The sequence below is a fragment of the Heyndrickxia acidiproducens DSM 23148 genome (genome assembly GCF_000374345.1).
GTDB lineage: Bacteria > Bacillota > Bacilli > Bacillales > Bacillaceae_C > Weizmannia > Weizmannia acidiproducens.
In genome coordinates, this window is record NZ_KB893985.1 from 1 (window position 1) to 57,671 (window position 57,671).

53 protein-coding genes, 1 pseudogene and 1 riboswitch (1 of these 55 running past the window's edge) are annotated in these 57,671 nt (G+C 46.4%); of the genes and pseudogenes, 18 read left to right on the plus strand and 36 right to left on the minus strand.

Annotation, left to right across the window (positions count from 1 at the left end; all coding sequences use genetic code 11):
• On the minus strand, nucleotides 1-128 hold a 128-nt coding region (locus tag C232_RS18420; protein WP_040399973.1), incomplete at its 3' end, for a transposase.
• Between the two features lie 278 nt (nucleotides 129-406).
• On the opposite strand from C232_RS18420, the gene msrA reads away from it, so the two are divergent.
• The 4 genes from msrA (at nucleotide 407) to C232_RS0105460 (ending at nucleotide 4,426) form a co-directional block, all read left to right on the plus strand.
• Nucleotides 407-937, plus strand: a complete 531-nt coding sequence (gene msrA, locus C232_RS0105445) for a peptide-methionine (S)-S-oxide reductase MsrA (protein WP_018662104.1) — start codon at nucleotides 407-409, stop codon at nucleotides 935-937.
• A gap of 195 nt (nucleotides 938-1,132) precedes the next feature.
• The gene (locus C232_RS0105450) at nucleotides 1,133-1,426 is read left to right on the plus strand and encodes a phasin family protein (protein ID WP_018662106.1); all 294 of its coding nucleotides are present in this window, start codon (nucleotides 1,133-1,135) and stop codon (nucleotides 1,424-1,426) included.
• 76 nt (nucleotides 1,427-1,502) lie between these two features.
• Nucleotides 1,503-3,176 carry an ABC1 kinase family protein gene (locus C232_RS0105455; protein WP_018662108.1) on the plus strand — a complete coding sequence of 558 codons (1,674 nt, stop codon included), beginning with the start codon at nucleotides 1,503-1,505 and terminating at the stop codon, nucleotides 3,174-3,176.
• Between the two features lie 44 nt (nucleotides 3,177-3,220).
• Complete coding sequence (locus tag C232_RS0105460) at nucleotides 3,221-4,426, plus strand: CynX/NimT family MFS transporter (protein ID WP_018662110.1); 1,206 nt, start codon at nucleotides 3,221-3,223, stop codon at nucleotides 4,424-4,426.
• A 348-nt stretch (nucleotides 4,427-4,774) separates the two neighbouring features.
• On the opposite strand, the gene C232_RS0105465 is transcribed toward C232_RS0105460, so the two are convergent.
• The 7 genes from C232_RS0105465 to C232_RS0105495 form a co-directional block, all read right to left on the minus strand.
• A complete protein-coding gene (locus tag C232_RS0105465; RefSeq protein WP_018662112.1) occupies nucleotides 4,775-5,296 on the minus strand; it encodes a (2Fe-2S)-binding protein in 522 nt (173 codons plus the stop codon).
• Nucleotides 5,266-7,551 carry a xanthine dehydrogenase subunit D gene (gene pucD, locus C232_RS0105470; protein WP_018662114.1) on the minus strand — a complete coding sequence of 762 codons (2,286 nt, stop codon included), beginning with the start codon at nucleotides 7,549-7,551 and terminating at the stop codon, nucleotides 5,266-5,268. The genes C232_RS0105465 and pucD overlap by 31 nt, the downstream gene beginning before the upstream one ends.
• On the minus strand, nucleotides 7,544-8,443 hold the full coding sequence (locus C232_RS0105475) for an FAD binding domain-containing protein (protein WP_018662115.1): 900 nt from the start codon (nucleotides 8,441-8,443) through the stop codon (nucleotides 7,544-7,546). The genes pucD and C232_RS0105475 overlap by 8 nt, the downstream gene beginning before the upstream one ends.
• Complete coding sequence (locus tag C232_RS0105480; RefSeq protein ID WP_018662117.1) at nucleotides 8,436-9,074, minus strand: nucleotidyltransferase family protein; 639 nt, start codon at nucleotides 9,072-9,074, stop codon at nucleotides 8,436-8,438. The genes C232_RS0105475 and C232_RS0105480 overlap by 8 nt, the downstream gene beginning before the upstream one ends.
• Entirely contained in the window at nucleotides 9,071-10,087 is a 1,017-nt protein-coding gene (locus C232_RS0105485; protein ID WP_018662119.1) for an XdhC family protein, read from the minus strand. Before C232_RS0105485 ends, C232_RS0105480 begins: the two co-directional genes overlap by 4 nt.
• 152 nt (nucleotides 10,088-10,239) lie before the next feature.
• Entirely contained in the window at nucleotides 10,240-10,533 is a 294-nt protein-coding gene (locus C232_RS0105490; protein ID WP_018662121.1) for a DUF2653 family protein, read from the minus strand.
• Complete coding sequence (locus C232_RS0105495; protein ID WP_018662123.1) at nucleotides 10,521-10,970, minus strand: hypothetical protein; 450 nt, start codon at nucleotides 10,968-10,970, stop codon at nucleotides 10,521-10,523. Before C232_RS0105495 ends, C232_RS0105490 begins: the two co-directional genes overlap by 13 nt.
• A gap of 371 nt (nucleotides 10,971-11,341) precedes the next feature.
• Between C232_RS0105495 and C232_RS0105500 the strand changes: the two genes are divergently transcribed.
• Nucleotides 11,342-12,109: a DUF1836 domain-containing protein gene (locus C232_RS0105500; RefSeq protein ID WP_018662125.1), complete on the plus strand. Its 768-nt coding sequence runs from the start codon at nucleotides 11,342-11,344 to the stop codon at nucleotides 12,107-12,109.
• Nucleotides 12,110-12,236: 127 nt separating this feature from the next.
• Here C232_RS0105500 and C232_RS0105505 read toward each other — a convergent pair whose 3' ends face one another.
• Nucleotides 12,237-13,115, minus strand: a complete 879-nt coding sequence (locus C232_RS0105505) for a LysR family transcriptional regulator (protein WP_018662127.1) — start codon at nucleotides 13,113-13,115, stop codon at nucleotides 12,237-12,239.
• A 113-nt stretch (nucleotides 13,116-13,228) separates the two neighbouring features.
• On the opposite strand from C232_RS0105505, the gene C232_RS0105510 reads away from it, so the two are divergent.
• On the plus strand, nucleotides 13,229-14,341 hold the full coding sequence (locus C232_RS0105510; RefSeq protein WP_018662129.1) for a citrate synthase/methylcitrate synthase: 1,113 nt from the start codon (nucleotides 13,229-13,231) through the stop codon (nucleotides 14,339-14,341).
• Between the two features lie 94 nt (nucleotides 14,342-14,435).
• Here C232_RS0105510 and C232_RS0105515 read toward each other — a convergent pair whose 3' ends face one another.
• The 3 genes from C232_RS0105515 to rarD all read right to left on the minus strand — a co-directional run bounded on the left by C232_RS0105515 (nucleotide 14,436) and on the right by rarD (nucleotide 17,539).
• Nucleotides 14,436-15,110 carry a potassium channel family protein gene (locus C232_RS0105515; RefSeq protein WP_018662131.1) on the minus strand — a complete coding sequence of 225 codons (675 nt, stop codon included), beginning with the start codon at nucleotides 15,108-15,110 and terminating at the stop codon, nucleotides 14,436-14,438.
• 10 nt (nucleotides 15,111-15,120) lie between these two features.
• Nucleotides 15,121-16,428, minus strand: a complete 1,308-nt coding sequence (locus C232_RS0105520; protein WP_018662134.1) for a TrkH family potassium uptake protein — start codon at nucleotides 16,426-16,428, stop codon at nucleotides 15,121-15,123.
• Between the two features lie 190 nt (nucleotides 16,429-16,618).
• Entirely contained in the window at nucleotides 16,619-17,539 is a 921-nt protein-coding gene (rarD, locus tag C232_RS0105525) for an EamA family transporter RarD (RefSeq protein ID WP_018662135.1), read from the minus strand.
• A 349-nt stretch (nucleotides 17,540-17,888) separates the two neighbouring features.
• Here rarD and yedE point away from each other — a divergent pair, with 349 nt between their 5' ends.
• Entirely contained in the window at nucleotides 17,889-19,127 is a 1,239-nt protein-coding gene (gene yedE / locus C232_RS0105530; protein ID WP_018662137.1) for a selenium metabolism membrane protein YedE/FdhT, read from the plus strand.
• Nucleotides 19,128-19,148: 21 nt separating this feature from the next.
• Nucleotides 19,149-19,400, plus strand: a complete 252-nt coding sequence (gene yedF / locus C232_RS0105535; protein ID WP_018662139.1) for a sulfurtransferase-like selenium metabolism protein YedF — start codon at nucleotides 19,149-19,151, stop codon at nucleotides 19,398-19,400.
• 157 nt (nucleotides 19,401-19,557) lie between these two features.
• Here yedF and hisIE read toward each other — a convergent pair whose 3' ends face one another.
• The 13 genes from hisIE to C232_RS0105605 all read right to left on the minus strand — a co-directional run bounded on the left by hisIE (nucleotide 19,558) and on the right by C232_RS0105605 (nucleotide 33,371).
• The gene (gene hisIE / locus C232_RS0105540) at nucleotides 19,558-20,223 is read right to left on the minus strand and encodes a bifunctional phosphoribosyl-AMP cyclohydrolase/phosphoribosyl-ATP diphosphatase HisIE (RefSeq protein ID WP_018662141.1); all 666 of its coding nucleotides are present in this window, start codon (nucleotides 20,221-20,223) and stop codon (nucleotides 19,558-19,560) included.
• On the minus strand, nucleotides 20,213-20,974 hold the full coding sequence (hisF, locus tag C232_RS0105545; protein WP_018662143.1) for an imidazole glycerol phosphate synthase subunit HisF: 762 nt from the start codon (nucleotides 20,972-20,974) through the stop codon (nucleotides 20,213-20,215). The genes hisIE and hisF overlap by 11 nt, the downstream gene beginning before the upstream one ends.
• Nucleotides 20,943-21,677, minus strand: a complete 735-nt coding sequence (hisA, locus tag C232_RS0105550) for a 1-(5-phosphoribosyl)-5-[(5-phosphoribosylamino)methylideneamino]imidazole-4-carboxamide isomerase (RefSeq protein WP_018662144.1) — start codon at nucleotides 21,675-21,677, stop codon at nucleotides 20,943-20,945. The genes hisF and hisA overlap by 32 nt, the downstream gene beginning before the upstream one ends.
• The gene (gene hisH, locus C232_RS0105555; RefSeq protein ID WP_018662147.1) at nucleotides 21,674-22,285 is read right to left on the minus strand and encodes an imidazole glycerol phosphate synthase subunit HisH; all 612 of its coding nucleotides are present in this window, start codon (nucleotides 22,283-22,285) and stop codon (nucleotides 21,674-21,676) included. The genes hisA and hisH overlap by 4 nt, the downstream gene beginning before the upstream one ends.
• The gene (hisB, locus tag C232_RS0105560) at nucleotides 22,282-22,869 is read right to left on the minus strand and encodes an imidazoleglycerol-phosphate dehydratase HisB (RefSeq protein WP_018662149.1); all 588 of its coding nucleotides are present in this window, start codon (nucleotides 22,867-22,869) and stop codon (nucleotides 22,282-22,284) included. The genes hisH and hisB overlap by 4 nt, the downstream gene beginning before the upstream one ends.
• 6 nt (nucleotides 22,870-22,875) lie before the next feature.
• A complete protein-coding gene (gene hisD / locus C232_RS0105565) occupies nucleotides 22,876-24,159 on the minus strand; it encodes a histidinol dehydrogenase (protein WP_018662151.1) in 1,284 nt (427 codons plus the stop codon).
• A complete protein-coding gene (hisG, locus tag C232_RS0105570; RefSeq protein ID WP_018662153.1) occupies nucleotides 24,156-24,776 on the minus strand; it encodes an ATP phosphoribosyltransferase in 621 nt (206 codons plus the stop codon). Before hisG ends, hisD begins: the two co-directional genes overlap by 4 nt.
• Nucleotides 24,773-25,897, minus strand: coding sequence for an ATP phosphoribosyltransferase regulatory subunit (locus C232_RS0105575; protein WP_018662155.1), 1,125 nt, complete (start codon nucleotides 25,895-25,897; stop codon nucleotides 24,773-24,775). The genes hisG and C232_RS0105575 overlap by 4 nt, the downstream gene beginning before the upstream one ends.
• 400 nt (nucleotides 25,898-26,297) lie before the next feature.
• Nucleotides 26,298-27,560, minus strand: coding sequence for an exo-beta-N-acetylmuramidase NamZ family protein (locus C232_RS0105580; RefSeq protein ID WP_026314491.1), 1,263 nt, complete (start codon nucleotides 27,558-27,560; stop codon nucleotides 26,298-26,300).
• Nucleotides 27,561-27,578: 18 nt separating this feature from the next.
• Nucleotides 27,579-29,210 carry a serine hydrolase domain-containing protein gene (locus C232_RS0105585; protein ID WP_169338746.1) on the minus strand — a complete coding sequence of 544 codons (1,632 nt, stop codon included), beginning with the start codon at nucleotides 29,208-29,210 and terminating at the stop codon, nucleotides 27,579-27,581.
• A 53-nt stretch (nucleotides 29,211-29,263) separates the two neighbouring features.
• Nucleotides 29,264-31,003, minus strand: coding sequence for a glycoside hydrolase family 3 protein (locus C232_RS0105590; RefSeq protein WP_235801519.1), 1,740 nt, complete (start codon nucleotides 31,001-31,003; stop codon nucleotides 29,264-29,266).
• 266 nt (nucleotides 31,004-31,269) lie between these two features.
• Entirely contained in the window at nucleotides 31,270-32,217 is a 948-nt protein-coding gene (locus tag C232_RS0105600; protein WP_018662164.1) for a magnesium transporter CorA family protein, read from the minus strand.
• Between the two features lie 68 nt (nucleotides 32,218-32,285).
• Nucleotides 32,286-33,371: a site-2 protease family protein gene (locus C232_RS0105605; protein ID WP_018662166.1), complete on the minus strand. Its 1,086-nt coding sequence runs from the start codon at nucleotides 33,369-33,371 to the stop codon at nucleotides 32,286-32,288.
• 275 nt (nucleotides 33,372-33,646) lie between these two features.
• Here C232_RS0105605 and C232_RS0105615 point away from each other — a divergent pair, with 275 nt between their 5' ends.
• Both C232_RS0105615 and C232_RS0105620 read left to right on the plus strand, forming a co-directional pair.
• Complete coding sequence (locus C232_RS0105615) at nucleotides 33,647-34,279, plus strand: LysE family transporter (protein ID WP_018662170.1); 633 nt, start codon at nucleotides 33,647-33,649, stop codon at nucleotides 34,277-34,279.
• An 84-nt stretch (nucleotides 34,280-34,363) separates the two neighbouring features.
• Nucleotides 34,364-35,713: an amino acid permease gene (locus C232_RS0105620; RefSeq protein WP_018662172.1), complete on the plus strand. Its 1,350-nt coding sequence runs from the start codon at nucleotides 34,364-34,366 to the stop codon at nucleotides 35,711-35,713.
• A 47-nt stretch (nucleotides 35,714-35,760) separates the two neighbouring features.
• Here the strand turns inward: C232_RS0105620 and C232_RS0105625 are convergent, their stop codons facing one another.
• From C232_RS0105625 to C232_RS18425, 7 genes and pseudogenes are all read right to left on the minus strand, one after another.
• Entirely contained in the window at nucleotides 35,761-37,932 is a 2,172-nt protein-coding gene (locus C232_RS0105625; protein WP_018662174.1) for a DNA topoisomerase III, read from the minus strand.
• A gap of 221 nt (nucleotides 37,933-38,153) precedes the next feature.
• Nucleotides 38,154-39,026, minus strand: a complete 873-nt coding sequence (locus tag C232_RS0105635) for a LysM peptidoglycan-binding and 3D domain-containing protein (RefSeq protein ID WP_018662176.1) — start codon at nucleotides 39,024-39,026, stop codon at nucleotides 38,154-38,156.
• Between the two features lie 221 nt (nucleotides 39,027-39,247).
• Nucleotides 39,248-40,771 carry an FAD-dependent oxidoreductase gene (locus tag C232_RS0105645; RefSeq protein WP_018662180.1) on the minus strand — a complete coding sequence of 508 codons (1,524 nt, stop codon included), beginning with the start codon at nucleotides 40,769-40,771 and terminating at the stop codon, nucleotides 39,248-39,250.
• 58 nt (nucleotides 40,772-40,829) lie between these two features.
• Complete coding sequence (locus C232_RS0105650; RefSeq protein ID WP_018662181.1) at nucleotides 40,830-41,294, minus strand: CBS domain-containing protein; 465 nt, start codon at nucleotides 41,292-41,294, stop codon at nucleotides 40,830-40,832.
• 161 nt (nucleotides 41,295-41,455) lie between these two features.
• Complete coding sequence (locus C232_RS0105655; protein ID WP_018662184.1) at nucleotides 41,456-42,322, minus strand: MBL fold metallo-hydrolase; 867 nt, start codon at nucleotides 42,320-42,322, stop codon at nucleotides 41,456-41,458.
• A gap of 107 nt (nucleotides 42,323-42,429) precedes the next feature.
• Nucleotides 42,430-43,020 (minus strand): energy-coupled thiamine transporter ThiT, encoded by a 591-nt coding sequence (gene thiT / locus C232_RS0105660; protein WP_018662186.1) that lies wholly within the window; start codon nucleotides 43,018-43,020, stop codon nucleotides 42,430-42,432.
• Nucleotides 43,021-43,073: 53 nt separating this feature from the next.
• Nucleotides 43,074-43,174: riboswitch (TPP riboswitch) on the minus strand.
• Nucleotides 43,175-43,226: 52 nt separating this feature from the next.
• Nucleotides 43,227-43,906, minus strand: a pseudogene (locus tag C232_RS18425) (SOS response-associated peptidase).
• A gap of 301 nt (nucleotides 43,907-44,207) precedes the next feature.
• Between C232_RS18425 and C232_RS0105670 the strand changes: the two are divergent.
• Nucleotides 44,208-45,794, plus strand: a complete 1,587-nt coding sequence (locus tag C232_RS0105670) for an ABC-F family ATP-binding cassette domain-containing protein (RefSeq protein WP_018662190.1) — start codon at nucleotides 44,208-44,210, stop codon at nucleotides 45,792-45,794.
• 108 nt (nucleotides 45,795-45,902) lie between these two features.
• On the opposite strand, the gene C232_RS20455 is transcribed toward C232_RS0105670, so the two are convergent.
• The 3 genes from C232_RS20455 to trhO form a co-directional block, all read right to left on the minus strand.
• Nucleotides 45,903-47,465: a glycine betaine ABC transporter substrate-binding protein gene (locus tag C232_RS20455; protein ID WP_018662192.1), complete on the minus strand. Its 1,563-nt coding sequence runs from the start codon at nucleotides 47,463-47,465 to the stop codon at nucleotides 45,903-45,905.
• On the minus strand, nucleotides 47,446-48,597 hold the full coding sequence (locus tag C232_RS0105680) for an ABC transporter ATP-binding protein (protein ID WP_018662194.1): 1,152 nt from the start codon (nucleotides 48,595-48,597) through the stop codon (nucleotides 47,446-47,448). Before C232_RS0105680 ends, C232_RS20455 begins: the two co-directional genes overlap by 20 nt.
• 210 nt (nucleotides 48,598-48,807) lie before the next feature.
• Nucleotides 48,808-49,779, minus strand: a complete 972-nt coding sequence (gene trhO, locus C232_RS0105685; protein ID WP_018662195.1) for an oxygen-dependent tRNA uridine(34) hydroxylase TrhO — start codon at nucleotides 49,777-49,779, stop codon at nucleotides 48,808-48,810.
• A 203-nt stretch (nucleotides 49,780-49,982) separates the two neighbouring features.
• Here trhO and C232_RS0105690 point away from each other — a divergent pair, with 203 nt between their 5' ends.
• The 6 genes from C232_RS0105690 (at nucleotide 49,983) to yidC (ending at nucleotide 55,766) form a co-directional block, all read left to right on the plus strand.
• Nucleotides 49,983-52,076 (plus strand): DNA topoisomerase III, encoded by a 2,094-nt coding sequence (locus C232_RS0105690; protein WP_018662197.1) that lies wholly within the window; start codon nucleotides 49,983-49,985, stop codon nucleotides 52,074-52,076.
• A gap of 323 nt (nucleotides 52,077-52,399) precedes the next feature.
• Nucleotides 52,400-53,290: a YitT family protein gene (locus tag C232_RS0105695; protein ID WP_018662199.1), complete on the plus strand. Its 891-nt coding sequence runs from the start codon at nucleotides 52,400-52,402 to the stop codon at nucleotides 53,288-53,290.
• A 107-nt stretch (nucleotides 53,291-53,397) separates the two neighbouring features.
• On the plus strand, nucleotides 53,398-53,640 hold the full coding sequence (locus tag C232_RS0105700) for a YkuS family protein (protein ID WP_018662201.1): 243 nt from the start codon (nucleotides 53,398-53,400) through the stop codon (nucleotides 53,638-53,640).
• Between the two features lie 146 nt (nucleotides 53,641-53,786).
• Nucleotides 53,787-54,491 carry a Crp/Fnr family transcriptional regulator gene (locus tag C232_RS0105705; RefSeq protein WP_018662206.1) on the plus strand — a complete coding sequence of 235 codons (705 nt, stop codon included), beginning with the start codon at nucleotides 53,787-53,789 and terminating at the stop codon, nucleotides 54,489-54,491.
• Nucleotides 54,492-54,666: 175 nt separating this feature from the next.
• Nucleotides 54,667-54,957: a hypothetical protein gene (locus C232_RS0105710; protein ID WP_018662208.1), complete on the plus strand. Its 291-nt coding sequence runs from the start codon at nucleotides 54,667-54,669 to the stop codon at nucleotides 54,955-54,957.
• 26 nt (nucleotides 54,958-54,983) lie between these two features.
• Nucleotides 54,984-55,766 (plus strand): membrane protein insertase YidC, encoded by a 783-nt coding sequence (yidC, locus tag C232_RS0105715; RefSeq protein WP_018662210.1) that lies wholly within the window; start codon nucleotides 54,984-54,986, stop codon nucleotides 55,764-55,766.
• A 42-nt stretch (nucleotides 55,767-55,808) separates the two neighbouring features.
• Here yidC and C232_RS0105720 read toward each other — a convergent pair whose 3' ends face one another.
• Nucleotides 55,809-56,375 carry a Rok-like winged helix domain-containing protein gene (locus C232_RS0105720; RefSeq protein WP_018662212.1) on the minus strand — a complete coding sequence of 189 codons (567 nt, stop codon included), beginning with the start codon at nucleotides 56,373-56,375 and terminating at the stop codon, nucleotides 55,809-55,811.
• 554 nt (nucleotides 56,376-56,929) lie between these two features.
• On the opposite strand from C232_RS0105720, the gene C232_RS0105725 reads away from it, so the two are divergent.
• On the plus strand, nucleotides 56,930-57,671 hold the 5' portion of the coding sequence (locus C232_RS0105725; RefSeq protein WP_018662214.1) for an aldehyde dehydrogenase family protein. Its footprint extends 743 nt past the window's final position; the window shows 742 of its 1,485 coding nt (coding positions 1-742); the start codon lies at nucleotides 56,930-56,932; the stop codon falls past the right edge of the window.

A 57,671-nucleotide genomic window follows, 5' to 3' on the forward strand; every position in this document is an offset into this window, starting at 1 on the left:
ATCTCAGCGAACATATCTTTTGCAAAATCAGATATTTCGCTATCGAACACTTGTCTACGGTATTTTACAACCAATACAAGGTGATAATGCAGTAAGAATACTGAATGATTATTACTATCTAATTTCATTGATATATCAACCCTTTATTCCATCTAAGACTGATTATATCAAAACCTTTGGCTAAAGCCAACCGAAATTCATCTCCCACCTACTCATTGGTGCTATTCGCACCTTCACATTCCTTGAGGATGGGAGACTTCTTTCGGAAAGCCGTTAAAAAATCCATCGGCAAGGCAGCCATGGTTACGGTGAATATCTTTATTCCGAAAATATCAAATTTCTCCATTGTATTCCAGACTTCCAGGTGATACTATTTTTCTAAAGAACATTCTATAGGAGGAGAACGATGACAGATCAATTTGAAAAAGCAACGTTTGCAGGTGGCTGTTTTTGGTGCATGGTTAAACCGTTTGACCAGTTTGACGGAATTGAAAAAGTCGTTTCCGGATATACAGGAGGCAACGTTGAAAACCCTACCTATGAGCAGGTAAAAACCGGGAAAACCGGCCATTATGAAGCCGTTCAGATTACATACGATCCGGAAGTTTTCCCTTATGAAGACTTGCTGGAAATTTTCTGGCAGCAGATCGACCCGACCGATGCAGGCGGACAATTCCAGGATCGCGGCGACAATTACCGGACAGCGATTTTTTATCATAATGAATGGCAAAAAGTACTTGCCGAACAAACAAAGCAGGCACTTGCAGACAGCGGCAAATTTAAAAAGCCGATTGTCACAGAAATTTTGCCGGCAAAGCCCTTTTACCCTGCCGAAGACTACCACCAGGACTTTTACAAAAAAAGACCTGACGCCTATCATGAAGACCGGAAAAAATCCGGGCGTGATGAGTTTATAGCGGAACATTGGAAATTGTAATTCCGGGGCCGCCCCTAAAGAGCCATCTGAATGGCTTTTTAGGGGCGGCTAATTTGTAATGGAATCCGGTGTTTATTAGAACAAGCGGAACAGTTCCATTGTTTTTGCATATCCTTGCTTTTCCGTTTGTGATTCCGTACATATTGAGCTATCATAACAGTAAGATAATCAAGCCTGCAAAAGGAGGAATCGGCCATGTTAGATCGAATGAATCAATTACTATCTCTAGGCCTGGGTGTGGCTGTTTTGAGCAAAGAGCAAGTAGAAAAAGCGGTGGATAAACTTGTCGACAGAGGAAACCTTACCAAAGCGGAATCAAAGCTGCTGATCGATGATTTGCTGGAAAAAGGCGAACAATCCAAACAAGAATTGAATGAGGTGATCAAAACCCGGGTCACCCAGCTTCTTTCGGAAATGAATGTCGCGACAAAAGACGAAGTAAAAGAACTGCAGCTGCGCATCCAGCAACTGGAAGAACGGCTGAAATAGCTTTGCTAAAGCCCCCTTCGTTTCATTTCGGGGGCTGTATGTTGCTTAAAAATTTTTAAACCCGGGGGTGATTTTTTTGTTCCGCAGAAGAATGAAGCACGGGAAGCGATATCAGGAAATTATCGGGGCATTGATCCGCAATGGCCTCGGCTACCTCATCAATGATTTTGGGCTGGCCGAACTGCTTTCGGTTTCCCCAAAAAAGACAGACACCCCCCGCGCCAATCACCGCAGTACCGGAGAAAGAATCCGGCTTTTTCTGGAAGATCTTGGCCCGACTTTTATTAAACTGGGGCAGCTCGCCAGTTTGCGCCGGGATCTTCTGCCCGAATCCATTATAGTGGAATTGGAAAAATTGCAGGACTGCGCACCCCCATTTTCTTATGATGAAGTAAAAAACACCATCGAAAGTGAATTTGGAGCCAGTATTGATGACCTATTTGCCGAATTTAACACTGAACCGCTAGCGACTGCATCAATCGGACAGGTTCATCAGGCGAAACTGCACACGGAAGAACCAGTCGCCGTCAAAATCCAGCGCCCGAATATCCGCCCGCAGATCGAAACAGACCTTGAGATTCTTGAAGATTTGTCAATCATGCTGGAATCTCGTTTTGCATGGGCAAAAGCCTATCAATTAAGGGATATCGTGGATGAATTTTCGCAGGCACTGCTCTCGGAACTCGATTACTACCTTGAAGGGCGCAATGCTGAACGGTTCGCAAAGCAATTTGAGGATGATGCCAATATCCGCATTCCTTCGATTTATTGGGACTTCTCAACCAAAAAGGTATTAACGATGGCATACATAAAGGGACGTAAAATCAGCGAATTTTTCGACGGCGATGTGATTGGTTACCGGCGCAAAGTTATTTCCGACCGCCTGATCCACTCAATGCTGAAACAGATCTTTATTGACGGCTTTTTTCACGGTGATCCGCATCCCGGCAATCTCCTTGTGCTGCCGGGCGATATTCTTGCTTATATGGATTTTGGCATGGTCGGCCGCCTGACAGAAGAAACGAAGTACCATTGTGCTTCCCTTGTCATTGCCTTAATGCGCGCTGACAGCAATGCGATTATTAAATCGGTTGATGCGATTGCCGCCATTCCGGATGATATTGATCTGCATCTATTGCGTGAAGATGTAGAGGTCATCCGTGAAAAATACTATGATATCCCGATCAGCCAACTGAGCCTCAAGGATGCGATCAATGACCTGTATCATATTGCATTTAAGTACCATATTCGCTTTCCTGCAGACTTAACGATTCTGGCCAAGTCTTTGATCACAGTAGAAGGTGTCGTCCAGTCACTCGACCCGGCCTTCAGCCTGATCGAAGCTGCACGCCCGTTCGGCGAAAAGCTGTTACGCGATCGCTATCATCCGAAAAAAGTTGTCCAGAAAAGCTGGAAGACATTCCTTGATCAGATGGAAATTGCGCTGGAGCTGCCAAAAAATCTCCGCGATATTTCAAAAACCATGCGCAAAGGAAAATTCAGGATGGAAGTCGTCGTCCCGGATCTGCACTTGTTTTTGGAAAAACTCGACCGGATCAGCAACCGCCTTTCGTTTGCCATTGTCCTTCTGGCATTCAGCATCATGATGGTCGGTTTGATGATCGGTACTTCGATCAGCGGCCAACCCACCCTGATTTGGAAAAATCCAATTATTGAAATTGGATTTGGCGTGGCGACTTTGATGCTTTTGTGGTTGTTGTTTTCAATTTTTAAATCAGGAAAATTTTAGCTTTTTGCAAGTGAAACGGTTTATCGTTTGAAAGGAAGTATTTTATGGAGCAACAGAGAGAGAAAACCCAATATTTATCAAGAGGATTGTTGATACTCGGCATTATTTTTATCGCGGCCAATCTGCGCCCCGCGATTACATCGGTCGGCCCGGTTATCGGTGCCATCCGCCACGATCTGAGCCTGTCAAATGCAGCTGCAGGCTTCATCACTACCCTTCCGCTGCTCTTTTTTGCACTGGTATCACCGCTAGCTCCAAAGCTGGGAAACCGGATCGGCCAGGAACTGACAATATTTCTCGGCCTGCTCGTTTTAATGGTTGGTATCTCAATACGTTCTACCGAAAGTCCTGTTTTGTTGTTTGCCGGCACCGCCTGCATTGGAACGGGCATTGCTATTGGAAATGTCCTGCTGCCAAGCCTTATCAAGCAGAGACTGCCTGATAAGCTCGGTTTGATGACGAGTATCTACACAACGGTAATGGGCGGCTTTGCTGCGCTTGCATCAGGGCTAAGCGTTCCCCTCGCGAACGGCCTTCATCTTGGATGGAGACTTGGCCTTTTGGTTTGGGCGGCCGTTTGCCTTTTGGCTGCCCTGCTATGGATTCCGCAGTTGCGCGTGCACGGGCACAATCCATTTTCAAATCTACCTGACACGCCGGGCAAATCTGTGTGGGCTTCGGCACTGGCCTGGCAGGTTACGTTATTTCTCGGCCTGCAGTCCTTTTTATTTTACAGTACCGTTGCCTGGCTGCCGGAAATTATAGTCAGCCACCATATCAGTTTGCCGACTGCCGGCTGGATGCTTTCCATTATGCAGTTTATCAGCCTGCCGTCTACCTTTATGATGCCGATTTGGGCGGAAAGGATGAAAAATCAGATCGCTCTCGTGATCATTACAGCTGTTTTTTATTTAGTCGGCCTTGCCGGGTTGTTTGCCGGCGGAAACCACTTTTTGATGTGGACTTACATTTTGCTTATCGGTCTTGCCCAGGGTGCCAGCATCAGCCTGGCCCTTGCATTCATCGGCCTTCGTTCCAAAACCGCCGCAGAAGCTGCCAATTTATCGGGAATGAGCCAATCGGCCGGCTACCTGGTGGCAGCAGCCGGACCGTTTTTGATTGGTGATTTGTATGACCATACGCATAACTGGAACCTGCCGATTTTTATGATGATCGCTGTAGGTGTGCTGATGTTGATCATTGGCATCGGCGCAGGCCGGAACCGATATGTGTCCGGGAAACAGCAATAGGGGCGGCATAATGGCTAAATCATAAAGCAGGGACTGTTTCCTCTGTCAAAATCGTCTCATTGTGAACATAACAGATCTGTAGAGAATCATTGTTATGAACAATATACTTAGCCTCGAAGTCCATTTCAATTTGCCGGTATAATCTCTACAAAACTATGATTCTTCACGAAGTGCTGTTGGCAGGGCTTTGCGCAAATCCTTGCAAGTAAAGGAAGATGCTTTATCACTGGGCTAGTCGAAGAAACTGGGTACTCTGAAAGATAACATGTACCTTTCAAAACCATCAATGAAAATGTATATACCTTCAAAAACAGAGCAGCCCCGGGATCTATTCAAGGGCTGCCTGTTCTACAAGACGCTGCCTTTTTTCGCTTTCTCCAATTTATACCGTTCAACGGCACGGATGATCCCGCCGTATCCTGTACAGCGGCATAGATTTCCTGATAATGCTTCAATGATTTCGCTTTGAGACGGGCTGGGGTTTTCATCCAGGAGCGCTTTTGCTGCCATAATCATGCCTGGCGTACAATAGCCGCACTGGAATCCGCCTTCTTCCAAAAAACATTGCTGGAGCAAGTCCGGCTCACCATCTATCTGAAGGCCTTCGATGGTTGTCACGTGTGAACCGTCGATTTGATAAGCCAGCACCAGGCAGGCGTTTACAACATGCCCGTCCAACAGCACAGAACATGCCCCGCAGCGCCCAATGCCGCAGGAAATTTTGGTTCCCCTCATTTGCAGTTGTTCACGAAGCAGATCTAAAAGCCTTAAAGCCGGGTCCGTTTCGATCGTCTGCAGCACGCCATTTAATTCAAAAGAAATCCGGATGTTACCTGCTTTTACGGGTTGAGCTGTTTTTTCATATTCCATCTTCCGTCCCCTTCTTTCGTGCCAAACAGCAAAATATCTTCAGGTGAAACCGGCAGGCGGGTTGCCCAGAAACCGATTGCATGATGAATGGCTTTTGCCACTGCCGGCGCAACGGCTACTGAACCAATTTCCCCGACCCCACGCGGGCCGTATAAATCTCCTGCCACTAAGTCCTCTATCGGTTCCACTTCCATATGAAATGGTACATCTGCAATCGTAGGGATAAAATACTGGTCAAGATTTTCAACCAGATATCTGCCTTCTTTCATGGCAGCGTCTTCCATTAATGTATACCCGAGAGCCATCACACTACCCCCTTCAATTTGGCCGGTATATCCAATTTCATTAACGACCGGCCCGGCTGCCACTACCTGGTCCAGCCCAACCACTTTTACCGAACCCGTCAGCAGGTCCACTTCCACTTCAGCCGCGGTGCCGGCAAAAGCATATAAAAAGTGCCCGCCGTTGATCTTATCCGGCGTTACCGGAAAATCAAATTTTACAGTAACCTCAACCGGATCATTCCGGGCCATATGCTTTGCGAGTCTGCCATAGTCCAGCACCCTGCTGTTTCCGAGAAAAATGCCGCCTTTCCCCAATTGCAACCGGGAAGCTGGAATACCAGTAACTTCTCCCGCTCTTTCCGCTAATTTTCTGCGGAACTCGCCTTTCATTCGCTGCAAGGCATGCCATACCATGCTCGTTCCCCTGGAAGCTGTGGTTGATCCGGTGGACGGGACAAGTGAAGTGTCCCCGACCACAATCGATAAATCTTTTTTTGAACAGCCAAGTGAACTGCAAGTGATTTTTTCAATGACGCTTAAAATTCCCTGGCCGGCTTCTTCAAACCCGAAGGCAATCTCAATTTTTCCTTCCTTTGTGAAGCGGAGGCGCCCGCCGGCAGGATCGAGGCGCCCGTACCCGAGCCCGCCTCCGTGCATGGTAATGGCCAGGCCTGCCCCGCGTTTTTTCCATTTGTGCTGATCGTTGTACCGGTCTGCCTCGCCTATTTTCGGCTCCAGTTTCTTTTTGATCGCTTTCAGCACATCCGATGCCCCGGTCGTTTCGGCGATCTGGTGGCCGAGCGGTCCGCGGTCATCTTTTTTACGGAGATTCCGCCTTCTGATTTCAGCCGGGTCAAGCTGCAATTTTTCCGCCAGGCGGTCCATCTGCCCCTCGAGTGCAAATGTGACCTGGTTACCGCCAAAGCCGCGGAATTCACCGGAAACGCCATTATTGGTGAACACCGACAGCCCTGTTACTTCAACATTCGGAATGATATAAGGACCGACCGCGTGCTCAACGGCAAAGTCCAGCACAGCAGGCCCGAGCGTGGAGTAGGCGCCGGTATCTGCAATGATCAGCGCCCCGAATGCAAGCAATTTACCGTTTTCATCCGCTCCGGTTTTCACTTTGATTTCCATCGGATGACGCTTTATGCTCGAAAGGACAGATTCTCTTCTTGTTTGATGGATTTTCACCGGCCGTCCGGTGGCCAATGCCAGTAATGCGGCGTACGGCTGGATATTCAGCTCATCTTTTCCTCCGAAAGATCCGCCGATCGGGCTTGAAACAACGCGGATTTTTCCTTCTTCCATGCCCAGGATTCTCGAAAGCTGGAAACGGTCCTTATAGCCATGCTGGGACCCGCAATAAACGGTGATGCCGCCGTTTTTTTCCGGAACAACGACGCCCCCTTCTGTTTCCATATACGTATGCATCTGGCGAGGAACACGGTATGTTTCTTCAACCAGCACCGCACAATGGGTAAATGCCGTCTCCACATCCCCCCGCCGGTTTTCCGCACGATGCAGGATGTTTCCGCCCGCATGCAGCACCGGCGCTGCCGGATCCAGTGCTTTTTTGGGGCTGTCAATAACCGGAAGCGGTTTATACACGACTTCGATCCTTTCCAAAGCTTTTTCGGCAATTTCCACGGAGGCTGCCGCAACTGCCGCTATCGCATCGCCGACATAACGGACCCTGTCTTTACAAAAAACCGGCTGGTCGGGCATCACAATCCCGAAGCCGTTTAAACCGGGAACATCTTTAGCCGTAATAATTGCCGCAACACCCGGCAGCTGTTCTGCACGCGACGTATCAATTGAAATGATTTTTGCATGCGGATGCTGGCTTCTCAGTATTTTGCCGTAAAGCATATCCGGAAAAGACAGGTCGGTTAAATAGGAAAGGCTGCCGGTTACTTTTGCCATTCCGTCCGGCCGGATGCTCCGTTTTTTATTTTCTTTACTCATCAGCCTCATCCTCTCTATCTAAAAATCGGGCAAACCGGGAAACAATTAAATTGGCAGCCGCTGTTTTCAAGTACGCTGCCGAAGCAAAATTGCCGGGCAGGGGATCATATTCTTCCATGATTTTTTCATATACGCCGGCAAGGATTTCTTCAGACAGGACCGCCCCTTCCAGCAATGCCTCGCTGGCTGTCAGCCTTTTCGGCTGGCCGGCTCCCCCGCCTGCAGCAATCCGGATACGGCTGATATGATTTTCATTTGATACTTTGGCGCAAACCGAGACCACCACAAGAGAAGGAGTAAATGCCGCTCTCCGCCCGACTTTTTGATAAAAACTGATCCAATTCCCGGGTGGCTGTTTTGGGAGATAAATGGATGCCAGGATTGTATTCGAATGAAGCCGCGCCTGCTGTAGAAAAACTTCCAGGGTATCCATTTTTAGCCCTCTTTCGCTAAACCAGGCGGCTTTTGCACCGAGCGCCAACAAGGCCGGAATCGTGTCCCCGGACATGTAGCAGATGTTGCCTCCGATTGTCGCCCGGTTCCGGACAGCCGGTGCCGCTACCTGCTTTACCGCCTCTTGAAGGATACGCCAATCTTTTTTAACGAAAAGGCTTTTCCGCAAAGCCGAAAGCCGTACACAAGCCCCGATTTTTAAATATGCTGCGGCTCCGTCTTCAATAAACTCCATTGCCTGCAATGCTTGAATGTTTTCCAGGCTGATGAGGCAGGGCGGAAATGCAATACCCTGCTCCCGTTTCATTTGAAGGAGCGTCCCGCCAGCAATCATTGCAGCATTTTCGTTGAATTTCCGTTTTAACTCCCACGCTTCCCGGATCGATGCCGGCCTGTACACGGCGGCAGGTACAGCAGCAATTTCTTCCTGTTCAGCCATTGGTGCACCCCCTCGCTTTTTCATAATCTTCTTTTGTATCAATGTCATAGAAAAGCCGCCAGTCGTCATATGCACGAAACACCCCGCGCCTTGATCCTTCCCGCACGAGCTTGCGGGCGCCCTGATCGCCTTCGAGCTTCAACAGCAGTGGAAAAATGGATTTGGCGAATAAAATTGGCGGGAGAATTTCCCCTTTGAAACTGGATGCAACAAATTCAATCTGATCCCCGGAAGCGCTCCGTTTCTGAAATTCGACAATTAAATGATTGACCATGCCCGCCTGGATAAACGGTTGGTCAGCGAGCATGATAAGCAGGGCTGCAGCCTCCATCCCAAGGGCTGCCTTTACTCCGCATTTAAGCGAACTGGACATCCCCTGTCCGGCATTGGGACAAGAAACGAAAGACCAGTTGTTCCGGCTGTTGCCGGAAAATTCCGTTTTGATCCACGCTGGGGGTTCTTCTGCTTGACGGACCACCACAAGCGTATGATCCAGCTTCGATCTCACTGCGGTTGTTAAAGCAAGGCTCCCAAGCGGTTTCCCCTTTAGCGGGAGGGCCAGTTTGTTCTTCCCCATCCGGCTGCTGCTGCCTGCAGCCAGATAAATTCCGATGATGTTATCCTTTTTCAAATTAGCACGCCCTCGCCTACACGCCCGTTTTTCAGCTGAATACATTCGGCAACAATGCTGATCGCAATTTCCTCCGGTCCCTCCGCTGAGATCGAAAGCCCGGCAGGAGAACGGACACCAGGCGGAAGTTTCTCCGTTCCAAGCAGGCGTTTTGTACGTTTGGCTGAACCCAGGACACCGAGATAGTGCGGATTTTTCTGCAGCACATATGCTAAAATTTCCTGATCCCTCGAAAAATTGTGCGTCATAATCATCACATAATCATCCCGGTGAATGGTGATTCTGCCTGCTGTAAACACTTCTGCAGGAAATCCGGCGGCAATTTCGTCTGCATCCGGAAAATGGTTCCTGTTACATAAACCCGGGCGCCAATCCGAAACAATCACGGAAAAACCGGCTTTTGCTGCCAGGGCACAAAGCGGCATGGCATCCTTTCCCGCACCGAACAGAATGAACCGCGGCTTCGGCCGGTAATGGCGGATATAAACCTCTTCCTGTTGGGCCGGAAATATAAAGGTACCCTTTTTCATCCGGATACACCGCACAACATCCTCATCTAATTCACCTTGAAAACTGCCAAACTGCTTTCCGTCTTCAGTAATAAACAAATACGTGCCGGAAGCTAAAAATTTTATACCGGTAACAGCCGTGCCATTTTTTAAAAGCTGTTTGAATTCAAGAAGATGTGCGGCATATCCGGCATCTACGGGCTCAATGTAAATATGGATGGCGCCGTTGCAGCCGGAACCAGTCCCCCATGCCAGATCATCATCACTGCGCATATCATAGACAACGGTTTCGGGTTTCCGCCCAAGGCCTGCCTGAATTCTTGCTGCTAAATCTTCTTCCAGGCACCCCGCACTGAGCAGCCCGGTCCAGGTGCCATCCGGTTTGATCAGCATGCTGGCCCCTGCTTTTTTGTAGGCGGAACCCTCAACCCGAATGACTGTTGCCAGCACGCTCCCGGAACTGTCCGGGCTGATTTCTTCCAGAATACTGTACATGTCTTCCATTACCTCACATCCTTAATGGGAAAAGCCGGTAATTTCAACGGTCATATTTTTATAATTGCTGAATATTCTGCTAACATCAAGCCTTCTGCCATACTTTCTGACATAAAAAATTAAAAAAAAGGCCTGGCACCCTGTATGGCGCCAAGCCTTTTTTAATCCACGTATGCGACCATGCCTTCATCATCCTCGATTTCAAGGCGAATGCTGACGGCGAACGGATCGATGCTGTATTCCTCCTCAAGCCATTTGCGGATCGCTTTGACCAGCTGGGCTTCAGTCAGGGAATCAAGATCCTTGCCGTTTAATTCAATATCAGCACCATAGCCGATCTCATCATCATAGGTAAGAACTGCCATTACATTTTCGGGATAAGCATAATGCTGATCAGCCACATATGAGCAAACGGCATTGATCAATTCCTGTTCCAAAAGTTTTAATTCTTCCATTTACTATACGCCTCGTGATCTTTCTTTCTATTACCGAAAACGGATTGGAACAATTTGATAATGAGTAAAATCAACGCCACGAAAATCAAGATATTGACCAACCCGGTTAAAGCTGTACCCATAACACCAAGATGGCTGAACATGGAACCGAACAGCATACCGCCTAATCCCCCGAGAAGCATACCTTTAACAAAGCTGCCTTTGGATGAAGAAGCCGCCGTGTTTTTAGATTTGTTTCCAAAAACGGATGATGTTGAGTTTGTTTTTGAATTGTAATGCGAATTTTGCTTCGGTGACGGTGTAGTCGTTTTTGGCACCGTCTGGTAGGATCTTTTAACAGAGCGATAACCCTTTGCATCTACAGAATGGGCAAAATTTACGCCTACAACTGAAAAAGCAAACGTAAAAGCCAGCAACAATGATAAAAATTTCTTCAATTCTATTTCCCCTTTTCTCCTCGTTAATTTTAGGTTCCCATGAACTTATTATATGAACCTATTAGACAAAATGCAAGCTTTTTTCTTAAAAAATATTTCATTTCCACAATATGCACGTTTAAAGAGCGATAATTCTTCTCTAAAAAGCAATTATCACATATAAATTGGCAGCACTTCCATAACTTTGTCGCATTCAATTGAAATTTATATTTTTTATATGCACTGACACTTCCTCTATTTCCCCGCCGGATCGGGGGAAAAACGCTCAGGCGTGCAAGCTTAAAACAATCGCCGGATTTTTGTTACGATTGACTTTTCCGGATTTCAATCATACGATTAAAGGAGCAGCCGATATTGGGAGGTGCGCTAATTTGGAAATATTTCAAATGACCCGCAGAGAAATGGCAGACCTTTTGCTGGCATTTAAAGGCCGGGGTTCACAATCCCCTGCTTCATTTTTGCAAAAACTATGGCTGGAAAAAACCGGCAGCGAATCCGGCGGCAATCCCGTCCAATCTTTCGTTACCGCTGCAATGCCCCCTATTTTTACAAAGATCATGAAAAAGAATGTGAACGATTTCGCATTTTCTTTAAACGAGATTGTGGCACTCGGCAGCTTAATCGAAAATACGAATTTCACCTTGACCGCGGTTCAAAACTGGGTTAAAAGAGATATTAAAGAAATGATCACTGCGCCGGAAAAAGGCAAAAAATACTCCATCGAACAAATGGCGCTATTATTTTTAGTGGAAGATTTAAAGACAGCACTGGACTTTGATTCAATCCGCAAGCTTTTAAAGTTGATTGTAAATGATCCGGAAGATGATAATGATGATTTAATTAATCCGGTCCAGCTGTACGCGACCTACTCCGAGTTGTTTGAAGAATTGAACAAAGTGCGGCAGCAGGACGTGAATTTTTCGTTTGGGGACCATAAGCATTTGATTTCTGCAATGGAGAATATGATTACAGAAAAAGCGGAAGCCATGATTTCCGTTTACATTCCCCCTGATGATCCAAAAAAGGAAGCGATCCGCAATACGATTGTGATTGCTACGCTATCCGTATTTACCGCCTATTTCCAGATGCTTTCGCGGCGGTATTTAACAGCAACAATCTTTTTGCAAAAGCTCCAATAAATCACCGGCTATCCTGCTCCTCCCTTTTGCAAACCGGGCGCTTGTCCTTTTCGGTGCATCATAGCCGCTTGGCCCGGTTGAAAGTCCGCAATGAAAGGTGAGCATCCTTATCATTATGCTTTACCGTTTAAAACCGGAAATGGGATAGAAACTCCAAAAACTTGGTTACTTTTTGGTGTTCGTATTTGAACACAGCATACGTTTTAGCCACAGGCATCTGCAAAAACGGGCAGGGGACGGATAAAAGCCGGCCCTCTGCAAGTTCCCGGCGCACGGTTGATTCCGGCAAAAACGATACCCCGAGCCCTTCTATTACAAACCTTCTTGTGACATGCACCTGGGATACCAGCATCGTCCGCAGCAGCGGGATTTCCGCGCGCAAGGTCCGCAGCAGCCCTTCCCAATATTCGGGGTGATTATGCGTAAATAAGTACCGGCTCCTTAAGACTTCACGGGCATCAATCGGCGGTGCAAATTCACTGTCTGCCCCGTCATGCGGCACAACAAGCAGAACCGGGTCCTCATACAGCGGTTTGCATTTCAATTCCGAGTGGTTTACCTGCATGCGCGACAGCCCCAGATCCACTTCTCCTTCCAGCACCGCATCCGTAATGTATTTTGATTCCAGCACTTGAATGGACATTTCAATTTCCGGGTGGATGATCATAAATTTTCTTAAAACAAATGGCATGATTGATTCTCCGATCAGCGGGGACATGGCCAGCGCCAGCTTTTGCGAATAGCCCTGGCGATATCTTTCCAAATCGTCGAGGCCATTTTCATATACCTTAAGCAGCTCTTTTGCGACCGGCAGAAATTCTCTACCCGCCTCGGTTAACAGGACTTTTCTCCCTTCTCTTTGGAACAAGGAACTTCCAATTTCATCTTCCAACTGCCTGATATGGACGCTTACTGTCGGCTGCGAAATATAGAGGGCTTCTGCCGTCTTCCGGAAATTTTCATATTTTGCTGCGCTAATAAAGGTATGTAGCCACTTAAAATCCATCCGCTGTTCCCCCTGATTATCTTTTTTAATGGAATTGATTATGATTATTTAATTTTTTTAATTAATTATAGCACTTATAATGATCATAACAAGAAATGAAAGGAAGATGAAAAATGATCAGTCGCGGTTTAAAAGGGGTAAAAGCAGCTGAAACAGCGATCAGCTTTATCGATGGAACTCACGGCACACTTATTTACCGGGGAAAAAATGCAAAAGAGGTTGCAGCGGAACACACGTTTGAAGAAGCAGCCTATTTTCTTTGGTACGGGAAGTTTCCTGATCCGACGGCACTAAAAGAATTCTCAGCAGGGTTAAAACAGCAGCGCCGGATCCCTGATTACACAGCAAAAATTTTACAATGTCTTCCAAATGATATGGATCTCATGAGTGTCCTGCGCACTGCTGTTTCCAGTCTCGGCACACAGAAGTATACTTTCAAACCGGCGATTGAAGATGCGGTCCGGCTCACCGCTATTCTCCCCACAATAATTGCATACCGGTACCGGCAATTGTCCGGCCTTCCCCCTGTTGCGCCTAAAAATGAATACGGCCATGTGAAAAATTACTTATATATGCTGACGGGGAAGGAACCGCTTGATGCCCATGTGCGTGCACTTGAAGCATATATGATCCTTACACTGGAACACGGCATGAACGCTGCCACTTTTTCCGCCAGAGTAACAATTTCAACAGAATCAGATCTCGTTTCGGCTGTTGTCTCAGCGATCGGAACCATGAAAGGCCCGCTCCACGGCGGTGCGCCTTCTGAAGTTACCAAAATGCTGAATGAAATCGGCAGCAAAGAAAGGGCTGAAAATTGGCTTAGAACGAAATTGGAAAAAGGCGAAAAGCTGATGGGCTTCGGGCACCGGATCTATAAAACAAAAGACCCGCGCGCCATTGCCTTAAAACATATTTTACTTGAAAACATGCACGGCGATCCATGGCTGTCGCTCGCCCTCCATGTGGAAGAAACAGCAATCCGGTTATTGGACCAATACAAACCCGGACGCAAGTTGTATACAAATGTCGAATTTTATGCAGCAGCCATTATGCGTGCGATCGGGATGGAGGATATGCTTTTTACCCCGACATTTACTGCAAGCCGGGTCGTTGGCTGGACTGCCCATGCCATTGAACAGGCGAAGCATAATACCATTTTCCGGCCTGACGCAGAGTATACCGGAGAATTTCCTGGTTCTCCCGCTATTTTTCAAAGCCATTGAATAAGCAGAAAGGCAGACTGCTAAAGAACCAGGATTTAAAGTTGGAAGAAAGGCAACCAAAGCCGGGCCGGGGTTGATCCGGCAAAAACGCTTATTAAAATTTCCTGCGCAGTTTTTCGAGGTCTTTTTCTTCACCGATTACAAAAAGGGTGTCTCCGGTGCCAAATTCGTAATCGGGCGGCGGAGAAACAAGCGGAAATTTTTCGCCGCTGATGGTGATCATAACGACGAGCGCATTGTATTTGCGGCGGAAGTCGAGTTTTGCGAGGGACTTTCCGATAAATTCTTCCGGGACTTTCATTTCCATACCGGAGCAATACGGCGACAACTGGACATATTGCAAAATTCCCGGATTGGCGATATGGTAGGCAACGCGGCGCCCCGTTTCTTCTTCCGGGAAAATGACATCGGTCGCACCTGCCCCTTTGAGCCCTCTTCCCCGCTTTTGATCGTTGGCTTTCGCATACACCGTTTCGCAGCCTAAATCTTTCAAGGCAAGCACTGCCAGGATCGCCGATTCAAAATCGTCGCCCATGCTGACAACGACGGCATTGTAATTGGTGACATTCAATTCCTCTAAAAATGTTGTGCTGGTGACATCCCCTTCGACTAAATAGGCAGCAGCATCCTGGAGTTCCTCATCCTGCAGCACTTTCTCGTTCTTATCGGCGCCGACAACATCATACCCCAGTTTCGCCAGTTCTTTCAGCACGCTTGACCCGAAACGCCCGAGCCCTAAAATTAAAAAACTTTGTTTTAAATTTCTCACAAGCACTCCCCTACCCGATTAAAATAGATTCTTTCGTAAACTTAATGGTTGATTTTTTATTTTCTACAAATGTATAGATTAAAATGATAACGCCAAGCCGTCCAATCAGCATAATGGCTGCGAGCCACAGTTTTGCAAACGTGCTTAGTGCAGCTGTTATCCCTAAAGATAGTCCGGAAGTCGTTAAGGCTGACATCAATTCAAAAGCCAGCTCAAAGGGTGGCTTTTTTTCCGTAAAAGATAATACGAAAAATGACAAAAAGAATAAAAACAGGAACGAAAAGAAAACAAGAAAAGCTTTGTTGACATCTTCCGTAAACAACGTCCGTTTAAACATATGTGTGTCGTTTGAGCCGCGGATCGTTGACCATAATTTTGCCAGGATGACGGCAAATGTTGTAGTCCGGATTCCGCCCGCACAGCTGCTCGGCGATCCTCCGATAAACATCAGCACCATCATGAATAAGAGAGATGGAAACGAGAACACGTGGAGATCAAGCGATGCCAGGCCCCCGCTTCTCGGTGCAGCGCTGAAAAACAAAGACTGTACGACTTTGTCCGTCCATGAAAAATGCGGCATCCAGATAAACTCAGCGCAAAAGAAAAAGATAAATCCGGCAGCAAGCAAACAGATATGTACTGCGATATTTACTTTAAAATACAGGCTTTTCTTTTTACTTCTTGAATGCAGCAGTTCCATCACAACTGAAAAACCGAGCACACCAAGCACAATTAAACAGGCCAGCACAAACAACACAAACGGCGCGCCCTGATAATAGTCAAGCCCATTGCCAAAGATTTCGAAACCGGCATTGGTAAAAGTCGAAACAGACAGAAAGAATGCGGCAAATACTCCGTCACCGCCTTTTACATGCTGCAATGTTTCCGGCAAAATCAATAGAAAGCCCGCGATTTCAATTACGAACGTGTACAAGACAATAAACGTCATCAATTTTGAAATCGAGCGCCCGCTATTTTGGTTTTGATCAAAGATCATTAGTGTTTGGGACGGCACCGGGGCATTGGTACGCAGAAAAATCAACAGCGACCCAATCAGCGCCATGATGCCGATGCCACCAATTTCAATCTGGATGAGCAGAATGATTTTCCCGGCCATTGTGAGTGTTTCGGCAATCGTAAAAGTGGTTAACCCCGTTGCACTAATCGCACTGCACGATAAAAAGAACGCGTCCACAAAAGGAAGCGGCTGCTGATGGGAAAAAGGCAGCATGTAAAGAACCGTAAAGATGGCAGCAAACAATAGGTAAATAGAAAATATGGTTTTAAAAGGAGCCGATCGAAACTGAAATTTAGACATGATCTATGGTTTTCCATTCCTGTTCAATTGCATGTTCATGTGTACCGCCCCTTTTTACATCCAAGTATTTACTTTTTTTATTATAGCTTAAGACTTAGGGCAAATAAAGTTTCAAAAGCGCAGTGAAAGCCCTGTAAGGCAAAACATATAAAAAGCAAACAGGCCAGCCCGTACGGTTTGGCCTGTTTGCTTACGCCATTTTTTCCAGGTGCAGCTTTTTCTTCGGCATAAGCCCCGAGAAGGAAAATACAAGGAGCGCCAGCCAGATAAAGGAAAAAGAAATCAATTGCACATGTGTAAATGGTTCTTTAAAAAGCACAATGCCCATGATCAGGGTCATCGTCGGTGTCAGATATTGAAAAAATCCGATCAGCGTCAATGAAATCCGTTTAGCTCCCTGTGCAAAGCAGATCAGCGGGGCGGCTGTCACAATCCCGATACCAATCAGAAGCCAGGTAGTAACCGGAGAAACGGTGGCAAATGAAGCTGTGCCCTTTACTTGAATCATAGACAAATAGATGAGTGCAACCGGCATGATAAAAAAAGTTTCATATGTCAGGCCAAGAAAAACATCGATGACCACTTTTTTCTTTACAAGGCCGTAGAAACCGAATGTCAGGGCGAGACCGATTGCAATCCATGGCACCCGGCCAAAGCTGAATGTCTGGATAAAGACGCCGCAAGCTGCCAGCATAAATGCCGCGAGCTGCCAGCGGTTCAGTTTCTCTTTCAGGAAAATGATCCCGAGCAGGATGCTGACAAGCGGGTTAATGTAATATCCCATACTGGATTCAATCACATGATCGTGATTGACCGCCCATATGTAAATAAACCAGTTCGCACTGACAAGAACCGAAGCCAAAAGCAATAACAAAGGCGTGCGCGGGTGGCGGATGCCTTCTTTTATGCTGTTTTTCAAATCGCCCATTTTTCTTAAAAAGAATAGCAAAATAACCATAAAAATAAACGACCAGAAAATCCGGTGCGCTAAAATTTCAAGCGCAGGTACTTGTTCAATCGGCTTCCAGTACAAAGGAAAAAGCCCCCACATAAAATAAGCGAAAAACGCATAAAACATTCCGCTTTTCTGATTGGTTCCCATTTGTTTCATCGAGGACTTGAGCGGCTATATGCCGAACTCGAGCCATCTCCCTCCTTCCGTAATGATAAGCTGATTTCATTATTTTACCACTTTAAACTATTCAGATAAAGAAACCCGCTCACGCAGGATATAGCAATGACAGGCCGGGGGATTTTTCGGTAAACTGTTCTTTTCAGTAGCTCCACCGTTAATTGTCTTCACATGGCAGGGGAGCATAATCCCATAATCTAACATGGATATAACCATCTCCTTTTATTCTGGAAAAGTTGGCTAAATCAAGCAAATTTTCTGCTGCAATCATTCCGTATACGAAATAATTTGCTATAATAAAAGATGTTTTTAAAAGGAGGCAAAGATTTTGTTTACCGCATTATTGCAAAAAGTCCATGAAAAATATTTTGGACGGTTTTGGAATCCATTTATTGTTTTAATTTTGGCAGGCTTCTTTGCCGCTTTTTATTTTGGCCTGACCGGAACACTTTGGGCTGTAACCGGGGAGTTTACGCGCTGGGGAGGAAATTTTCTGCAGCTATTTGGCGTAGATACTTCCGAATGGGCGTATTTTAAAGGGATTAAACTGGTCGGAGAACCGGTGGACCGGACAGATGGCTGGCTTGTGATGGGGATGCTGCTCGGCAGTCTGTTCAGTGCGCTGATCAGCCAAAATTTCAAATGGAAACGCCCGCGGCAAAAGCGCCGCTGGGTATGGGGATTTATTGGCGGCATGATTGCCGGGTTCGGTACCCGGCTTGCAATGGGCTGCAACTTGGCGGCTTTTTTTACTGGGCTGCCGCAGTTTTCTGTCCATTCATGGCTGTTCATTGCCGGTACCGCAATTGGAACATATGCAGGCGTAAAGCTTGCCGTTCTGCCAGTATTTAAAGGAAAACCAAAGCTTGAATTCGGCGCCCGTCCTGCAAGAAAAGCAGTTCCCGGCACCCAAAAACAAAGCGGGCAGCTTTATGCTGCAGTTTTTGTCCTGATCATGATTGCCCTCATTGCAATTTATTATATTGCTGCCGGCAAGGCCATGCTCGGATTTTCCGCGCTGTTTGGGGCTGTATTTGGTTTACTGATTCAACGTGGGCAAATTTGCTTTACATCCGGGCTTCGCGACTTATGGCTGACAGGCAGGGGCACGCTCGGAAAAGCGATTATTGCCGGGATGGCGATCCAGACGGTTGGAACGGCTATCTTCATTTTCAAAGGCACCCAGCCTGTCATCCACTGGGCAAGCCCGGGAGCGTTCATCGGCGGCATCCTGTTTGGCGTTGGAATTGTCATTGCGGGCGGCTGTGAAACCGGCTGGATGTACCGGATCACCGAAGGCCAGGTCCAGTTTTTTGCAGTTGGTGCCGGAAATGTGGCAGGCGCAACCCTTCTGGCATACGGATGGGACCATTGGGGCGTATTTAATCAGTTTGTCAAAGGCTGGCCTGAAATAAACTTGGTTTCATCTCTCGGATGGGCCGGGGCATTGCTGGGCACGGCTGGATTTCTGGCGTTGCTCTATCTGCTTGTCATCTGGAGGGAGAACTGGTATACGAAAAAAATGGCGCAAAAAAAGAGGCTGTTATCCAAAAAGACGACAGCATAACCATACAGGAGGCTAAATCAAATGGCTGAAAAAAAGAAACAATTAATGGTTGATGCAACACTCGATGTTCGTGGGGAATCCTGCCCCTATCCGGAGCTTTATACGCTTGAAGCAATAGAAAAATTGGAAGACGGGAAAATATTAGAAGTCATCGCTGATTGCCCGCAATCCTTCATCAATGTGCCGGCATCCTGCAAAAGGCACGGGCATCAAGTCCTGTCAACTGTCAAAGATGGCACAACATTATATTATTATATCCAGGTTTGTAAATAAGCTGGATACAGAAGAAATCAGGCCCGATAAAAATGCGGCCTGATTTCTTTTATTTATAGGGAGATAAAAGAACATGCCCCTTTATGAGAAACCCGCACAAATGTTCACGATTAAACTTTTTCTGTCTGCCTCTACCATTTTTTGAGATGATTCAGGTTTACCACTTTTCAATTTTCTTGCGGTCGCCTTTGCTGTTTCCCTTTTTCGCTGACCGGTTTCGCAATTCCTGTTCCACCTCTTCAAGTTTTACATTTTGGCTGGCGAGCAGGACAAACGTATGGAACAATAAGTCCGCCGTTTCGAAAACAATTTCTTCTTTACTGTTGTTTTTCGCAGCGATGATCACTTCGCCGGCTTCTTCGATAAATTTTTTTGCAATTTTATCAATGCCTTTATCAAATAAATAGTTGGTATAGGAATTTTCAACCGGTTCTGTTTTCCGGCTTTCGATTTCTTCCATTAACAGGTCGAAAATTCTTTTGTTGGAAGGCATGCCCGTTTCCGCTGCTTTCCCGTTTTCATCAATCGTGCGGTAAAAGCAGGTGCGCTCTCCGGTATGGCAGGCCGGGCCGCTTGGATCTACACGGAGCAGCAGCGTATCGGCATCGCAGTCGGCCTGGATTGATTTTACTTTTTGCGTGTTGCTGGATGTTTCGCCTTTATGCCAGAGTGTTTCTCTTGAACGTGAGTAAAACCAGGTTTCTTTTGTTTCTAGTGTCTTTCTGTACGCTTCTTCATTCATATATGCGAGCATCAATACATCGCCCGTGCTGTCATCGACCACAATCGCGGGGATCAGCCCTTTTGAAAAATCAAGCTTCACGAATATTCACTCCTTCATTGCTGCAGCAGTCCTTCACTTCTTTGATGGTAAACGTGCCTTCATGGAAAATCGACGCTGCAAGTGCCGCGGAGACATCGGTTTCTTTAAATACTTCCGGGAAATGTTCCGGTTTGCCGCAGCCGCCGGACGCAATCACAGGAATTTGCAGCGTTTTGACCATTGTTTCCGTAAGCGGCAAATCAAAACCATCTTTGACGCCGTCCGTATCAACGCTCGTCAATAAAATTTCGCCGGCGCCGAGGCGTTCAGCCTCCTTCGCCCATTCGAGCGCGTCAAGCCCGGTGTCAATCCTGCCGCCATTGACAAGCACATGCCACTTGCCTGCTTCCACTTTCTTCGCATCGATTGCAACGACCACACATTGCGCGCCGAAACGTTCGGACGACTGGCGGATCAGCTCCGGATTCCGGACTGCAGCTGAATTCATCGATACTTTGTCCGCCCCTGCTTTTAACAGGCGGGTAACATCATCTATTGTCCGTACACCGCCTCCGACTGTAAATGGAATAAACACATTTTCAGCAGTTCTTTTTACCATGTTGACAACCGTGTCCCGCTGTTCATGAGTTGCCGTGATATCGAGGAAAACCAGCTCATCGGCGCCGCTTTCAGAGTAAAATTGTGCTAGTTCAACCGGATCACCGACCGTGCGCAGGCCGACAAAATTTGTGCCTTTTACCACTTTCCCGTCTTTGACATCAAGACAGGGGATGATTCTTTTCGCAATCATTTTGCGCCACTCCCTTTAAACGGATTCTGCCTTCGTAAATGGCTTTGCCGACAATGGCTTCCTGAATGCCGATTGCACTTAAGTTTTTTACATCTTCTTCGGTTGTGATCCCGCCTGATGCGATGATATCGCAGGAAACGGCGTTAAGAAGTGCTTTTAATGCTTTAAGATTTGGCCCCTGCATGGTGCCGTCCCTTGAAATATCGGTAAAAACAATGCGTTTTACACCGATTCTTTCCATTTTTCTGGCAAAATCGATATCATCCATTTCCGTAACTGAAAGCCAGCCATGTGTTGCAACTTTACCATTTTTCGCATCAATGCCGACGACAATTTTTTCCGGAAACGCGGCGACGGCTGCTTTTAAAAAATCCGGATTTTCAATTGCCGCCGTCCCAAGTACAATCCGGGATGCGCCGATTTCCGCGTATTTACGTATCGTCTCGAGATCGCGAATGCCGCCGCCGATCTCGATTGGAACCGTAGATAATTTACATAAATTTTCGATGAGATCGATTTGTTTCGGGCTGCCTGCTCTCGCCCCGTCGAGATCAACAATATGGATGATTTCGGCGCCGTCTGCGATAAAACGGGCAAGCTGGGCAGCCGGGTCAGATGCAACTTCTGTTGTCCTGTTAAAATCGCCCTGGTAAAGCCGGACGCATTTTCCGGCTATTAAATCAATGGCAGGGATAATTTTCATGCCTGCACCTCCATGCTGCTTTCCTGTAAAAATGTTTTTAATAAGTCCATGCCGACCTTTCCGCTTTTTTCCGGGTGGAACTGCATACCGTATACATTTTTGTTGCGGACAACTGCAGGAATTTCTGTCCCGTAATCGGTTGAGGCAACGATATATGACGCGGTTGTCTCTGCCTGGAACGAGTGGACGAAATATACATGTTTATTTTGAAAGGCATTAAAAGCCGGGAACCCTTCCTTAATATCAAGCGTATTCCAGCCGATATGCGGGAGGATGTGCTTCGTTTCAATCTTTCTGACTGTGCCCGGAATAAAGCCAAGCCCTTTTGAAAGGCCGTTTTCAAAACCGGTTTCAAATAATAGCTGCATGCCAAGGCAAATCCCTAAAAAAGGTTTCTTTTCGGCGAGGTCTTCCAATACCGGCCGCAGCCCGCGCTTTTCAATTTCAAAGACGGCCGCTTTAAAGGCGCCAACCCCCGGCAGCACGATATGGGAGGCTGCATACAGCTGCTTCGGGTCATCGGTTATGATCACTTCATAGCCAAGCTTGCGGAAAGCGTTTGATGCGCTCGCAATATTGCCCATGCCGTAATCTACAATGGCAATCATTCAATCAACCCCTTTGTGGAATTTACGCCTTTAATTTCCGGGTCGACCGCAACTGCCTGGTGGAGCGCACGGCCCAGGGCTTTAAAGAGTGCCTCGATTTTATGGTGCGTGTTCATGCCATACAGTACACGGGCGTGCACCGTCATCGCCGACTGGAAGGAAAAAGCCTGGAAAAATTCGCGGACGAGTTCGGTATCAAAGTTTCCAAGTTTCGGGTTGGCAAGCTCAGCATCAAAATGAAGGAAAGGCCGGCCGCTGATATCGAGTGTAACAAAGCCAAGCGCTTCATCCATCGGCACATAAGCCGATCCGTAACGTGTAATGCCTTTTTTATCGCCGAGCGCTTCGCGAACCAGCTGCCCAAGCACAATGCCGATGTCCTCGACAGTATGGTGGCTGTCGATATGCAGATCGCCTTTTGCCTTCACAACAAGGCCGATGCGGCCGTGTTTGGCAAACAGGTCCAGCATATGATCAAAAAATCCGACACCTGTTTCAATTGTGACTTCGGTTGCATCATCTAAATTGACCGCGACTTCGATAAATGTTTCATTGGTTTTTCTGCTTTTTGCTGCTGTACGCAAAGTTTTTCACCCTTTCACCCGTTTTTCAACTGCCCGCAAATGCCCGGCGAGCCGTTCCTGATCCGCAATTGCGATTACTGACGGTGCCGCTTTTTGCAAAGCATTCTTGGAATAATGCAAATATGTAATTTTTTTGAAGAAATCATCAACAGACAGCCCTGATGAGAAACGCGCTGTCCCCGACGTCGGCAGGACATGGTTCGGGCCGCCGAAATAATCGCCAATTGCTTCCGGTGTGTTTTCACCAAGAAATACTGAGCCGGCATTTTTTACTTTTGAGAGCTGCAAGAGCGGATTTTGGACCTGAATTTCCAAATGCTCAGGCGCCAGCCGGTTGCAAAGTTCAAAGGCCTGGTCAATATTTTCCACAAGTACTGCTGCACTTTGTGTTTTGATCGAGGTTTCAGCGATCTCCCGGCGCGGCAGGACAGTGCATTGTTTTTCAAGCGCTTCTTTTGTTGCTTCAATTAACGGGCGTGAAGTCGTGAACAAGAACGTCCGGGCCCGCTCGTCGTGTTCTGCCTGTGCGATTAAATCAGCGGCAATATAAACCGGGTTGGCATTTTCATCAGCAATGACCGCCACTTCCGAGGGGCCTGCGATCATATCAATGCCAACTGTTCCGTAGACAAGCGATTTGGCGGCGGCCACATATGCATTCCCCGGGCCGACGATTTTATCGACCGTTGGAATCGTTTCGGTTCCGTACGCCAGCGCGCCGATCGCCTGGATGCCGCCGATTTTGTAGATCGTGCGAACGCCGGCAATGTCTGCAGCAACCGATAAGATCGGGGCAATTTTTTTGCCTTCGCGCAGCGGCGTCACCATGATGACTTCTTCAACCCCCGCCAAAACGGCAGGAATGGCATTCATTAAAACGGTTGATGGATAGCAGGCAGTCCCGCCCGGCACATAAATACCGACTTTTTCAACCGGCCTGAACAGCTGCCCGGCAATGATGTCTTCCTCCATCTGGATGATCCGCGAGTTTTGCAGCTGTTTTGCGTGGAAATTGCGGATGTTTTCAGCCGCTTTCTGCAGGGCTTCGATGACTTCTTTTGAAACTTCCTGCCAGGCCCGTTTCCGTTCATCAGCGGAAACTTCCCAGGTTTCAGGCACTTCGCCATCAAATTTGGCGACGTATTTTTCAAGTGCCGCATCGCCGTTTAAACGAATGTCTTCAAGCACAGCTTTTGCCGTTTTCAATACGTTTTCATCTAGCACACTGCTTTTGTTTTTCGAACGTAAAAAACTTTCGGTAAATTGTTCCTTTGTGAACTCCCTAATCATTTGAGGATCTCCTCTCCCTGCAATTTCTGAATGAAGGGCTGTATCGCGTCTTTTTTTAATTTTAGCGCGGACCGGTTGGCAATCAGCCTCGATGTGATGGGCTGAATATTTTCAATGACAACGAGCCCGTTTTCTCTCAGTGTGTTCCCTGTTTCAACAATGTCGACAATTGCATCTGCGAGCCCGACGATCGGTGCCAATTCAACGGAACCTTCCAATTTTACGATGTCAACAGATTCGCCTTTTTCACGAAAAAAGCGCTGTGTAACATGGGGATATTTCGTGGCAATCCGTCGTTTGCGGTTATGCCGGATGCTTTCCGGTTTTCCGCAGAGCGCAAAGCGGCATTTACCGAACGGCAAGGGCATCAGATCGAATACATCCGGCTGGTCTTCGGCTAAAATATCTTCCCCGACAATGCCGATATCGCAAATTCCGTATTCGACATAGGTTGCAACATCGACACCTTTTACGAATATACAGATAAATTCATCGGTTTCAACGAGTAATTTCCGGCCTTTATCGATGAGCGGGCCAACCTCAAATCCGCGCGTCTTTACATATTGCAAAAATTGTTTTTCTACTCTGCCTTTTGTTAATGCAATGCTGATTTTCAAACCTCTTCTGCCCCCCATTTGCCGCTATTGTTTGTAAGCTGCAGCACGGTGTCAAATTCACCCCGGACCGGCTTTTCGAACCGGACATCGACAATGCTGCCTGTATACTTTTTTCTTAGCTTTTCCGCTTCAGCGAGCGTTTCCTCAGTGGCGATGATACAAATTTTTTCAGGCGTTTTTTCATTCCCGAGCTGTTCTGCTAAAATATCGGCGTTAAACGCAATTCCGACAGCAGTCGTTTTGCGGTTAAACTGGTCATACAGTTTATCATAGCAGCCCCCTGAAAAGCAGGCTGCCCCATTTTGTTTTAAGAATCCCCTGAACAATATCCCGGTATAATAAGGAAGATTTTTGACCCTGCCCAGGTCAATGATGATATCTTTAATACCGATTGCAAACAAGGTTTCGCCCAGCTTTTGAATATGTTCAAGCATCCTGATGTGTGCGGGCCTGCCTTTCCAGCGGTCCAGATAGGTTTGGATCATGCTGAAAGGGCCGTAAGCATCAACGAGTGCTGCCAGTTCTGCCGCGATTTCCCCATTGCCGCCTGAGCTTGCAATGCCATATACTTCATCTTTGCGCTTATCGTGCATCGCAGCCCGCAACCTGTCAACCTGGTCAGCCGGCAAACCCAATTCTGCCACCCATTCTTCAAAAATGCCGGTATGGCCAAGTTCAACCATGACATCCTGAATCCCGAGCTGTGCGAAGAAATCGTGGGCAAAAAACAAGCATTCGCTTTCCCCGAGCAGTGCCGGAAGATCCACGATTTCGATTCCGACCTGCCTGCTTTCAAGTCCCGGCGTTTCCTGTCTGAAAATCGATCCCTGGTATGCCCATTTATGTTGCTGAAACTCCTTTTTAGCAAGCGCTCTTGCAATTGAAGTGGTCCAGTCCGGCCGAAGCACTTCAATCTGGCCGCCGGCGTTAAACCATTTCAGCATATTTTGCAGTTTCATCCCGACTTGCACGTTTGTAAATGTATCTGCATATTCAACAAGCGGCGTTGAAATTTCTGTATAATTCCGCAGTGCTGCCACATGGCGGAAGGTTTCAAATACTTTTGAACGATTGGCAATAATTGCGCCAATTTCATCCTGGCTGCCTTCTGGTAAAAACATTCGGTCTCACATCCTAAAGATCTCTCTTTATTATATTAGTACTCTAATACACTAAAGGATTATTGGTTGAATTAAAGATAACATATTTGGAGAGGAGACGTCAAGAAGAAATGTTGCAGAGGTTCAGGGCCCTTTTGCTAATAGATTTCGACAAATATAACAGATATTCCTGCAATTAAAACCTGCCAATTCCCCGAAATCCCTAAAATATGAAAATTGTTCAAAAACCTTATTAAAAAAACCTCCTAAAATGATGTAACCCCCTAAGTAAAAACAGCTAGGGGGATTTTTAAACTTTAAATTTTCAAGTGCAAGCAGAAGGAATAGCTGGCAGATAGGCCTGTGGATTACTTGCCGGCACAGCATTTTAGGCTTATGGTGCCGGCTGTCCTTAAAAGTTTCAATGATACATCAAATACTTGGCGCGTTTTTTCTTCCATTCCTTCAAATCTTTCTGCCAGCGCTTTTCAATGTCCTGCAGGGATGTGCCATTGTTGATCGCTTCCCTTACCCAGACGTTTCCGATCAGCTGGTCAAAGTAGGAAACGCCATTTTTGTCCTCGGCACGGAAGGCAAATTGATTCGGATAGAGGTCATGGATCGTTTTGACAATCGCCAAGCCGGTTTTTACAGATTGGTACTTATTCCGGTCTGTAACATGGATCTGGATGCCGTTTGTAAGCCGGCCGCTCCATTTAGATGTTGTTGGCGTAAACGAAGCGCTCCTGAAACGCACCCCCGGCAGCCCCAGTTGGTTAAGTTTTACAGTCAGCCGGTCACCATCGATAAACGGGGCGCCGATCAATTCAAACGGCCGCGTTGTCCCCCGCCCTTCTGAAATATTTGTCCCTTCTATCAATGCCGTACCGGGATAGACGGCGGCCGTGTCCAGTGTCGGCATATTCGGTGACGGCATCACCCATTCGAGCGGGGTGTCGTCCATATACATTTCTCTGTGCCAGCCTTTCATCGGGACGACAGTGAGATCAGCGCCGATTCCGCATGCTTTATTAAAATATTTTGCCAGTTCGCCGACAGTCATGCCATGGCGGAGGGCAATCGGGTACATCCCGACAAAAGAAGCATAGTCCGGATTAAGTACCGGTCCTTCTACTTTCGTGCCGCCAATCGGGTTCGGGCGGTCAAGGACGATAAATGGGATGCCTTTTTCCTTTGCCGCTTCCATCGCATAGGCCATCGTGTAAATATAAGTGTAAAACCGGGCTCCCACATCCTGGATATCAAAAACGAGCACATCGACATCTTTGAGCATTTCCGGTGTGGGCTTTTTTGTTTCACCGTATAAGCTGTACACCGGAAGACCCGTTTTCAGATCTGTGTAAAACGGTACATAAGCTCCTGCCTCGGCACTGCCGCGGACGCCGTGCTCCGGGCCAAACAACGCAGTCAAATGAATGTCTGAATTGCCTGCAAAACGATCAACAATGCTGTTTAACGATTGGTCTACGCCGGTCGGGTTGGTGATTAGCCCAACGCGTTTCCCTTTTAACAAGTCGAGCCTGTCTTTCAGCAAAACATCAACGCCAAGTTGAAACGAAGACCGCTTATGTGATTGCGGCGGTTTGCTGTGTGCAACCTGTACTGCCGCCAGAGAGGAAAAAGCTAAAAGGAACACCAGAATGGCAGCATACCATTTTTTCATTTTCATGCAGATTCCCCCTTACCGGTTTCGAAGTGCCCAGCCTGTACTTGTGAAAACAGCCTTGATGGGTTGGCCTCCCGCTATCACTTCAGGTTTAAGCACATACCAGCCGCGGCCGTTTACCGATCCGTCTGTTTCATAAACGAAGCGAAGATATTTCGTTCCCTCAGGCAGCGGGCAGGATATTTGTTTCCAGGTGCCGCTTGAACCGGTTAAATCCTCGCCGAGCGTTGTCCATGTTTTGCCGTCTTTAGAGGCTTGCACTCTGCCCCAGTCTGCATTCTGTTCAATGCGGTACCAGGTTTGGAAGCGGAGAACCGCCGGCTTGTTCAGACTGACTTCAGTTTGCAGAACGAATTCATTATTGTCGCCATAGCCCGCAAACCATGCCTGCTTTTTCCCGGGGATTGCGACCGGAATCGCATCTGCTGCAAGCCGGGCTACTGTTCTTCTTATGCCGTTTGTCGAAACCGTGTCGCGGGTCGGATGGACGCGGTTGGTTAACAGGATGACAATGGTCTGGTTTTTCGGGCTGATGACAATTGATGTGCCGGTATAGCCGGTATGGCCCATGGTGTTCATGTCTGCGAACGCATCCATGTACCAGCCCTGGTTCAGCTCGAAACCGAGCCCGTGATCATCACCCGGAAAAGCGCTGTTCAAATTCTGTTCCATCAGCTGCACGGTTGATGCTTTTAAAATCCGGGTGCTGCCGTATTTGCCTTGCTGCAGAATCGTTTGTGCAAGTACAGCGAGGTCATGCGCGGTTGAAAACACGCCTGCATGTCCCGCCACGCCGCCGAGCGCCCATGCGTTTTCGTCATGAACCTGTCCCCGTATAAGCCCCCTGTCCGTCCACGTTTGATACTCTGTTGCGGCAATGCGCTGTTTTAACGATGCGGGCGGATTATACATCGTGTCTTTCATGCCGAGCGGATTGGTGATATGGTCTTTTACATACGCATCAAGCCTTTGCCCGCTGAGCCGTTCGACTAAGACGCCAAGCGTGATCATATTTAAATCGCTGTACGTATAAACCGTTCCCGGCGGATTGGCAAGCCCGTGCTTCAGGACAATTTCAAGGCGGTCTTCCCGTGATGTACCCATTTTATAAACCGGAATGCCAGCTTCAAATCCTGAAGTATGGGTCATGAGCCCGCGGATTGTGACGGATTCTTTTCCGTTCTCCGCAAATTCCGGAATGTACTTGGCAACAGGGTCCTCGAGCGTAAATTTCCCTTTCTCATACAGCTGCATGGCGGCGATCGAAGTGAACAGCTTGCTGATCGATGCAATATCATAAATCGTGTTTGTTTTTGCAGCTGCCGGATCGGGTGCTTCCGTATATTGGTCATCCGTGTAACGGTAAGCATAGCCGTATGCCTGCTCTTTTACCACTGCCCCTTTCCGCGCCACAAGCACGACAGCGCCCGGCATAACTTTACGCGCAATCGCTTCGTTTACAGCCCGGTCTATTTCATTTAATGGGCTGTGCACCATCCCGGCTGTTTCAGGGGGGCCTTTATGCAACACACTGGAAGATGGGCCCGGCTTGTCCCAGGAAAACCTGGCCGGCGCCTCTCCCCATGTTTTTTTGTCCGCTTCTTTTGCAAAAACCGGCGCGGCATATCCCCATAACATCGTCATCATCAACACCCATACACCAATTTTTAGGCCTCTGCTTTTCAAAAACAATTCCCCCCTTATTGATATTTAAGCCCATACCCAAATGGATAATGCCCCGGAATCGAGACCGGCAAATGCCCGCCTGGATTGATTTCGCCTGCGAGTGCTTTTGCGGCTGCTTTTGTTGATGCATCACGGTTTCCGTACGTTAACAGGTTGGCGTCCGCTTCAGGCGCGCCCATGATGTCGTAAGGATTCCGCACCGATACCATCACAACTGGTTTTCCCGCTGTTTTTAATGCTTTCAGGAACGCCTGCAGGGCTTTGTTTGTATTCACATTATAGGCAGGGACAACAATGACATCCGCCGTTTTCGCTTTTTCAGCAGCGTCCTTCATCTGTTCCTGTGTTGGCGAAATTGCGGTGGCATAACTGCTTGCTTTAAAACTTTTTTCCGCTAAAAGTGCTGCCAAACGGTCGGTATTTGCTGCTGACGGTCCGGCAACCAATATGTTCTGCTGTTTTTGCAACGGTAGAATATTGTTGCTATTTTTTACAAGTGTCAGGCTTTTTTCCGCTATTTTATCCGCTGCCGCCAGATGTTCTGCTGTCCCGATATTCCTGAGTGCCTGCTTTTTTGTAAACGGGTGACGGACGATCCCGCGTTCATATTTTACCCCTAAAATCCGTGCAACCGACTCATCCAACCGTTTGCGGCTGATTTTACCTTCTTTCACTGCCTTAAGCACTGACTGGTAAGCAACATCAACATCTGGCGGATTCAGCAAGATGTCGGCGCCCGCTTCAAAAGCCGCAACCGCAACCTGGCCGGCAGGCAGGACATTGGCGCCCGACATATCGAGGCTGTCTGTAATAATCAGGCCATTGTAACCAAGCTTTTCACGGAGCAGCCCCGTCATTATTTTTTTGGAGAGTGTTGCCGGCAAGCCGGAATCATCCAGGGCGGGGACGACAATATGTGCCGTCATAATTGCGTCAACTCCCGAACGGATTGCCGCTTTAAACGGTTTTAAATCGACCTCATTTAACGTATTCAAGTCATGGTTAACAATAGGCAGGCCGTAGTGGGAATCGACATCGGTATCCCCGTGGCCGGGAAAATGCTTGCCGGTTGCAATCACATCTTCGCTTTGAAACCCGGCAATCTGTGCCGTTCCGAGAGTGGCAACGAGATCGGGGTTCTCAGAATAGGAACGCACCCCGATAACAGGATTTTCCGGATTAACATTTACATCAAGATCCGGTGCAAAATCCATATTAATCCCGAGGCTTTTAAGTTCTGTACCCATGATTTGCGCAGACTGCCTGGCGTATGCAGCAGACCGTGCAGCCCCGAGCGCCATGTTCCCGGGAAAAACAGCCGCCGGTTCTGTTACGCGCGCCACAACTCCGCCTTCCTGGTCGGTTGAGATAAACAGCGGAATGCCCGGCCTCTGTTTCAAGGCTATTTTTTGCAAGCCATTGGATAATTGCTGCACCTGGGCAGTATCGGCCGGTGTCCCGATATTATCCGACCAGTTGAAATAAATCACCCCGCCTATATGGTATTTTTTAATGATCTCTTTAAAATTCGCACCGCCGCGGTCTGCTTCCATATTTGCTTCCGCATCGGCCGGATCATCCGGCGTTTTTCCGTTGGCATAGACGATAAACAACTGGCCGACCTTTTCTTCTAACGACATCCTTTTCAGTTTCGTTTCCACCCACCGGCTTTTCGCTTTATTTATACTGTTCCCGTGATTTTCCCCCGCATTGGCAGTGATGCCTGTAAAATTAACGATGGAAAAAAGCAACATAAAAGCCAAACTATATTTCCCCAGTTTCTTCAACCTGCCCGCTCCTTTCAAAATCGTTTCCTTTTCATTTCCAGTCTAGCTTGTCTACTCTATTTGTCTATGCGACTTTTGTCATTTTTGTTTTAATATTTTTTCTTTTTCGAAACTTATTGCCTGCGCCTTTTTGCTCATTTTTATTCTTGCCTTTTCATGCATCTGCATACACCCAGTCTTTTTAGAAAATTTTTCGCATTAAAAAAGCCTGCGCAAGAGCAAGCTTTTTTCCGTTATTTAAAGAGCGAGTGTTTTTCTTTCCCCTGTAAAATATCGCCGGTCCAGCCCCTTTTAAACAAAAAGAAATACAGGAAGACCGTATTGAGAAGAATCACGCCGAGCGCCAGCAAATAACCATAGTGCCAAGATAATTCCGGCATATTTTTAAAATTCATGCCCCATAAAGCGCCCCAGGCAGAGATTGGTGTAAACAGGGTTGTGATTACGGTCAAGGTTTTCATAATGGAGTTTCCGCGGTGGCTGGATATGACTTCTTCGACATTAATCATGGTATCAATTTCCTGCTGGTATTCTTTTATCAAAGTCAGACATCGCTTCATCTTCACATACCGCTGCCGGATCTGCGGGTAGCGAAGTATTTCTTCCCCGAACCCTTCTTCCAGGCCGAGCATAATTTCCTGGATCGGGATCATCAGATTTCTGCATATTAATAATTCGTGGCGCCGTTCATAAATTTTATCCAAAGTATGAATATTATTCCGCTTTTGGATTTCCCAAATCAGATCATTCAGTTTTATTTCAAAGTCATCAATTTTTTTCAGATAGTTATTGGTGAGGGCACCGAGAATAATTGAAAAAGCTTCCACCGAATTTTGGGAGTGCTCCATTTGATTGATGATTTTTTTTATTTCGGTGTTCTTCAGCTTTGAAAAATCGAGGTCGACAGTTAAAAGAATCCGCTCCGTCAAATAAAAGTGGAACAAATCATGTTCTTCACGGTTAATCGTGTTCTGCTGGTAAATCAGCGAACCGTTCACAAAAGGTTTTTCATAGCGGGTGGTATCTACTGTCAGTTTATTGGTTTGGTTTTTTTCTATATGATCGAGCCAGTCTTTGCATTCTTTATTTTCATCAATAATTTGTTTTATTTCCTCTTGATTATGGCTCTCCAGATGATACCATTTCCAGTGGTGGTCATCATTTTTGAATTCATGGATCATACGCCATCCCCCCAGTTTCTGTTTCGTTTCCCATTCATATTCCCGCTTGCATGTATTTAAAACGCGGTTTAAAAGGAATGCGGGTCTGGCAGGATGTCGCGGCTGATATAAAACAGGACGCCGAGGACAGCGATTAAACCTAAATAGGCCAAGCCGGTGCTGATTTTTTCTTTTGTTGTCGTTTTATAATAGTTGCGCCGCCTGGCAACGGCTTCTTTTTCGGTTTTAATGGTTTTGCCAAGCCAGTTCAAGCCGGTTTCCACATCCTCGTAAGACGTTTCATCATACATTTCCAGCTGTTTTTCCATTAGCGCAAGCCTTGGTTTCCGGTATTTTTTATCCAGCTTTTGATTTTCCTCCAGCTGTTCGAATCTTTCTTTTAAGTGCCTGGCGTATTGGACATCGTCATAAGCAATGGTGTTGCGCTGATAAACATCATCCATCTGCTGATACGCTTCAAATCGCTTTTTCCTTTTTTTCAGCATCCGTACATACGCCTCAGCCAGCCGGCCTTCATAGGGTCTTCGCAGCTGCGAAAATGCTTCAATAGCGCCAATGATGATGATGAAAATGACGATCGGGCTCGGTACGAAAAATGTGTAAACCCCAAGCAGCAGCAAACCGGCCCCCCAGATTTTCGGGGAAAGCACAGTAACAATCCGCCCGCCATCGAGCGGAGAGAGCGGGATCAGATTAAACAGATTCAGTATCGAACCGATGTAAACCGCAAGCAGCCAGATATCGCCGTGAAAGATCAAGTAAAAGAGAAGCGCAATGATGGTAGCAATTGTGCCGAATAATGGCCCCCCGTAGGCGATATAACTCTCGTCTTTTGAGTGTTTTATGTCTTCCTTTAATCCTACAGCTGCGCCGACAAACGGGATAAAAAAGATTGGCGATGTTTTCACGCCGCGCTGCTTAGCAGCAATCATATGCCCGGATTCATGCACCAGCATGGAATACATTAAGGCAATGGCAAATGACCAGCCGTAAGCCACAGCATATACCCCAAGTGATAAAAATAAAGTAAACAAGGAAGATAATTTTGTTAATTTTAATATCACCAGCAAATATTTTAGTTTTGCCGCAATCAAAAGGCCGATGGAACCCAGACTAATGGCCGTCCGCAGTGTTTTCCCCTTTTTTCCGGACATTTTTGTCACCCTTTCATTATGCTTTTCAACTCTTTATCTATAAATCCACTATACTGTAAAACTTGCTGTGTTGGAATGTTTCAATACTTGAGCATTTAACCGTGACAGGATTACGAACACCCTCCGGTTAAGGTTTCGGTTTCGCAAAAATTTTCATGTATGCCGGCTCTGCCCTGCCTGTTGGGTTTCCCTGTGCCTTTTCATCCCTTCCCCTGGCATGAAACAAAGTTGTCCTGCATAAAATGTACAAGTTTCCGTATGAAGGAGTGGGGCAATTGAGCATGAGTCTTCTTGCCGGTTATATTTTCTTAGGCCTGACGTTAGCGGCACCCATCGGCCCGGTGAATTCCGCCCGTATTGATAAAGGCATTAAAAACGGGTTCTGGCACGCCTGGATGGTCGGCACCGGGTCAATGATGGCGGATGCCATTTTTATGCTGGCGGTCTATTTGGGGCTTGTCCAATTTTTAACAATTGAGATGATACAGGTGTTTCTCTGGCTGTTTGGCGGGTTTGTGCTGATTTATTCCGGTGTGGAAAGTATTGTCAGTGCAAGAACCATTATTGTCGATATGGACCGCAAGAAAGAACCGCTTACCACCTGTTTTTTCACCGGATTTATCATGTCAATCACAAGCCCGCTCTCCATTCTGTTCTGGCTCGGAATTTATGGTTCGGTACTGGCAAAAACTGCGGCGAGCTTCGGGACCGGCATGCTAATGGCCTGCAGCAGCATGATATTTCTCGGCCTCTTCATTTGGGATATTTTTATGGCTGCCTTAACTAGCGGATTCCGGCGTTTTTTAAATCATCGTACTTTGCAGGCCATTTCTGTCATCTCCGGTGCATCGTTGATTGTATTCGGGCTTTATTTCGGCGGCCATGGCATCAAAACTTTGCTGAGTTAGCACGCTTTTAAAAAAACCGCTTCTATACATAATTCTCCCTTTTTCATCAAACAGTATGACTATGTTGATGAAGGAGGGTGACGGATGGGCAAGACAAAACAACCATCTAAAGCGACAAAAAAAGGGGATTTATCGTGGTGGCAGCTTTCTTTGATCGGGGTGGGCTGTACAATCGGGACGGGTTATTTTCTCGGCTCGGGAATCGGGATTAAAACGACGGGCCCTTCTATTGTCATTTCATTTATCATTGCGGCAATTGGCACTTATATTGTTTTTCATGCGCTTGCGAAAATGACCGCGGATGACCCGCATGAAGGTTCATTTTGCTATTATGCGAAAAAAGCGTATGGCAATTGGGCGGGTTTCAGCTGTGGCTGGAATTATTGGAGTTCGAATATTCTCATCATGGGCAGCCAATTAACCGCGCTTTCGATCCTCACGAAATTTTGGTTCCACCAGCTGCCATTATGGGTGCTGGCTGCCATTTATGCAGCGCTTTCGGTACTGGTCGTTTTGCTTGGCACGAAAGGTTTCGATAAGGTGGAAAATATTCTTGCGGTCGTAAAAACAGCGGCGATCGTCATGTTTATCGTGCTTGCACTTGCCGCACTATTCGGGTGGATTGACGGCGGGCATGGGGACAAAATGCAGTTTCCGGATTCCGTGCAACAACTCTTCCCGCACGGCCTGCTTGGCTTTTGGGCTTCCCTGCTCTATGCGTTTTATGCGTTTGGCGGCATCGAGGTGATCGGCTTGATGGCGATGCAATTGAAAAACAAAGACGATGCGCCGAAATCGGGGTCCATTATGCTGATCGTGCTTACAATCATCTATGTTGTTTCACTCGGGCTGACCGTCGTGATGGAGCCCTACCATGTCTTTAATGAAAAAGAAAGCCCGTTTGTCAAAGCAATGGATGACTACCATCTTGCGTTTTTTCCGCATGTCTTTAACGGAGCGATTATTATTGCCGGCTTTTCCACGATGACTGCATCCCTGTTCGGGGTAACCAATCTGCTTGTCACATTATCGGATGATGGGGATGCACCAAAACTGTTTGCAAAGAAAATAAAAAAATGGAAAAATCTTCCGCTTCCTTCCCTGGCGCTGGCAACTGCCGGTTTAATTCTTTCCATTGTGACCGCGCTGCTTCTTCCGGGAAAAATTTATGAATACATTACAACAGCTGCCGGGATTTTGCTATTGTTTAACTGGCTGTTCATTATTATTTCGTCGCTGCGTGTACTGAAGACGGGCGGTGCCGGAAAATGGATGTCCTGGACCGGGCTGCTGTTCCTGCTCGCCGGCATTAGCGGCACGCTTGCCGAAAAAGAAATCCGCCCCGGCCTTTATGCAAGCCTGATTGTGATGGTCCTGATTGTTTGTGTCGCGGTATTTGTGAATAAGAAAAAAAAACGGGCAGAAGCGGGATAAAGGCGCGGGGCTGCCCGAACATTCCGAAAGCGGCCCCTGCCCCTATGCTATTTTTTTGCCCCTGCTTTCTGCTGTGCAAAGATAAAGTGAAGTTTTTCGCCATCCAATTTTAATTTTGCATCAAATGAACGCTCCTTTTTCCTGAAGCCTTTGATGACATTGGTTTCTTCGCCGGCCAGGAGCTTCTTCACATTGGTCTGGCTGATTTTTTTGCCGAGCAGCAGTTTCGGCAAGGTAAAGCTGCAGCTTGTTTTTTTATAGGCACTGCAGCCGTAAAAATTGCCCTTATCGACGATATAACTGCCGCATTTCGGGCATTTGCCGATCTTTTTCCCGATTGTATACTTGGAATTTGTGCGCACAATCTCCTCTACTTTCAGCCCGGTAAAATCCCATGATTGTGAAGCCCGGATCGCATCCTGGACAATTTTGGCGGACAGTTTCTTTGATTGTTCCATAAACACAGCGGCAGAAGCCTGCCCGTTGCTGATTTCATGAAGGCGCTGCTCCCATTTGGCTGTCATTTCCGGTGAAGCAAGGATTTTATCGCCAATCGCGCGAATCAGCACTTTTGCCTTATCAGTCGCATACACCTGGTTCTTTCTCACTTCGATGTATTTACGGTCTTTTAAAATGGTAATAACCCCGGCCCTTGTTGCTTCTGTGCCAAGCCCTTCCACTTTTGCCATTACTTTCTCCATCTCTGCATCATCCAAGGATTTGCCCGCCGTTTTCATGAGCGTGATCAGCTGTCCTTCTGTATAACGCTTCGGCGGCTGGGTTTTGCCTTCTTTTACCTTCGCATCTTTTACGAGGCCTTTTTCCCCTTCTTGAACGTCCGGGAGAAGCGCTGCTTTTTCTTTTTGGTTTGCAAACAATACTTTGCGCCAGCCTTCCTGCTCCATCTGCGTGCCTTTCGAAATAAATTCGGCGCGCCCGTCTACTAAAGTCGTAATGGTCGTGTAGTTGAATACCGCGTTCTCATGGTGGGCAGCAATAACGCGTTTGACAATCATCTCATAAATTTTTCGTTCGTCATGCTGCAGGCTCGCCGGGTTCGCCACTTGTTCAGTCGGGATAATCGCATAGTGGTCGGTCACCTTTTTTTCATTTACAAAACGCTTATTGTTTGTAATGGTTGGGTGCGGCAGCGGAAAATACGGGGAAAACTCCGGAAAAGCGCTGATTTTCTGCATGATGTCCGGAAACGTCTCGGCTTCGCCTTTTGTCACATAATTGGAATCGGAACGGGGATAGGAAACCATGCCTTTTTGATAGAGCGATTGGACGAGATCCAATGTTTTTTTCGGCGGGAATTTGTAAGCCTGGTTTGCGGCAGCCTGCAAGGTTGATAGATTATAAAGCAAAGGCGGCTGGAATTCCTTCCTTTCCTTTTTCAATTTGGCAATTTCTGCAGGTTTTTGCCGGCAAAAGTCGGCGATCTTTTGGGCAAGCGCCGGGTTTTTTAGACGTGATTCGCGTTTTTGCTCCCATTTTCCTTCGTATTGTTTGTCATCAAATTGAAATGTTGCGGTAACTTCCCAGAACGGTTCCGGTTTAAAGTGTTCGATATCAAGTTCGCGTTTGACAATCAAAGCCAGCGTTGGCGTCTGGACACGCCCAACGGAAAACACGTCATTCATGCCTTTTTGTTTCAAAAGCAGACTGTATACACGGGATGCATTAATGCCGACGAGCCAGTCTGCACATGTCCGCGCATAGGCTTCCTCATACAAAGGTCGGGTATCCCGGTCATTTAAAAGATGGCGGAACCCTTCCCGGATCGATTTCGGCGTTAATGACGAAATCCACAGCCGCCTGAGCGGTTTTCTAACGCCTGAAAGCCGGATAATGTTGCGGATAATCAGTTCCCCTTCGCGCCCGGCATCACCGGCATGAATGACCTCTGTCACGCGCGTATCTTTCAGCAATCCTTTGACAATATGAAACTGTTTGGCTTTTGATTTGGAGACTTCGTACTTGAATTTTCCGGGGATAATGGGCAAAGTGCCAAGTTTCCATTGTTTCCAGGCTGGATCATAGGCCTGCGGCTGCACAAGCTGGGTGAGATGGCCGACTGCCCATGTGCAGAACGCGCCCCCCGGGAAAATCTCATTCGGCTTGATTTCAATGTATCCCTGGCGTTTTACATACGGGAACACCGAGCACAGCGTCAGGCCCTGGTCGGGTTTTTCGGCGATGATTAACGGGAAGGACAAACAACAGCACTTCCTTTCCAAGTATTTTGTTATATCCTTACTTTACTATGTTTTTGAAAAAGTTCCAAGCAGGACTTTTCATCCCGGGACATAAAAAAAAGGCTGTACGGGAGGCAATCTATAAGCCGGAAGCTGTAAAGAAATGCCTATCGTATAGCCGGATGTGACTCTTCTTTCATTTTCGCTTGTTACTTTTACACTTTTGCCTGAAAATGATGCCATTAGTCCAGGACTGTTACTTTAACCGTTTTTCTTCCCCAATTCCTGGCCGTGCCTGTGTCCGGGACCAGTACATCGATGCGGTTGCCTTGGATGGCGCCGCCTGTATCCCCTGCTACTGCGGTTCCGTACCCCTCCACATAAACTTTTGAACCGAGCGGAATCACGTTTGGATCCACTGCGATGACTTTTGCATTCGGATTACTTTTGACATTGATGCCTGTCGCGGTGATACCGGAGCAGCCGGCACAATCCCCCGTATAGGCTGTTGCCGTCACCGTAATCGTTTTTCCTCGCGGCTGGGTGTTATTGCCGGATGCAGTTGACGACTGCGATTTCACCTCAGCATCCGGTTTTTTCACTTCTTCCTTTGCTTCGTTGGCCGGGGCTTCCGGCTGCGATTTTACCTCAACATTCGGCTTTTTCACTTCCGTTTTTGCATTTCGTGTATCTGTTTTTCCTTGCACGGAAACGTCCACAGAAGCTTCTTTTACCGTTACTTTGCTTCTTGGATTAGATTGGATCACAATTTCTTGATTCGGGAATATAATGTTGGATGGCAGGTCGTTCCAATTTCTGAGCTGTTCGACCGTTACTCCATATTTATTGGAGATCTCTGATAACGTATCCCCTGCTTTAATCACGTAGACTTTTTTCGTGGAAATGTTGATTTTTTGTCTTGGATATATGATATCTGAAGAAAGCTGGTTCACTTGTTTTAAATGTTGGATAGATGTATCGTACTTTTGTGAAATACCCCAAAGTGTATCCCCTTTTTCTACAACATGCGTATCCGGAACAGCGGCTGAAGCATTGGCAGCCATTGCCCCTGTTAATGTCACCGCAGTTGCGAATGCTGTTACTGCTTTTTTCATGTATTGTAACCTCCTCTTTTTGCTGGCAATTTTGCCAACACAGAGAATGCTAACACAGAAAGTTAACAAGCGAATAACGGGAAAATGTTGATTTGATTACAGCAGCAAGCAGTTTTGAAACATCGCGAAAAATTTGTAATAAAGGAATACGCCCCGCGTGCCGCGCATATGATGCAAAAAACACCGTCGAAATCCGACGATGTTTGGCAGCTGTCAATAGATCATTCTTCTGCAATTTTCTTTAGCGGTTTTTTTGCAGGGCCTTCAATGACTTCACCGGTATAGGAAAATCTTGAACCATGGCACGGGCAGTCCCAGGTGCGGTCTCCGGAATTCCAATTTACTTCGCATCCCAGATGGGTGCATGTTGTATCAAGTACGTGAATTTTCCCGTCTTCATCTTTATAAGCACCCGCCCGTTTTCCTTTCATCCGCACAATCGCGCTTTCTCCCTGCTGTAAATCTTGTAAGGATTTATCCGGAAGATCGAGTTTTCCTTCTATGAAATGGCCGGCAACATCAAGATTGGTTGAAAGAAACTTTTTAACCATCGGGTCGCCTTCAAACCGCTGCGGCGAGAAAAGTTTAAAATATGGATTTGGTTTGTTTACAATCTTATCCCTCATGATCATGGCTGCAAGATGACTGCTCGTCATGCCCCATTTGCGGAAACCGGTTGCGATTAAAACATTCGGTTCATTTTTGGTGATCGGCCCGATAAATGGCACCTTATCAAGGGTCGTTAAGTCCTGTGCCGACCAGCGGGAATAAAACTTTTCGATGCCAAAAGTTTTTTCCGCGTAATCCTGCAGTGCTTCATAATGCTGTATCATCGGCTCGCCCTCACCGGTTTTGTGGTTTTCGCCGCCAACTAAAAGCAGCTTTTCCCCGTTAACCGTCACACCGCGGAGGGAGCGTACAGGCTGCCCGGCGTTAATATACATGCCGCCGGGAAAGGGTTTTACCGGCTTTACTGCGATGAGGTAGGAACGATTCGGATACATCCTTGTGTAATAGAGTCCTTTTGCATCACAAAAAGGGAAATGGGTACATACGCAAACGGTATTGCAGGACACCGTATGCCCTTTATCCGTTTTTATTTTGACCGGTTTCCCGTACTCAATCTCTTTTGCGGTGGTGTTTTCAAAGACAGGCACATTGTTTTCAGCTAAAAATGTGACCAGCGGCTTTAAATAGGCGAGCGGATCAAACTGTGCCTGCCCTTCCATTTTGATTGCCTTTTTCACAGAAATATCAACGGGAAGGCTGTCCAGCCATTCTCCTTTGATACCCAATGTCTGATAGGCTTGCCATTCTTTTTCAAGTTTTGCCAGATCTTGATCACGATTCGCATAAATATAAGCATCCTGATGGGAATAATCGCAAGAAATGCCAAGTTCTTTAACGATTGCTTCGATACAGGCCGCACCGGCTTCGTTCGCCTTGTAATAGGTTTCTGCCATTTCCTTGCCGAAATGCCCGATCAATTCATCATAGATCAGCCCATGCTGTGCTGTGATTTTTGCAGTGGTATGGCCGCTTGTACCATTTGCAATTTCGCCGGCATCGAAAAGCGCGGCCTTCACGCCTTCTTTTGCGAGCAAATAGGCGGTGGCAATTCCGGTCATGCCGGCGCCGACAACCGCAACGTCGACATGTATATCTTCTGTTAAAGAAGGGAAATGCGGCATTGCAGTTGTTTTGCGCCATAGCGGTTCTGGATTTTTTGGAAAAGATGCGTTCATTTTTTAACCTCCCGAAGAATACTCTTGATAGTTTCCCCAGGAAAGCAAAGGTTAAACCTTATTGCCGGCGAATCAATTTTGTTGTGATTTGGCGCATGATATCGCCCCTGCTGATCACGCCAACCACACGGCCTGCCGGATTTGTCACCGGAAGTTTTTTAAAATGGTGTTTTGCAAGTATGGTTAAGGCATTTTCAAAGTCATCTTCCGGTTTTACGGTATAAATTTCCCGCCTTTTCATGATTTTTTCAATCGGCAGGTCCAGGCTCTGCGCCAATTTCAGTTGAAAATCTTCGCGGTCATTCACGACAAATGTCATATAAATATCATACACAGTGCGGGCTTTCGGCTGCAAAAAGCGGATGACATCGCCGTCTGTGATCATCCCGAGCAGTTTTCCCCGGTCATCTACAACCGGGGCCCCGCCGATCTTATTGTCAACAAGCAGCTGCAAAAGTTCCCGAATGGTTGTTTCTTTTGTTACGGTGATGACATCCCGTATCATAAAATCTCTGACTTCCACGATCCTCTCTCCCTATGAAAAAAGTCCTTACCATTATTGTATTCCTTTACGCAAAAGCTGGCAACGATCCCCGCAACAATCGGTCAGGATAAACCGGAGCCGCGATCCACCCCGGGGATTCGCGGGTCCTATCATGACCTTACTGCAATAGGGTTGCCTGTCTAATGGCTTCGATCTTGCTCCGGATCCACATATTTTCCGTAGTCCGGAACCGCCACTTTGTTAAAATTTCCGGCCAGTTCCTGCAGGCCGTGATGCAGATCTGCTCCTGCCATCGGGATGCCATGCCCGCATACCGCAGTTGCCGGATCAAGTGCTGCAAGTTTTCTGACTGAATCATTGGCAGCCTGCCAGTCCGTTGTGAGATAGCGCGGCGGGCCGCTCACCTCCTGCTTTTGCGTGAGTACTTTCCAAAATTCATCCTGTTTGACAGTAATAAATGCATCCCCCGCAATCAGCGCCCGGTCCGCATCCCGAAAGAATGATACATGCCCGCGTGAATGGCCCGGTGTGTGGATCCAGCGCCAGTTGTCCAGAAAAGGAACGGTTCCGTTCTCGGGAAGCGGCTGCACACGACTTCCCAGCCGGACCGGTTCCGTCGGATAAAGCGGCGATATTTTCGCCAGCAAGCCCCCTTCTACAGTCGGATCGGGATCCGGATACTTTTCTTTACCTGTGACATAAGGGATTTCGAGTTCATGTGCATAAACCGGTACATCCCATACTTCAAGCAGGTCACGAATGGCGCCGACATGGTCAAAATGCCCATGTGTTAAGAGGATGGCCTTTGGTCTGGCCCGGCTGCCGAAACGCTCTCTTACAGTATCCAAAATAGCGTCTGCCGATCTTGGCATGCCTGTATCGATCAGTACAAACTCAGAAGCATGTTCGTGCCCGATAAAACAAATATTTACGATTTGCAGCGACAATGCATAAAGATCAGGCAAAACCTCGTACCCCGTACCGCTGGTGATTGATGTCATTGGGATGATTGTACGCTCAAAAGGGTGATGAAGCTCCTCGTCCATTTTTTCGCTTCCTTTCTTCTTTTATGTGCTTATCATTTCCCATTATGAAAGAATCATGACCGCCGCACGCAAAAGAAGCAGCCAAACATACTGGCTGCTTCCAAAATTTATGCCGCTTTTCTATTGTGATGCTGGTATTTTGTCAATAACTGGGGGGCAACGCTGAAAAGGATAACAGAAAGCACTGCGCATAATACGGCATTCCCTATCATCGTACCGCCATTTAAAATCAATGAATACATAAATGCAGATTGTCCGGGAGGTGCGTATGATCCCCAGAACACAATGCCGGCGATAAAATGCCAAAAATAACGTGCAGCACTGCCCAGCAAAACCGCCATACAGATCCAGAATGACATTTTCGTCCTGCTGCCCTTTTCGTAACTGCTCCGGATGAGCGGGGTTAATAATCCTGCGAAGGCGGTGAATGAAAAGGCAACCGGGTATTCTAAAATCCCCTGTACCGGATTTAAAATATCCCTTGCATCACCGGTTATGAGCTGCAAAAGGCTCCAGACAAACCCCGAAGCCAGGCCCGCCTTCAAACCCCACCGGAAGGCAATAACAAATACCGGCAGCATCGCAAATGACAAAGAAATGCCAGATGTCACCTTCACGGACGGCAGCATGTCCAGCACCATCGCGAAGGCCGCGAAAATCGCCGCTTCAATCATCGCCTGTAAACTTAAAGTCTTCATAAAAAAATCCCCCTTTTTGGTATCAATGAACATAACGAACCCTTGGGAGATAAAAGAAATGTATTCCACATCCCTACGCTAGTATTAACTAACAGGTTCAAAGGGTTAGAACAAAATGTTCACTCTCAGCTAAAAAGCTCCCCTTGTGGTTACGTTCATTCAATTGTCATTCTTAATATAAACTTCTTTTTCTAAAATTTCAATTCTTATGTTTGTTTTTTTGGAAGAAGCAGTTCCGGGGTATTGTTTTTCGGCGAATTTACGAGATCCGGGACTTCATAGGCTTCCATTTTGCTGCTGTCATAAGGCTTAAGCAATGGCAGCAGTTCATCCGGATTCGTGAGGCGCGGATCGAGCCATTTTTCTTCATCTTCTTTTCGCAATATCACCGGCATGCGGTCATGGATTTCAGCCATTAACCCATTTGCCTTGGTAGTGAGAATGGCACAAGTAAAGACCGGTTTTCCGGACGCGTCCACCCACTTATCCCATATTCCCGCCATCGCAAACAGCTTGTCTTTTTTCAATCGGATCCGCATCGGCGTATTCGTGCCATTTTTCCGGTTCCATTCATAGAAAGAATCTGCTATAATGAAACAACGTTTTTTCCGGAATGCTGCCCGGAAACTTGCTTTTTCAGCAATGGTTTCGCTGCGGGCATTGATCATTTTATATCCGGCGGCAGGATCCTTTGCCCACGAAGGGATAAAACCCCATTTCAAAAAGCCTAATCGTTTTTTTCCGCTCCGTGAATCACAGCGGCAACCATTTGGGATGGCGCAACATTATAGCTGGGCCGGTAATTCTCCGTGTCAAACGCAGCCTGTGCTTCAAACCGCGCTTCGATTTCCTGCAGTGGCACTGTTAAAGTAAACCGTCCGCACATAAGCAACCCGCCTTTTCAAATTGAATGGTTACTCTCATTTTAGCGGAACTTTGGAATAAAGAAAAATAAAGTGAAACTTCAAATCAGTGAGAGGTTCCACTGATGGTTAGTTGAACGGTTTACAGGCAGCACGCTTTCCAACCATTCTTCTTCGTATCCTGAATCTTTTAGCCGGGAGCCTTACTGCCCGTTAAGAGTGAGACAAGAAGATGGCAAAAAGGCCTTACCCCGTTTAAAATAGAAAAGAGATTTCAAGTTAAGAAACATTGCAAGAATATAACAATAAATTGGAGGTCATGATTTGATCACAGTAAACAATGTCAGTTTGCGTTACGGAGACCGCAAGCTTTTTGAAGATATCCATATAAAATTTACGCCCGGGAATTGCTACGGATTGATTGGGGCAAACGGCGCCGGTAAATCCACGTTTTTAAAAATCCTCTCAGGCGAGCTGGAACCGCAGACCGGCGATGTGCAGATAACACCGGGGGAACGCCTGGCCATCCTCAAGCAAAACCATTTTGCTTATGAGGAGGAGGAAGTGCTGAATGTTGTGATGATGGGGCATGCCCGGCTGTATGAAATCATGCAGGAAAAAAATGCCATTTATATGAAAGCAGATTTTACTGATGAAGATGGCATCCGCGCCGCCGAGCTCGAAGGCGAATTCGCTGAATTAAATGGCTGGGAAGCGGAATCTGAAGCCGCTATTTTACTGAAAGGCCTTGGCATTGGCGAAGAATCCCACCATAAGAAAATGGCTGATTTGCCCGGGTCAGAAAAAGTGAAAGTCCTGCTCGCCCAAGCTTTGTTCGGCAAGCCGGATATTCTGTTGCTGGACGAACCGACAAACCACCTGGATTTAAAAGCGATCCACTGGCTTGAAGAGTTTTTGATCGGTTTTGAAAACACCGTCATTGTCGTCTCCCATGACCGCCACTTTTTAAACCGGGTCTGTACACATATCGCCGATCTTGATTTCAGCAAGATTCAATTGTATGTAGGAAATTACGATTTTTGGTATGAATCAAGCCAGCTGGCATTAAAAATGGCGCAGGAGCAGAACAAAAAGAAAGAAGAAAAGATCAAGGAATTGCAAAATTTTATTGCGCGGTTCAGCGCCAATGCCTCAAAATCGAAGCAGGCAACTTCACGGAAAAAAATGCTTGATAAAATTTCGCTTGACGAAATCAAACCATCATCGCGCAAATACCCTTATATCGCTTTTACACCGGACCGTGAAATCGGCAATGACCTGCTGCAGGTGGAAGGCTTAACAAAAACGATTGATGGCGTCAAAGTCTTAAACAATCTCAGTTTCACCATGAATAAAGGCGATAAAATCGCACTTGTCGGCGATGAACTTGCAAAAACCACGCTTTTTAAAATCCTTGCCGGCGAGATGGAAGCGGACAGCGGCACATATAAATGGGGCGTGACAACTTCACAGGCCTATTTTCCAAAAGACCATTCCGCCTATTTTGAAAACAGTGACTTAAACCTCGTCGATTGGCTGCGGCAGTATTCACCGCAAGACCAAAGTGAGAGCTTCTTGCGCGGATTCCTAGGCAGAATGCTGTTCTCAGGCGAAGAAGTGAAGAAAAAAGCCAATGTGTTATCCGGCGGGGAAAAGGTGCGCTGCATGCTGTCAAAAATGATGTTGAGCGGCGCCAATGTACTGTTGCTGGACGAACCGACAAACCATTTGGATTTGGAGTCGATCCAAGCCCTGAATAACGGCCTCGTGCGCTTTAAAGAATCGATTCTCTTTGCTTCATTCGACCACCAATTTGTGCAGACGCTGGCCAATCGGATTATTGAGTTAACCGCTGACGGCATGATCGACAAAACCATGACCTATGATGAGTATCTGGGGCTGGATGCTTAAATTCCTGCAAATTAAAATATAACAAAAGTAGGCTGCAGAAACAGGGGATGCTCCCCTGATTCCGCAGCCTTTCATTTATGCCTGATCGTTCCTTTACAACAGCATGTGCTATTTCAGCAATCCTTCCTGCTCAAGAAATTCCTGTGCCACATCATCATAGTCTTTCTTTTGCAAATCTACCTTCGCATTAAGCTCTTGCATTTTTTCATTGTTGATTTTTCCCGCAAGCAGGTTGATCACATTTTTCAATTCCGGATGTTTCTTTAAAACCTCTTCGCGAATAACCGGTGCAGCATTATACGGCGGGAAAACATGCTTATCATCTTCCAGCACATATAAATGGAAGGCTGGTATCCGCCCGTCTGTTGTGAAGGCATCAATGACATCTGTCTTACGGTTTTTCAACGCCGTGTACATGATGCCTGCGTCCATTGTTGATGTGTTTTTAAATTGAATGCCGTACGCTTCTTTTAACGCCGGGTACCCGTCTTTTCTTTCCAAAAATTCCGCTTCTGATGAAAAATTCAATGCCGGCGCTTTTCGTGCAAGATCTGAAATGGTTTTGATCTTCCATTTCTTGGCATCATTTTTTCGGATTGTCAGCGAGTACGTGTTATTAAAGCCAATCGGTTTTAGCCAGACGATCCCGTACTTATCTTTAAATTGCTTTTTCACACGGTCATAGACCTTGTCCGGGTCTGTTGACGTGGCATCTTCTTTCAAAATATTGACAAGTCCGGTACCGGTATACTCAACATAAAGATCATAATCTCCTCTTGTCATGCCTTGAAATACCGGGGTCGTGCCGCTGACAAAGGATTTATAATCAACGTTTAGATTCGTGCGGTTTTCAATCAATTTTCCATAAATATGGACGAGGATTTCTTGTTCGGTGAAGTTTTTGCCGGTTATCACGATCTTATCAGAAGCCTGCCTCGCCCGGTAAACACCGAAAACAGCAGCACCAATAATAATGGCCGCCAGGATGGCTGTCAGCACAATTTTTACGTTTTTGGGAATTTTCCTTCTTTTTACACCTGGTTTTGCCCGGCCTTCAATGCGCATTAATACCTGGTCGATCACAATTGCAATGACGGCTGAAGGAATGGCGCCGGCTAAAATCAGGCCGGTATTGTACGTTTGCAGCCCTCTGAAAATCAGATCGCCAAGACCGCCGGCACCGATTAACCCTGCCATCGTTGCCACCCCGACAACCAGGACAGAAGCCGTGCGGATCCCGCCCATGATCACATTGAGAGCAAGCGGCAATTCGACAATCCATAATACCTGCCTGCTTGTCATGCCCATGCCGATTCCGGCCTCCACTGTACTCCGGTTCACGCCCAAAATACCCAGGTATGTATTCCTCAAAATCGGCAAAAGCCCGTAAATGGTTAAGGCCACAATCGCCGGCGGCTTACCTGTTCCAATAAAAGGCACAAGAAATACAAGCAGTGCAAGGCTTGGAATCGTTTGAACCGCCGAGGCAACCCCAATGACCGGATCAGCCAATTTTCTGTGCCGGGTTAGAAAAATGCCAAGTGGTACCGCAATGGCAATGGCTATCGCAATGGATATCAAAGACAAATACAGATGTTCAACCAAAAGGCTCCAGATTTCATCCCATCTGTTCGTTAAAATGCCGGATGCTTCATTCCAAAAGGTTTTCATTTTCGGCCGCTCCTTCCTCCACCGGGAATTGGCTCGCAACATAATTGACAATGCTGGAGCGGTTTATGATCCCTCTCACCACTTCGTCCCGGTCAAGAACAGGAATAAAGCCTGTTCTGGATTCATTTACCATCTGCAATGCTTTTTCAGGTGTATCGTCAACAGAAATGGTTGGATAATCCTTTTGGATAATATCTTTCAACGTTAAGTTTTCATCTGCATAAGCTCTTCTCATATCCCATATATTGACCACGCCGTAATATTTTTTATTACGGTCTTCTATTACCAAATGGTCAACCCGTTTATGGCGCATAAATTTTAAAGCTTCGGCAAGCCCTCTGGTCGGAAGAGCGGTTACCGGGGGGATCATGAATGTCTCTAAATTCGGCAGAACAGCGGTATCCTGCAAACGTTCTTCGCCGATAAAAGTACGGACAAACTCGTTTGCAGGGTGGCGCAAAATCACTTCCGGTTTATCCAGCTGGACAATTTCCCCGCTTTTCATCAAACAAATACGGTCACCGATTTTTATTGCCTCGTCCATATCATGGGTGACAAAAACGATCGTTTTTTTCAATTCCTGATGCAGCCTTGATAATTCGTCCTGCAGCTGTTCACGGCTGATTGGATCAAGCGCGCTGAAGGGCTCATCCATTAAAATTACTTCCGGCTCGGCTGCAAGCGCGCGGATGACACCGATCCTCTGCTGCTGGCCGCCCGAAAGTTCACCGGGATAGCGTTCCCCCACCTCTTTTGGGTCCAGTCCCACCATTGCAATCAGCTCATCTACTTTATCAACATACTTTTTTTCATCCCATTTTTTTAGTTTCGGCACAAGCCCTACGTTTTCCCGGATGGTCATATGCGGCATAAGCCCGATTTGCTGGATCACATATCCGATATTCCGCCGCAATTGAACCGGGTTTTTCTTTGAAATGTCTTCCCCATCAATCAGAATTTTCCCGCCTGATGGCTCTATCAGCCGGTTGATCATTTTCATTGTCGTCGTTTTTCCGCAGCCGCTTGGACCGATTAAAACAAGCAATTCATCATCCTGGATGGTAAGGTTCAAATCTTTAATGGCAGTAAACCCGTCCCCGTACTTTTTTGAAACATGTTGAAACTCAATCACGCATTTCACCTCTTTATATTAATAATAAAGCTAAAGCAGTCATCGACTTACAGAACAGCTGCCCGGCCACGCCCGTATACTTTTAAATGTAATTTTATTCCATAATCAGCCAGTTAGCAAGCCAAACAGTTTACCTGCCCCTGATATATGCACCTATATCTTGTCCCTATATAAAAAAAGATAGCCATTATCAAGCTATCTTTTTTTCGTTTATTTGCCTATTGCTGTATCTTCTTCAATGACACGCAGACGCTCCGCGATTTCCGCTTCTGTCATATTGTGTTCCTTGACATACAGGTTGTTTGGGGAGACCCGGCACTCATGCGAACAGCTCCGCATATATTTATGTTCATTTTCTTCCGAGCATAAAAATTGCTTGTTGCATTCCGGGTTTGCGCAATTCACATAGCGTTCACAAGGTTCGCCGGTAAAATAGTCCCTGCCGACAATGACATGTTCTTTGTGGTTGACAGGAACGGCAATCCGCTGGTCAAAGACATACAGTTTCCCATCCCAAAGCTCACCCTGCGTTTGCGGGTCTTTTCCGTATGTGACTATCCCGCCGTGCAGCTGTGCAACATCTTCAAATCCCTCTTCCAACAGCCAGCCCGAAAACTTTTCGCAGCGGATACCACCGGTGCAGTATGTTACAATTTTTTTGCCTTTCAGCTCATTTTTATGTTCACGAACCCATTCCGGCAGTTCACGGAACGTTTTAATATCCGGCCGTACTGCCCCCCTGAAATGGCCGAGGTCATACTCATAATCGTTGCGCGCATCCAAAACAAGTGTATCTTCATCACGGAGCGCTTCGTAAAATGCTTTCGGCGACAGGTATTTGCCGGTTTTTTCATTTGGATTAATATCCCGTTCAAGGCGCAATGTGACAAGCTCTTTGCGCGGGCGCACATGCATTTTTTTAAATGCATGACCCTCTGCTTCGTCTTCTTTAAAAACCATGCTGGCAAAACGCGGATCATTGTGCATCATTTCCTTATACTTTTCTGTCTGTGCAACCGTTCCGGAAACAGTGCCATTGATCCCTTCTTTCGCGACAAGAATGCGTCCCTTTAACCCGGTCTCTTTGCAAAACTTTAAATGTTCCGCTGCAAATTCTTCCGGGTTTTCAATTTCAACATACTTGTAATACAATAATACTCTGTACGGTTTTGTTTTCTCCACTTTCTTTACCACCTATCGATTTATATTTGCAAGATATAATGTAGGCTGGATTTTCATACACTCTTCTCTTACAGAGATGTATTTTAACAGATTGCTGCCGGGATTTCAAAAGTTTCCACTGTGGCTATGGAATGAATAGGATTTTGTCCGCGGGTTTGTTTACGTTATACTAGATATATAGGAATAGAAAGAAAGGTGTTCACATGAAATCACTCGTTTTGGCAGAAAAGCCGAGTGTCGCCCGCGAATTGGCGCGCGTACTCGGCTGCAAGGATAACAAAAAACGTTATATTGAAGGCCCGAAATACATTGTCACATGGGCGCTCGGCCATTTGATCGAACTGAAAATGCCGGAAGACTACGATCCAAAATATAAAGAATGGCGCATGGAGGATCTGCCGATTATCCCTGACAAGATGCGGACAAAACCAATCCGGCAAACGTACCAGCAATATAAAGCAATTGAGCAGCTTGGCAAAAGAAGCGATATAAAAAATCTGATTATCGCAACAGACGCCGGCCGGGAAGGCGAACTTGTCGCACGCTGGATTTTGGAAAAAATGCGCTGGAAAAAACCGGTGCAGAGGTTGTGGATTTCTTCGCAGACAGATAAAGCAATCAGAGACGGTTTTAATCATTTAAAACCGGCAAAGCAATACGACCACTTGTACCAATCCGCTGTCTGCCGCAGTGAAGCGGACTGGCTGATCGGATTGAATGTGTCGCGCGCTTTAACTGTAAAATATAATGACCCGCTGTCTGCGGGGCGCGTCCAGACACCTACCCTCGCCATGGTATTGGAACGGGAAAAAGAAATCCAGTCGTTTGTGCCGAAAAAATATTGGACGCTTGAAGCCGTCGCGGGCAAACTGCAGGTGACTTATGAACAGAACGGCGAAAAACGGCTGTTTGACGAGCAGAAGGCAAAGGATTTGTACAATGCGTTGTCAGGTCAGACTGCAGAAGTCACGGCTGTTGTCCGCAAAGAAAAAACCGAACAGCAGCCTCTGCCGTACGATTTAACCGAGCTGCAGCGTGACGCGAACCACCGCTTTGGTTTTACCGCGAAAAAAACGTTGAATGTGCTTCAGAATTTATACGAACAACATAAGCTTGTCACTTATCCGCGGACAGATTCGAAGTACTTGACAAAAGACATGGAAAACACAATGTATGACCGCCTGCTTGCATTGAAAGATGCTTATAAAGAAGAAATCCAGCCGGTTCTCGGCCGGAGAGGGAAAATCATGGCCAAACGTGTTATTAATGATGCAAAGGTGACCGACCACCATGCGATCATCCCGACTGACCAGCGTCCGTCCTTGTCTTCTTTATCGGCGGATGAGCGGAAATTATATGGTATGATCGTGGTTCGGTTCCTGACTTTGTTTTATCCGGTGCACCAGTACGACACCATCCAATTTAAATTAACCGCAGCAGGCAGCACGTTCACCGGAAAAACAATCGTCCAGAAAAACCCGGGCTTCACTGCCATTCTGTATCAAGATGCCGGCCGGGAAAATCAGGCGCTCATTGCGATCAAAAAAGGAAAAACATTTAAACTCGAACAGCTCCTGCTCAAACCGCATTTAACAGAAGCACCAAAACGCTTTTCGGAAGCGGATATCCTTTATAAAATGGAAAAATTCGGGCTCGGTACGCCGGCAACGCGTGCAGAGATCATCGAAAGGCTCGTCACCTCCGAAACGATCCAGCGTGAAAACGGCCGCTTGGTGCCGACACCTAAAGGCAAGCAGCTGATTGAGCTTGTCAATGACGAGCTGAAATCCCCCGAGCTGACGGCAAAATGGGAAAAACAACTGGAATCGATCGCACGCGGAAACGGAAACCCGAAACAATTTCTGGATACGATCCGCAAAGAAACGGCCCGCCTGGTGCGCGAAGTACAAAACAATGAGAAAAAATACCACGCTCATAATTTAACCGGAACCAAATGCCCGGAATGCGGTTCTTTAATGAAGGAAGTTCACGGCAAGGATGGAAAGATGCTCGTTTGCTCAAACCGCGAATGCCGGTTTAAAAAGCGCAAAAGCCCGAAACTGTCCAACCGCCGCTGCCCAACCTGCCATAAAAAGATGGAAATCCATCATGGCAAATCCGGTTTGTACTTCCAATGCCGGCATTGTAATATTGTCCAAAAAGCAGAGGATAAGAAAAAAACCGTATCCAAACACGAGGAACGGAAATTATTGCAAAAGTATACCAAAAAAGAGGAATCATTTGGCAACAGCCTGGCAGATGCTTTCAAGTCTGCTATGAAAAATGACACACTTTAAAAGATCCCTAAAACCGGCAAGCCTGCTTGTAAAGGCTTGCCTTTTTATCCAAGCATATCAGTTTCCTTTCTTTATTGTTTGTAATATAATTAATATATAGACATTTAATGATTACTTCCCATTTTCATTATTCCTCATCTTTTCTCATCAGCCGTTTGAAAGTTCTTTTGTGCAAATCGGCATCGGTTTTTCAGGCCAATTTTTAAAGGAAATACTGCCATTATGCAAAAAACAGACTGTTCACCCGGCACGATAGATTTATGGGCTATGTTCATTCATTCACATGAAAAGCAAATAAAATTCTAACTGGAAAGGGGATAGCTATGGAAGAAGCGATAATTAAACAGTATCCAATGAAACCTAAAAAAAACAAATTGGCGGCATTAGTCAAACGTTTTTTTATTGTCAGTGCCGGCGCCATTATCATGGGGGTCGCCCTGGAATTATTTCTTGTGCCAAACAAGATTTTAGACGGCGGCATCACAGGCATCTCGATTATTCTTGCCCACTTAACCGGTTTGAAACTTGGTGCACTCATTTTCATTTTAAACCTTCCGTTTTTCTATATTGGTTATAAACAAATCGGCAAAACATTCGCACTAACCACACTCTACGGCATCGCAGTGATGTCAGTAAGCACCTTCCTTTTAACGCCGGTTAAAGTATTCACAGATGATTTGCTGTTATGCACCGTTTTCGGCGGTATGATTCTCGGAATCGGGATTGGGCTTGTGATCCGGTTTGGCGGCTGCCTGGATGGGACAGAAGCGCTAGCCATTTTATTAAACAAGCGGCTGCCGTTCTCAGTTGGGGAGATTATTCTCTTCATCAACTTATTTATTTTTACCTGCGCGGGCTTTGTATTCAGCTGGAAGTATGCAATGTATTCGGTTATTACCTATTTTATTTGCACGAAAACAATTGATGTCGTCGTGCAGGGGCTGGATGAATCCAAATCGGTGTGGATCATCAGTGATCAAATGAATGAGATTGGCGATGCCATTATGGCCAGGCTTGGGCGCGGTGTCACCTATTTAAATGGCGAGGGTGCTTATACAGGCGACAATAAAAAGGTCATATTTTGTGTAATTACCCGGCTGGAAGAAGCAAAATTAAAATCGATTGTGGAAGAATTCGATTCCAGCGCCTTTATCGCGGTCGGGAATATTTCTGAGGTGCGCGGCGGCAGGTTCAAGAAAAAGGACATTCATTAACCTGGACTTTCCAATCAGGCTGCCGGCATCCTGATTTTCCCAAACCGCCGCGGCATGCATATTTGGCCCTGTTAAAGCCACCCTATATTCCAGGGAGGTGCATTAAAATGGCGAAAATTGGTGTTGAACAATCTCTGACAGATGTACAAGATGCCTTAGCAGAAAAGGGCTATCAAGTTGTGCCATTGCAGACGGAACAGGATGTGAAAAACTGCGATTGCTGCGTCGTCACCGGTTTGGACAGCGATGTGATGGGAATAGAAAATACGGAGACAGAAGGATCTGTCATTGAGGCATCCGGTCTCTCTGCCGATGAAATCTGCCGGATCGTTGAAAAAAGACTTCAATAAAAAGCTTTTCCAAAAGAATTTCCTGTACGCTATCCGGTGGAACAGGAAATTCTTTTTTATCTTGTTTTACAGCATTCTACTATGTACACGCTGGAAATGAAACTTTATAATAAAATGAAGAGATGCGCTAAAAAGCAGGTGATACCATGATAACAGAAATTGACATGATCCGGAATAATGAAGCGCTTCTGGAAAAACTTTTATCCCTCTCCGGCCAGGAATTTTGGATAAAAAAAGGCCAATATTTATTCCAGGAAGGGATGGAAGCGGACGGAATCCATATGATTATACACGGGAAAATTCAAGTCGGAAAAATAGCTTCCGACGGGCGGGAACTTGCCTTCAGCATTTGCAAAGAAAATGATCTATTAGGTGAAGATGCGCTTTTTTCCTATTCCGGCACTTACCATGTAACAGCAAAAGCACTTGATGACAGCCGCATCTTCTTTATCCATAAAAAGACGCTGGAACAGGGGCTTTTAAAAGAACCAGATTTCATGATGGGCTTGCTAAAGCGGCTCAGTGACCAGTACAGGAAAAGCCAGACAAAATTCCGCGATTTAATTTTATATGGAAAAAAAGGCGCATTATACTCAACTTTAATCCGCCTTGCCAATACATTCGGAAAAAAAGTTGCAGACGGCATCCAGATTGATTTTCAATTAACCAACCAGGAGCTCGCCAATTTTTGCGGGACTTCCCGTGAAAGTGTCAACCGGATGCTCAGCGAATTAAAACGCGATCAACTGATTTCCCTGAGAAATAAGCAAATCGTTATTCACCAATTGGATGAATTGAAGAAAGAAATCAACTGTGAAAACTGCCCGGCACTGTATTGCCAAATCAATTAAAAAAGCAGGAGAAGGCCCCATTAAGCAATGGGCCTTTTTTTCATCATGAAAACGCCCCGGCATTCAAAAACCTTAGGATAATATCCGCTTATATGTTAGAATAGTGGATGCTGATTGTAAAAAACAAGGAATTACGCTATACTTTGACTGATTACTTTAAGGTGAGTGAAAATCATTGACTCAAAATTTGCTTGATTTTATGAATGACCCTGCCATTTATATGCTTTCTTTTCTCGTTTTAACGGCTGGTTTAATGTATCTCGGCCGCTTAATCGGGAGACCTAATGCCTATTTTGCAGCTAAACCGGCGGCGTTACTGATAGACCGCTCGTTTCAGGACACGACGGTTTTAAATTGCGGCAGCCATTCAGTGATTATTTGGATTTTAAGCTGTGTCAGACTGAAAACATATCCTCCTGAAGATCCCGATGCTGTTCACCATTCTCCACTTACAGCACATGCATAGAGAACATCATTTAAGGAGGATATTTCATGAAAAGATTTTTTAATTTATCATTTTTAATTGTGGGTCTGCTTTTCGTACTAAGCGCGTGCTCCAGTTCAGCAGGCAGTGCAAATAACGATGGATTTCTATACCATTATTTTGTAAGCCCGTTTGCCGTTGTCATCAAGGCGACAGCCCAGATGTGCAACGGCGATTACGGCATTGCAATTGTCATCTTGACACTTGTTATCCGTCTGATCCTGATGCCGTTGACTTTGCATACGTATAAAAACCAGCAGATCATGAAAGAAAAAATGGACAAGTTGAAACCTGAAATGAACGAATTGCAGAAAAAGATCAAAGCAGCGAAAACAAAAGAGGACCAAGCGAAATTGCAACAGCAAATGATGGGTTTGTACCAAAAGCACGGGGTCAATCCTTTAAACATGGGCTGTCTGCCAATTCTGATCCAAATGCCGATATTAATGGGCTTTTACTATGCAATACGCGGATCAAAAGAAATTGCCACCCATTCATTTTTATGGTTTAACCTCGGCCATGCCGACCTGCCCATGGCGATCCTTGCAGGTATCATTTATTTGGTCCAAGCCCAGATTTCATTGGTCGGGCTTCCGGAAGAACAGAAAAAACAAATGAAATACATGACATTAATGTCACCGATCATGATTTTATTCGTTTCCTTTTCCGCCCCTGCAGTACTGCCGCTTTACTGGACGGTCGGCGGACTGTTCCTCATCGGACAGACGCTGCTGGCGAAAAAGTTTTATCAAACCCATCCGCCTAAAGAAAATACAGAATCAAATTCTTAATGTATGCATAAAAACAGAACGGGCAAGATGCCCGTTCTGTTTTTATGCTTTTTCCGGTTCAAGATGCGCCGTTTCTGCAGATAGCTCCTCCTGTACCGGTTTATTTTCAGCTGCTTCATCCTGTACAGGGTTCAGGAATTGGTACAGGCCCCGATTAGGCTTACAAATTCTGGGATCCACCTTTTCGACTGTTTTCATGAATGAAGTCATATTTGCAATTTTAAACCCGGTCCTTTCTTCGATGATCCGCTGCAAGTCAACGCCTCTGATCGGTTCTGCTTTTTCCTGCAGGATATGGATAGCAACTTCCCTCATTTTACTGGATTTGCTCCGCCTTGAAGGCCGCGATTTCCGTAACTTCCGGTCCCTTTGGAATATCTGTCCCGGGAATTCCTCCAAGGCAGCGGAAGAAAACGATTGGTAATTTAAAAATTCCTTTGAAAAATCATCTGATATATCTTTTAATTGTACCGCTTCTTTTTCATCCAATTCTCTTAATCTCTTGAAAATAAATTCCCTTTCTTTTCTGAACTCTTGCAGTACACTCATTTCGGCACTCTCAAGCTGGTTCAGCCTGATTTTCAGCGCCATTCTTTCATTAATGGTCAACCAACATCCCCTCGTTTCTTCTAATCTTCTAAATTTAGAAAATTACTATGTATATAGCTTATTATAATATGTTTGCAGAAAAATAAAAAGAGAAAAAAGTTACTTTTTTTAGAATATTGATTTCCGATGAATAAATATACAGACAGCCACACACAGGTTGCTTCGTAAGCCGGCATTTCAATCTTGCGTTCCATAACGGGACCAGACATTGCATGTTTACTGGAACTGCTCCCGTTATGTGAAAGTGGGAAAACCAGTCTTCTTTTCAATTGGTATTTTTATAAAATTTGTCGAATATCCTCATTTTCACCCTTTTTATGTTTTAATTTTTAGAAAAGTTTTTATTGATCCATTTAATTACTTTTAGTAGAATTTTGTATGTAAGCGTAATCAACAAGATTTGATTGCACCATGATTTTTCTATGCCAGCCATTTTAAGGTTGAAACACAGGTCACGGCCGATCCTTATCTTTTTTGGGCTTTGTAAAGAAGTTTATGATTTCGGCTGTGCCGCTGCATTATCCTTTAAGAATATTTTCAATGGAGGGAATACGATGGAACAATTTACTGTGCAGTTAGATCAAAGGGTTCAGAAATTTCTTCAGGGCCGCAAAAAAATGTACATCAATGGGCAATTTACAGACAGTGCTTCGGGAAAAACATTTGATACGCCTAACCCTGCTACCGGTGAAACGCTGGCAACAGTATATGAAGCAGAAAAAGAAGACATCGACCGCGCAGTCAAAGCAGCACGCAACGCTTTTGACAATGGCCCGTGGTCAAGTATGGCTGCGGCTGAGAGAAGCCGGCTGATGTATAAATTAGCTGACCTGATCGAGGAGCATCAGGAAGCTTTAGCACAACTCGAGACACTTGACAACGGAAAACCAATACGTGAAACTGCAAACGCCGATATCCCGCTGTCCATTGAACATATGCGCTATTATGCAGGCTGGGCAACCAAAATCACTGGGCAGACGATCCCTGTCAACGGCCCGTATTTTAATTACACCCGCCATGAACCGGTCGGAGTCGTCGGACAAATTATTCCATGGAATTTCCCGCTTTTGATGGCGATGTGGAAGATGGGTGCCGCGCTTGCCACCGGCTGTACAATTGTGCTAAAACCTGCGGAACAAACCCCTCTGTCAGCTTTATATCTTGCCCGGCTGGTTGATGCGGCCGGATTCCCGGACGGTGTCATCAACATCGTTCCAGGCTTTGGCGAAACAGCAGGCAGCGCTTTGGTGAACCATCCTTTGGTTGATAAAATTGCTTTTACAGGATCAACTGAGG

Excerpts from the sequence above, each read along its gene's own strand:
- msrA (WP_018662104.1), top strand. The coding sequence starts at position 407 with ATGACAGATCAATTTGAAAAAGCAACGTTTGCAGGTGGCTGTTTTTGG.
- C232_RS0105450 (WP_018662106.1), top strand. The coding sequence starts at position 1,133 with ATGTTAGATCGAATGAATCAATTACTATCTCTAGGCCTGGGTGTGGCT.
- C232_RS0105460 (WP_018662110.1), top strand. The coding sequence starts at position 3,221 with ATGGAGCAACAGAGAGAGAAAACCCAATATTTATCAAGAGGATTGTTG.
- C232_RS0105465 (WP_018662112.1), bottom strand. The coding sequence starts at position 5,296 with ATGGAATATGAAAAAACAGCTCAACCCGTAAAAGCAGGTAACATCCGG.
- pucD (WP_018662114.1), bottom strand. The coding sequence starts at position 7,551 with ATGAGTAAAGAAAATAAAAAACGGAGCATCCGGCCGGACGGAATGGCA.
- C232_RS0105475 (WP_018662115.1), bottom strand. The coding sequence starts at position 8,443 with ATGGCTGAACAGGAAGAAATTGCTGCTGTACCTGCCGCCGTGTACAGG.
- C232_RS0105485 (WP_018662119.1), bottom strand. The coding sequence starts at position 10,087 with ATGGAAGACATGTACAGTATTCTGGAAGAAATCAGCCCGGACAGTTCC.
- C232_RS0105490 (WP_018662121.1), bottom strand. The coding sequence starts at position 10,533 with ATGGAAGAATTAAAACTTTTGGAACAGGAATTGATCAATGCCGTTTGC.
- C232_RS0105505 (WP_018662127.1), bottom strand. The coding sequence starts at position 13,115 with ATGGATTTTAAGTGGCTACATACCTTTATTAGCGCAGCAAAATATGAA.
- C232_RS0105510 (WP_018662129.1), top strand. The coding sequence starts at position 13,229 with ATGATCAGTCGCGGTTTAAAAGGGGTAAAAGCAGCTGAAACAGCGATC.
- C232_RS0105520 (WP_018662134.1), bottom strand. The coding sequence starts at position 16,428 with ATGTCTAAATTTCAGTTTCGATCGGCTCCTTTTAAAACCATATTTTCT.
- rarD (WP_018662135.1), bottom strand. The coding sequence starts at position 17,539 with ATGAAACAAATGGGAACCAATCAGAAAAGCGGAATGTTTTATGCGTTT.
- yedF (WP_018662139.1), top strand. The coding sequence starts at position 19,149 with ATGGCTGAAAAAAAGAAACAATTAATGGTTGATGCAACACTCGATGTT.
- hisF (WP_018662143.1), bottom strand. The coding sequence starts at position 20,974 with ATGATTGCGAAAAGAATCATCCCCTGTCTTGATGTCAAAGACGGGAAA.
- hisA (WP_018662144.1), bottom strand. The coding sequence starts at position 21,677 with ATGAAAATTATCCCTGCCATTGATTTAATAGCCGGAAAATGCGTCCGG.
- hisH (WP_018662147.1), bottom strand. The coding sequence starts at position 22,285 with ATGATTGCCATTGTAGATTACGGCATGGGCAATATTGCGAGCGCATCA.
- hisD (WP_018662151.1), bottom strand. The coding sequence starts at position 24,159 with ATGATTAGGGAGTTCACAAAGGAACAATTTACCGAAAGTTTTTTACGT.
- C232_RS0105575 (WP_018662155.1), bottom strand. The coding sequence starts at position 25,897 with ATGTTTTTACCAGAAGGCAGCCAGGATGAAATTGGCGCAATTATTGCC.
- C232_RS0105580 (WP_026314491.1), bottom strand. The coding sequence starts at position 27,560 with ATGAAAAAATGGTATGCTGCCATTCTGGTGTTCCTTTTAGCTTTTTCC.
- C232_RS0105585 (WP_169338746.1), bottom strand. The coding sequence starts at position 29,210 with ATGATGACGATGTTATGGGGATATGCCGCGCCGGTTTTTGCAAAAGAA.
- C232_RS0105590 (WP_235801519.1), bottom strand. The coding sequence starts at position 31,003 with ATGTTGCTTTTTTCCATCGTTAATTTTACAGGCATCACTGCCAATGCG.
- C232_RS0105600 (WP_018662164.1), bottom strand. The coding sequence starts at position 32,217 with ATGATCCATGAATTCAAAAATGATGACCACCACTGGAAATGGTATCAT.
- C232_RS0105605 (WP_018662166.1), bottom strand. The coding sequence starts at position 33,371 with ATGTCCGGAAAAAAGGGGAAAACACTGCGGACGGCCATTAGTCTGGGT.
- C232_RS0105620 (WP_018662172.1), top strand. The coding sequence starts at position 34,364 with ATGGGCAAGACAAAACAACCATCTAAAGCGACAAAAAAAGGGGATTTA.
- C232_RS0105635 (WP_018662176.1), bottom strand. The coding sequence starts at position 39,026 with ATGAAAAAAGCAGTAACAGCATTCGCAACTGCGGTGACATTAACAGGG.
- C232_RS0105645 (WP_018662180.1), bottom strand. The coding sequence starts at position 40,771 with ATGAACGCATCTTTTCCAAAAAATCCAGAACCGCTATGGCGCAAAACA.
- C232_RS0105655 (WP_018662184.1), bottom strand. The coding sequence starts at position 42,322 with ATGGACGAGGAGCTTCATCACCCTTTTGAGCGTACAATCATCCCAATG.
- thiT (WP_018662186.1), bottom strand. The coding sequence starts at position 43,020 with ATGAAGACTTTAAGTTTACAGGCGATGATTGAAGCGGCGATTTTCGCG.
- C232_RS20455 (WP_018662192.1), bottom strand. The coding sequence starts at position 47,465 with ATGAAAACCTTTTGGAATGAAGCATCCGGCATTTTAACGAACAGATGG.
- C232_RS0105690 (WP_018662197.1), top strand. The coding sequence starts at position 49,983 with ATGAAATCACTCGTTTTGGCAGAAAAGCCGAGTGTCGCCCGCGAATTG.
- C232_RS0105695 (WP_018662199.1), top strand. The coding sequence starts at position 52,400 with ATGGAAGAAGCGATAATTAAACAGTATCCAATGAAACCTAAAAAAAAC.
- C232_RS0105700 (WP_018662201.1), top strand. The coding sequence starts at position 53,398 with ATGGCGAAAATTGGTGTTGAACAATCTCTGACAGATGTACAAGATGCC.
- C232_RS0105705 (WP_018662206.1), top strand. The coding sequence starts at position 53,787 with ATGATAACAGAAATTGACATGATCCGGAATAATGAAGCGCTTCTGGAA.
- yidC (WP_018662210.1), top strand. The coding sequence starts at position 54,984 with ATGAAAAGATTTTTTAATTTATCATTTTTAATTGTGGGTCTGCTTTTC.